At 68.3% G+C, this 54983-nt stretch carries 61 protein-coding genes and 3 pseudogenes (1 of these 64 running past the window's edge); 35 read left to right on the forward strand and 29 right to left on the reverse strand.

Features of this window, described 5'->3' with window-relative positions; all coding sequences use genetic code 11:
* Positions 1-25: 25 nt before the first annotated feature.
* Positions 26-1528 carry a hypothetical protein gene (locus V6V89_RS12495; protein WP_334619225.1) on the reverse strand — a complete coding sequence of 501 codons (1503 nt, stop codon included), beginning with the start codon at positions 1526-1528 and terminating at the stop codon, positions 26-28.
* Positions 1529-1945: 417 nt separating this feature from the next.
* Between V6V89_RS12495 and V6V89_RS12500 the strand changes: the two genes are divergently transcribed.
* From V6V89_RS12500 to V6V89_RS12515, 4 genes are read left to right on the forward strand one after another with little or no spacing between them, the layout of a single operon-like run.
* Positions 1946-2674 carry a hypothetical protein gene (locus tag V6V89_RS12500; RefSeq protein ID WP_334619226.1) on the forward strand — a complete coding sequence of 243 codons (729 nt, stop codon included), beginning with the start codon at positions 1946-1948 and terminating at the stop codon, positions 2672-2674.
* A complete protein-coding gene (locus tag V6V89_RS12505; RefSeq protein WP_334619227.1) occupies positions 2671-3120 on the forward strand; it encodes a MerR family transcriptional regulator in 450 nt (149 codons plus the stop codon). The genes V6V89_RS12500 and V6V89_RS12505 overlap by 4 nt, the downstream gene beginning before the upstream one ends.
* The gene (locus tag V6V89_RS12510; RefSeq protein ID WP_334619228.1) at positions 3117-3437 is read left to right on the forward strand and encodes a hypothetical protein; all 321 of its coding nucleotides are present in this window, start codon (positions 3117-3119) and stop codon (positions 3435-3437) included. The genes V6V89_RS12505 and V6V89_RS12510 overlap by 4 nt, the downstream gene beginning before the upstream one ends.
* Entirely contained in the window at positions 3425-3607 is a 183-nt protein-coding gene (locus V6V89_RS12515) for a hypothetical protein (protein WP_334619229.1), read from the forward strand. The genes V6V89_RS12510 and V6V89_RS12515 overlap by 13 nt, the downstream gene beginning before the upstream one ends.
* A 114-nt stretch (positions 3608-3721) precedes the next feature.
* Here the strand turns inward: V6V89_RS12515 and V6V89_RS12520 are convergent, their stop codons facing one another.
* Positions 3722-4690, reverse strand: a complete 969-nt coding sequence (locus V6V89_RS12520) for an NAD(P)-dependent alcohol dehydrogenase (RefSeq protein WP_334619230.1) — start codon at positions 4688-4690, stop codon at positions 3722-3724.
* A gap of 119 nt (positions 4691-4809) precedes the next feature.
* Entirely contained in the window at positions 4810-5142 is a 333-nt protein-coding gene (locus V6V89_RS12525) for an NAD-dependent epimerase/dehydratase family protein (RefSeq protein WP_334619353.1), read from the reverse strand.
* Here V6V89_RS12525 and V6V89_RS12530 point away from each other — a divergent pair.
* Positions 5080-5313, forward strand: coding sequence for a hypothetical protein (locus V6V89_RS12530; protein ID WP_334619360.1), 234 nt, complete (start codon positions 5080-5082; stop codon positions 5311-5313). The genes V6V89_RS12525 and V6V89_RS12530 overlap by 63 nt on opposite strands.
* A gap of 229 nt (positions 5314-5542) precedes the next feature.
* Here the strand turns inward: V6V89_RS12530 and V6V89_RS12535 are convergent, their stop codons facing one another.
* Together V6V89_RS12535 and V6V89_RS12540 are read right to left on the reverse strand one after the other, a co-directional pair.
* The gene (locus tag V6V89_RS12535; RefSeq protein ID WP_334619231.1) at positions 5543-7075 is read right to left on the reverse strand and encodes a hypothetical protein; all 1533 of its coding nucleotides are present in this window, start codon (positions 7073-7075) and stop codon (positions 5543-5545) included.
* 621 nt (positions 7076-7696) lie between these two features.
* Positions 7697-9262 (reverse strand): condensation domain-containing protein, encoded by a 1566-nt coding sequence (locus tag V6V89_RS12540; RefSeq protein WP_334619232.1) that lies wholly within the window; start codon positions 9260-9262, stop codon positions 7697-7699.
* Here V6V89_RS12540 and V6V89_RS12545 point away from each other — a divergent pair.
* Positions 9261-10436, forward strand: coding sequence for a cytochrome P450 family protein (locus tag V6V89_RS12545; protein WP_334619233.1), 1176 nt, complete (start codon positions 9261-9263; stop codon positions 10434-10436). The two genes, V6V89_RS12540 and V6V89_RS12545, sit on opposite strands and share 2 nt — an antisense overlap.
* A gap of 36 nt (positions 10437-10472) precedes the next feature.
* On the opposite strand, the gene V6V89_RS12550 is transcribed toward V6V89_RS12545, so the two are convergent.
* Both V6V89_RS12550 and V6V89_RS12555 read right to left on the reverse strand, forming a co-directional pair.
* Positions 10473-11090 (reverse strand): AAA family ATPase, encoded by a 618-nt coding sequence (locus tag V6V89_RS12550; protein ID WP_334619234.1) that lies wholly within the window; start codon positions 11088-11090, stop codon positions 10473-10475.
* A gap of 352 nt (positions 11091-11442) precedes the next feature.
* Entirely contained in the window at positions 11443-12444 is a 1002-nt protein-coding gene (locus V6V89_RS12555) for an SMP-30/gluconolactonase/LRE family protein (RefSeq protein ID WP_334619235.1), read from the reverse strand.
* Between the two features lie 68 nt (positions 12445-12512).
* Here V6V89_RS12555 and V6V89_RS12560 point away from each other — a divergent pair, with 68 nt between their 5' ends.
* A complete protein-coding gene (locus tag V6V89_RS12560; protein WP_334619236.1) occupies positions 12513-13286 on the forward strand; it encodes a phosphotransferase in 774 nt (257 codons plus the stop codon).
* 125 nt (positions 13287-13411) lie between these two features.
* Here the strand turns inward: V6V89_RS12560 and V6V89_RS12565 are convergent, their stop codons facing one another.
* The 3 genes and pseudogenes from V6V89_RS12565 to V6V89_RS12575 form a co-directional block, all read right to left on the reverse strand.
* Positions 13412-14047, reverse strand: a complete 636-nt coding sequence (locus tag V6V89_RS12565) for an LD-carboxypeptidase (protein WP_334619237.1) — start codon at positions 14045-14047, stop codon at positions 13412-13414.
* Complete coding sequence (locus tag V6V89_RS12570; protein ID WP_334619238.1) at positions 14047-14931, reverse strand: S66 peptidase family protein; 885 nt, start codon at positions 14929-14931, stop codon at positions 14047-14049. The genes V6V89_RS12565 and V6V89_RS12570 overlap by 1 nt, the downstream gene beginning before the upstream one ends.
* Before the next feature lie 114 nt (positions 14932-15045).
* Positions 15046-15878, reverse strand: a pseudogene (locus tag V6V89_RS12575) (transposase family protein).
* 322 nt (positions 15879-16200) lie between these two features.
* Here V6V89_RS12575 and V6V89_RS12580 point away from each other — a divergent pair.
* From V6V89_RS12580 to V6V89_RS12600, 5 genes are all read left to right on the forward strand, one after another.
* The gene (locus tag V6V89_RS12580; protein ID WP_334619239.1) at positions 16201-16767 is read left to right on the forward strand and encodes a hypothetical protein; all 567 of its coding nucleotides are present in this window, start codon (positions 16201-16203) and stop codon (positions 16765-16767) included.
* 14 nt (positions 16768-16781) lie between these two features.
* Positions 16782-17882, forward strand: coding sequence for a sensor histidine kinase (locus V6V89_RS12585; protein WP_334619240.1), 1101 nt, complete (start codon positions 16782-16784; stop codon positions 17880-17882).
* Positions 17879-18535, forward strand: a complete 657-nt coding sequence (locus tag V6V89_RS12590; protein ID WP_334619241.1) for a response regulator transcription factor — start codon at positions 17879-17881, stop codon at positions 18533-18535. Before V6V89_RS12585 ends, V6V89_RS12590 begins: the two co-directional genes overlap by 4 nt.
* Positions 18536-18962: 427 nt before the next feature.
* Positions 18963-19742, forward strand: a complete 780-nt coding sequence (locus V6V89_RS12595; RefSeq protein WP_334619242.1) for an aminoglycoside phosphotransferase family protein — start codon at positions 18963-18965, stop codon at positions 19740-19742.
* A 172-nt stretch (positions 19743-19914) separates the two neighbouring features.
* Positions 19915-20499 carry a dihydrofolate reductase family protein gene (locus V6V89_RS12600; protein WP_334619243.1) on the forward strand — a complete coding sequence of 195 codons (585 nt, stop codon included), beginning with the start codon at positions 19915-19917 and terminating at the stop codon, positions 20497-20499.
* A 115-nt stretch (positions 20500-20614) separates the two neighbouring features.
* Here the strand turns inward: V6V89_RS12600 and V6V89_RS12605 are convergent, their stop codons facing one another.
* Positions 20615-21622, reverse strand: coding sequence for an RNA polymerase subunit sigma-70 (locus V6V89_RS12605; RefSeq protein WP_334619244.1), 1008 nt, complete (start codon positions 21620-21622; stop codon positions 20615-20617).
* 122 nt (positions 21623-21744) lie between these two features.
* On the opposite strand from V6V89_RS12605, the gene V6V89_RS12610 reads away from it, so the two are divergent.
* Positions 21745-22608 carry a phosphotransferase gene (locus V6V89_RS12610; RefSeq protein ID WP_334619245.1) on the forward strand — a complete coding sequence of 288 codons (864 nt, stop codon included), beginning with the start codon at positions 21745-21747 and terminating at the stop codon, positions 22606-22608.
* Between the two features lie 394 nt (positions 22609-23002).
* On the opposite strand, the gene V6V89_RS12615 is transcribed toward V6V89_RS12610, so the two are convergent.
* The 4 genes and pseudogenes from V6V89_RS12615 to V6V89_RS12630 form a co-directional block, all read right to left on the reverse strand.
* Positions 23003-23548: a hypothetical protein gene (locus tag V6V89_RS12615; RefSeq protein WP_334619246.1), complete on the reverse strand. Its 546-nt coding sequence runs from the start codon at positions 23546-23548 to the stop codon at positions 23003-23005.
* A 109-nt stretch (positions 23549-23657) separates the two neighbouring features.
* Positions 23658-24464, reverse strand: a pseudogene (locus tag V6V89_RS12620) (transposase family protein).
* 34 nt (positions 24465-24498) lie between these two features.
* Complete coding sequence (locus V6V89_RS12625; protein WP_334619247.1) at positions 24499-25035, reverse strand: hypothetical protein; 537 nt, start codon at positions 25033-25035, stop codon at positions 24499-24501.
* Between the two features lie 563 nt (positions 25036-25598).
* Positions 25599-25817: a hypothetical protein gene (locus tag V6V89_RS12630; RefSeq protein WP_334619248.1), complete on the reverse strand. Its 219-nt coding sequence runs from the start codon at positions 25815-25817 to the stop codon at positions 25599-25601.
* A 70-nt stretch (positions 25818-25887) separates the two neighbouring features.
* On the opposite strand from V6V89_RS12630, the gene V6V89_RS12635 reads away from it, so the two are divergent.
* A complete protein-coding gene (locus tag V6V89_RS12635; RefSeq protein WP_334619249.1) occupies positions 25888-26463 on the forward strand; it encodes a reverse transcriptase domain-containing protein in 576 nt (191 codons plus the stop codon).
* Positions 26464-26493: 30 nt separating this feature from the next.
* On the opposite strand, the gene V6V89_RS12640 is transcribed toward V6V89_RS12635, so the two are convergent.
* A complete protein-coding gene (locus V6V89_RS12640; RefSeq protein WP_334619250.1) occupies positions 26494-28779 on the reverse strand; it encodes an MMPL family transporter in 2286 nt (761 codons plus the stop codon).
* A gap of 292 nt (positions 28780-29071) precedes the next feature.
* Here V6V89_RS12640 and V6V89_RS12645 point away from each other — a divergent pair, with 292 nt between their 5' ends.
* Positions 29072-32524: a PQQ-dependent sugar dehydrogenase gene (locus V6V89_RS12645; RefSeq protein WP_334619251.1), complete on the forward strand. Its 3453-nt coding sequence runs from the start codon at positions 29072-29074 to the stop codon at positions 32522-32524.
* A 246-nt stretch (positions 32525-32770) separates the two neighbouring features.
* Here the strand turns inward: V6V89_RS12645 and V6V89_RS12650 are convergent, their stop codons facing one another.
* Positions 32771-33082: an NIPSNAP family protein gene (locus V6V89_RS12650; protein ID WP_334619252.1), complete on the reverse strand. Its 312-nt coding sequence runs from the start codon at positions 33080-33082 to the stop codon at positions 32771-32773.
* A gap of 351 nt (positions 33083-33433) precedes the next feature.
* Between V6V89_RS12650 and V6V89_RS12655 the strand changes: the two genes are divergently transcribed.
* Positions 33434-33646: a hypothetical protein gene (locus V6V89_RS12655; protein WP_334619253.1), complete on the forward strand. Its 213-nt coding sequence runs from the start codon at positions 33434-33436 to the stop codon at positions 33644-33646.
* Positions 33647-33774: 128 nt separating this feature from the next.
* On the forward strand, positions 33775-34173 hold the full coding sequence (locus tag V6V89_RS12660) for a hypothetical protein (protein ID WP_334619254.1): 399 nt from the start codon (positions 33775-33777) through the stop codon (positions 34171-34173).
* 80 nt (positions 34174-34253) lie between these two features.
* Here the strand turns inward: V6V89_RS12660 and V6V89_RS12665 are convergent, their stop codons facing one another.
* Positions 34254-34667 (reverse strand): VOC family protein, encoded by a 414-nt coding sequence (locus V6V89_RS12665; protein ID WP_334619255.1) that lies wholly within the window; start codon positions 34665-34667, stop codon positions 34254-34256.
* Positions 34664-35029: a DUF1801 domain-containing protein gene (locus V6V89_RS12670; protein ID WP_334619256.1), complete on the reverse strand. Its 366-nt coding sequence runs from the start codon at positions 35027-35029 to the stop codon at positions 34664-34666. The genes V6V89_RS12665 and V6V89_RS12670 overlap by 4 nt, the downstream gene beginning before the upstream one ends.
* Before the next feature lie 177 nt (positions 35030-35206).
* Here V6V89_RS12670 and V6V89_RS12675 point away from each other — a divergent pair, with 177 nt between their 5' ends.
* Positions 35207-36106 (forward strand): LysR family transcriptional regulator, encoded by a 900-nt coding sequence (locus tag V6V89_RS12675; RefSeq protein ID WP_334619257.1) that lies wholly within the window; start codon positions 35207-35209, stop codon positions 36104-36106.
* 35 nt (positions 36107-36141) lie between these two features.
* Complete coding sequence (locus V6V89_RS12680) at positions 36142-36396, forward strand: DUF6891 domain-containing protein (RefSeq protein ID WP_442935128.1); 255 nt, start codon at positions 36142-36144, stop codon at positions 36394-36396.
* A gap of 9 nt (positions 36397-36405) precedes the next feature.
* On the opposite strand, the gene V6V89_RS12685 is transcribed toward V6V89_RS12680, so the two are convergent.
* From V6V89_RS12685 to V6V89_RS12695, 4 genes and pseudogenes are all read right to left on the reverse strand, one after another.
* Positions 36406-36672, reverse strand: coding sequence for a hypothetical protein (locus tag V6V89_RS12685; RefSeq protein ID WP_334619259.1), 267 nt, complete (start codon positions 36670-36672; stop codon positions 36406-36408).
* Positions 36673-36701: 29 nt separating this feature from the next.
* Positions 36702-36842: a hypothetical protein gene (locus tag V6V89_RS12690; RefSeq protein ID WP_334619260.1), complete on the reverse strand. Its 141-nt coding sequence runs from the start codon at positions 36840-36842 to the stop codon at positions 36702-36704.
* Positions 36843-36976: 134 nt separating this feature from the next.
* Positions 36977-37426, reverse strand: a pseudogene (locus V6V89_RS41690) (SDR family NAD(P)-dependent oxidoreductase); the annotation flags it as partial.
* 57 nt (positions 37427-37483) lie between these two features.
* Entirely contained in the window at positions 37484-37954 is a 471-nt protein-coding gene (locus tag V6V89_RS12695) for an SUKH-4 family immunity protein (RefSeq protein WP_334619261.1), read from the reverse strand.
* 305 nt (positions 37955-38259) lie between these two features.
* Here V6V89_RS12695 and V6V89_RS12700 point away from each other — a divergent pair, with 305 nt between their 5' ends.
* From V6V89_RS12700 to V6V89_RS12750, 11 genes are all read left to right on the forward strand, one after another.
* Positions 38260-39591 (forward strand): choice-of-anchor B family protein, encoded by a 1332-nt coding sequence (locus V6V89_RS12700; RefSeq protein ID WP_334619262.1) that lies wholly within the window; start codon positions 38260-38262, stop codon positions 39589-39591.
* Positions 39588-40487 carry a hypothetical protein gene (locus tag V6V89_RS12705; RefSeq protein ID WP_334619263.1) on the forward strand — a complete coding sequence of 300 codons (900 nt, stop codon included), beginning with the start codon at positions 39588-39590 and terminating at the stop codon, positions 40485-40487. The genes V6V89_RS12700 and V6V89_RS12705 overlap by 4 nt, the downstream gene beginning before the upstream one ends.
* Positions 40488-41087: 600 nt before the next feature.
* Positions 41088-41483: a gas vesicle protein GvpJ gene (gene gvpJ, locus V6V89_RS12710; RefSeq protein WP_334619264.1), complete on the forward strand. Its 396-nt coding sequence runs from the start codon at positions 41088-41090 to the stop codon at positions 41481-41483.
* 1 nt (position 41484) lies between these two features.
* A complete protein-coding gene (locus V6V89_RS12715) occupies positions 41485-42282 on the forward strand; it encodes a GvpL/GvpF family gas vesicle protein (protein WP_334619265.1) in 798 nt (265 codons plus the stop codon).
* Positions 42282-42518 carry a gas vesicle protein GvpG gene (locus V6V89_RS12720; RefSeq protein WP_334619266.1) on the forward strand — a complete coding sequence of 79 codons (237 nt, stop codon included), beginning with the start codon at positions 42282-42284 and terminating at the stop codon, positions 42516-42518. Before V6V89_RS12715 ends, V6V89_RS12720 begins: the two co-directional genes overlap by 1 nt.
* Positions 42519-42524: 6 nt before the next feature.
* Positions 42525-42812, forward strand: a complete 288-nt coding sequence (gvpO, locus tag V6V89_RS12725) for a gas vesicle protein GvpO (protein ID WP_334619267.1) — start codon at positions 42525-42527, stop codon at positions 42810-42812.
* Position 42813: 1 nt separating this feature from the next.
* Complete coding sequence (gene gvpJ / locus V6V89_RS12730; RefSeq protein WP_334619268.1) at positions 42814-43074, forward strand: gas vesicle protein GvpJ; 261 nt, start codon at positions 42814-42816, stop codon at positions 43072-43074.
* Positions 43067-43849: a GvpL/GvpF family gas vesicle protein gene (locus tag V6V89_RS12735; protein ID WP_334619269.1), complete on the forward strand. Its 783-nt coding sequence runs from the start codon at positions 43067-43069 to the stop codon at positions 43847-43849. Before gvpJ (V6V89_RS12730) ends, V6V89_RS12735 begins: the two co-directional genes overlap by 8 nt.
* Entirely contained in the window at positions 43846-44049 is a 204-nt protein-coding gene (locus tag V6V89_RS12740) for a gas vesicle protein (protein WP_334619270.1), read from the forward strand. Before V6V89_RS12735 ends, V6V89_RS12740 begins: the two co-directional genes overlap by 4 nt.
* Positions 44046-44354 carry a gas vesicle protein K gene (locus tag V6V89_RS12745; RefSeq protein ID WP_334619271.1) on the forward strand — a complete coding sequence of 103 codons (309 nt, stop codon included), beginning with the start codon at positions 44046-44048 and terminating at the stop codon, positions 44352-44354. Before V6V89_RS12740 ends, V6V89_RS12745 begins: the two co-directional genes overlap by 4 nt.
* A 254-nt stretch (positions 44355-44608) precedes the next feature.
* Complete coding sequence (locus tag V6V89_RS12750) at positions 44609-46243, forward strand: RICIN domain-containing protein (RefSeq protein ID WP_334619272.1); 1635 nt, start codon at positions 44609-44611, stop codon at positions 46241-46243.
* Positions 46244-46350: 107 nt separating this feature from the next.
* Here the strand turns inward: V6V89_RS12750 and V6V89_RS12755 are convergent, their stop codons facing one another.
* On the reverse strand, positions 46351-46740 hold the full coding sequence (locus tag V6V89_RS12755) for a hypothetical protein (RefSeq protein ID WP_334619273.1): 390 nt from the start codon (positions 46738-46740) through the stop codon (positions 46351-46353).
* Positions 46741-47084: 344 nt separating this feature from the next.
* On the opposite strand from V6V89_RS12755, the gene V6V89_RS12760 reads away from it, so the two are divergent.
* Positions 47085-47312: a DUF6458 family protein gene (locus V6V89_RS12760; protein WP_334619274.1), complete on the forward strand. Its 228-nt coding sequence runs from the start codon at positions 47085-47087 to the stop codon at positions 47310-47312.
* A 193-nt stretch (positions 47313-47505) separates the two neighbouring features.
* Positions 47506-47817: a GlsB/YeaQ/YmgE family stress response membrane protein gene (locus tag V6V89_RS12765; protein WP_334619275.1), complete on the forward strand. Its 312-nt coding sequence runs from the start codon at positions 47506-47508 to the stop codon at positions 47815-47817.
* Positions 47818-48313: 496 nt separating this feature from the next.
* Here V6V89_RS12765 and V6V89_RS12770 read toward each other — a convergent pair whose 3' ends face one another.
* Entirely contained in the window at positions 48314-49042 is a 729-nt protein-coding gene (locus V6V89_RS12770) for a GAF and ANTAR domain-containing protein (RefSeq protein ID WP_334619276.1), read from the reverse strand.
* Positions 49043-49149: 107 nt separating this feature from the next.
* On the reverse strand, positions 49150-49872 hold the full coding sequence (locus V6V89_RS12775; RefSeq protein ID WP_334619277.1) for an ANTAR domain-containing protein: 723 nt from the start codon (positions 49870-49872) through the stop codon (positions 49150-49152).
* Between the two features lie 449 nt (positions 49873-50321).
* Here V6V89_RS12775 and V6V89_RS12780 point away from each other — a divergent pair, with 449 nt between their 5' ends.
* A complete protein-coding gene (locus V6V89_RS12780; protein WP_334619278.1) occupies positions 50322-51227 on the forward strand; it encodes a SigB/SigF/SigG family RNA polymerase sigma factor in 906 nt (301 codons plus the stop codon).
* Positions 51228-51385: 158 nt separating this feature from the next.
* On the opposite strand, the gene V6V89_RS12785 is transcribed toward V6V89_RS12780, so the two are convergent.
* The 3 genes from V6V89_RS12785 to groL are packed head-to-tail and all read right to left on the reverse strand — an operon-like array spanning position 51386 to position 53387.
* On the reverse strand, positions 51386-51511 hold the full coding sequence (locus V6V89_RS12785; protein ID WP_334619279.1) for a hypothetical protein: 126 nt from the start codon (positions 51509-51511) through the stop codon (positions 51386-51388).
* Positions 51512-51542: 31 nt separating this feature from the next.
* Positions 51543-51758, reverse strand: coding sequence for a hypothetical protein (locus V6V89_RS12790; protein ID WP_334619280.1), 216 nt, complete (start codon positions 51756-51758; stop codon positions 51543-51545).
* Positions 51759-51815: 57 nt separating this feature from the next.
* Positions 51816-53387: a chaperonin GroEL gene (gene groL, locus V6V89_RS12795; RefSeq protein ID WP_334619281.1), complete on the reverse strand. Its 1572-nt coding sequence runs from the start codon at positions 53385-53387 to the stop codon at positions 51816-51818.
* Positions 53388-53776: 389 nt separating this feature from the next.
* Here groL and V6V89_RS12800 point away from each other — a divergent pair, with 389 nt between their 5' ends.
* A complete protein-coding gene (locus V6V89_RS12800) occupies positions 53777-54757 on the forward strand; it encodes a hypothetical protein (RefSeq protein ID WP_334619282.1) in 981 nt (326 codons plus the stop codon).
* Positions 54758-54924: 167 nt separating this feature from the next.
* Positions 54925-54983, forward strand: partial view of a DUF3887 domain-containing protein gene (locus V6V89_RS12805; protein ID WP_334619283.1) — the start only. 274 nt of this gene lie beyond the right edge of the window; the window shows 59 of its 333 coding nt (coding positions 1-59); it begins with the start codon at positions 54925-54927; its stop codon lies beyond the right edge, outside the window.

Raw genomic sequence — 54983 nt, forward strand, 5'->3', positions numbered from 1 at the left:
CTGTCCGCCGGTCGCAAGTAGACAGTTAGCAAGATCCAGTTACACCGTTATCTTGACAGTCCCTCGGCCCTTTAGGGTAGCTGTCGTATTTTCGGATGCTGACGGTGGTTACGGATGAGTTGTTGGCGGTGATCAGTCGGTTGTCGGCCACGGGCCAGAGCCGGCCGTCGTCGAGGAGGTAGCCGGCCGGTCTGCCGGCGGCGATGATGGCCGGTGCGCCGGTGTGCAAGGAGGCGCCGTACGGGATTTGGTGGAAGGTTTGCGACGAGACGTTTACCCGGTTGCCGGTCACGGCGGTGTAGACGCCGAGTTGCTGAATCTGTAGGCGTCGGCCGCCGGTGATGTACGTGGCGGGCAGGCCTGGGCTCTGGATTCCGTAGCCGTTGAACAGGGCGGTTACCTGAGAGCTGGTCAACTGACCGCAGGTGCGACCGGTGAGCAGGTCGAACCCGAAGTGGCCCAGGGTGTGTGGCGGCTCGTTACCGGTGGACTGGATGACGTCGACGGGGATCCGACCGCATTCGCCGTGGGAGGTGACGGCGGCGTGTTTGTCGGGCTTGGAGACCAGGGCGGGGCCTTCGGTATAGGTGCCGGGCAGCAGCCCGTCGGGGTGCGGGTGGACGCGCAGGTCGTCGCGGTCCAGGAATTCCAGGACCGAGCCGCCTGAGTTCGGGCCGTTGCTGGCGACGATGAACGCCCGCAATACGTCGGAGTATTGCCAGTCGACGGAGAAGCCGTTGAGTACCGAGAAGCTGCGGTCATTGCCCGTGGTTCGTGGTTGCCAGCCGGTCGCGGTGAACACGTCGACGCCGCTTTGGAAGGTGGGGTCGGCGGAGCGCCAGGCGAACTGCCCGGCACCGTTGTCCAGCGCGCCGCTGGCGGTGGTGTCGGTGAACAGCAGGTAGAACAAGCCGTCCAGGTGGACGACACTGGGCTGGCCGGCGCCGTACCGGTTGGCCCGGTCGACCTCGAAGGCAGGGCCGATGATGGGCTGCCCCTGGTTGAGCCGGTGCCATTGGAGTCCGTCGGTGCTGGCGGCCACGCCGATCTGGGTCAGGTCCGGCGACCCGTCCCGGGAACCGCCGTAGTACATGTAGTAGGTGCCGTCGACCCGCACGACCGACGGGTCACAGGTGTGCTGATCCCAGCCGTTCGTCGTGCCGTCGAAGACCCGCCACGGCTGGCCGCCACCGGGCGACCGGAAGGGTCCGCCGAGTGAGGTCGATTCGGCGTACAGGATGTCATCACCGGGGACAGTCCCGCCCGAGAGTTGGCTGCACCACCACATCCGGTACGGGCCGTCCGCCATCACCGACGGTGCGTAGTCGTACACATTCCGGCTGATCAGCCCGCTGGAATGCGAACGGTACGTATCAGTGGGCAACGCGCCGGATTCGTCGGCGGCCGCGATGCCGGCCGTTGACCCCACATATCCGGCAAGCAGGAGCGCCGCCAGCAGCGCGAGCCGTCCCAACGCGCGGACGCTTGGCCGGCCAAGCCGGCCAGCGATGGTTCGGTCAGGCCTCACGATGCAGGTTCCTTCCCCCGTGACGACAGATGCAGATGCCATCTAACTGCGTGCCGCTGTCATTTCGCTGACGCGGGCAGCTCATGTCAACAACGCGTGAGAAGTTCCCGGACGATCAGCGGCGCGCCCCACAACGCACCGATGAGCGCGGGTACCAGCGCGAAACCGGAGCTACCGGGGGCCAGCAGCTCGAAGTCGTCCGCCGCCTGATCATCGCGGCCAGTTGTGGGCGAGCCGTACCGTCTGGTTGACGAGCGGTTGGCCGCCCGCCGGCGAACGGCTACAGGAATGATCTGTGGCTGCGTCCCGCCCGGCGCCATCCAGACCGAAGGCTTGCATCCAGTACCTTGGTACAGGTTTACCGTCGAGTGGACGGCGCCTACCGGCGTCCTAGCCATCCGCTCGAAGGAGCCTGTGATGTCGTTCGACGTCCCCGACGCGTGCACGCTACCCGCAGCTGAGCAGCCGTTACGGCTGGCCGAGTTCGACGACCTGTTCGCTACCTCCGTGCGCCGGGTCGACCCGGTCAGCACCACCCAGGCCCCGCTGCACCTGACCGGCCCCGCCGGGCTGACGGATCGAGTACGTGATCTGGCCGCGCGGGAGACCTCGTGCCGCTCGTTCGTCACCTTCACCACCACGCCGCAGGAGGCGACTGGCGGCGAAGCTGTGGTGCTCGACGTAGAGATCCCAGCCGCGCACGCGGACATGCTCGGCCTCGGCGCCGACACGCTCGTCGCGCTGGCTGCCGGCCAGCGCGACGGCGACTGCCCCGGCACGCAGCGGCTGTTGGTCGACGCGGTCACCGCCCGGCTCGACCAGGTACAGGCCGATCTCGCCGTGCGGAACCGGCAGGCCGTCGAGGCCGGTCCGGGCACCGCAGCCCGGGCGACCGAGCTCAGCGCGAGTGCGTCGCTGTCCGAGGACGCGGCCCGGTTGCAGGCTGTGTTCGACGTCGACCTCGCCGGCACCGTCGGTCGGCTGGCCGCCGCGGAGTACCGGTGTTGCTCGTTCGGCAGCTACACCCTCATTGTCGACGGCAGTGGCCTCCGTTTGGAGATTCGCATGCCCGCCGGCGCCGCCGGGACCCTCGCGGCCGTCGTCGGTCTCCCGGACGTTCCCGCTGGCGATGGGGACGCCCGGTGAGCGCACTGGAGCAGGCGGGACTGCGCACCGGCGAGGTCGCGGAACAGGCCGGCGTGAACATCCAGACCCTGCGCTACTACGAACGCCGTGGCCTGCTCGCCGAACCGCACCGCTCGAACGGCGGGCACCGGCTCTACCCGCCCGACACCGTCGCCCTGCTCAACGTCATCAAGGCAGCGCAGCGGCTCGGCTTCACCCTCGATGAGGTCGCCGAGCTGCTGGACGCCGGCCGGCGCCGCCACCCGAGCCCGGACCTGCGCGAGCGAGCCATCGACAAGATCGCCGAGATCGATCGGAAGATCGCCGACCTCACCGCGATCCGCACGACGCTGACCGAGGTCGTCGACGCACGCTGCGACCGCCTCACTAACTGCACCTGCGCCGACTGCCCGATCCCATACCTGAGCATCGGCACCGCCGAGCGACCTGCCGGAGACCGCGCATGAACCAACCACTGCCCTCACCCACCCGAGCCGGGCACCAGGAGCTGGTGATCGACAACGCGCCACCACGGCGCAGCAAAGTCACCGGCGGGCTCGCAGCGCTGGCCTGCGCCGCCTGCTGCGCCCTGCCGGTACTCATCGCCGCCGGGGTCCTCACCGGCGCCGGCGCGGCGATCCTGGAGAAGACCCTGCTTGCCGGCGCCGCAGTCCTGGCCAGCCTCGCCTTGGGCATGTGGTGGCTGCACCGACGCCGTTCCGCCCGGCGCGCTGCGGCGGCGGGTGCCGGCTGCGGTTGCGGCGGCAGTGGATGCGGCGGCTGAACACGATCCGGGTGCGGCACCCGCAGGTGCCACACCCGGGCGATGTGGTGGCATACGCCCGTGACGATCCTCCGTTCCATCCTCGGGAGAGCTACCACCCGAACGTCATCGGCGCAGTGGCCTACCGGGACGTGGTCGAGCAGAGCCTGGTCGATGTCGGGTACCCGTAGCGGCCCGGGCGCCCGGCGCGGCGTCTACTGGGGCTGGGCATAGCAGGGCCGTGCCACCACGACTGCCCAGCCACCCTGGCAGCGGCATGTGCGGGTGGTCGCGTCGGGGCAGACTCAACCGTCCACGACGGTGATCACGACGTTGCCGGTCTTGTGTCCGCTGTCGACGTGCCGGTGCGCCTCGACGATCTCGGCCATCGGATAGCTGCGGTCGATGACGATTCGGAGCCGGTCCTGGCTGAGCTGCTCCCGCAGCGTGGCCAGGGCCACGTGTTTGCGTACCGACATCCCGGTTCGGACCCGCGGACCACCGGTAACGGCGGTGCGCACCGCGAGCGCGGTATTCACCAGGCCGGTGGTCGGCAGGTAGCAGCCGCGCGGCGCCAGCACTGGCCGGCACCGGGCGAACGAGCTGCGGCCCACCGTGTCGAAGACCGCGTCGTAGCGCTCGCCGCTGGCGGTGAAGTCCTCGACGGTGTAGTCGAATACCCGGTCCGTGCCGAGCGACTCGATGAGCTTCACGTTCCGGCCGCTGCACACGCCGTGCACCACGGCGCCGAGCTGCTTGGCGAGCTGGACGGCGTACGTGCCGATGCTGCCGGAAGCGCCGATGATCAGCACCTTTTGTCCGGCTTGGACATCGGCCAGGTCACGCAAGAAGTACCAGGCGGTGGTGAACCCATCAACGGTGGCTGCGGCCTGCGCGTAGGTGACGTTCGCCGGCATCATGGTCACGCTGGCCCGCTCCGACAGGCACTTGTACTCGGCGTTGGCCCCGGCGCCGAAGCCGGTGAAGCCGAAGACCCGGTCACCGGCCCGGAACTGCCGCGCCGCCGGCCCGACCGCCGCCACCTCGCCGGCGAACTCCAGCCCAAGCACGCGAACGCCCTTGCGCGGGCGGCGCAGACCGATGAGGACCCGCCCCCACATGGGCTCGCCCCGACGCATCCCGCACTCGGCTGAAGTCACCGTGGTGGCGTGCACCCGGATCAACAACTGGTCGGCACGGGGCACCGGCGTCGGCAGCTCGACCTGGGTCAGCACCTCAGGTGGACCGTACGCGTGGAACATCGCCGCTCGCATGCACGACATGATCCGGCAGTACCGCTGTGTCAACGCTGAGAACACGTCAAGCGCCGCGGAACGCCGCGCTCGTATCCGGCTCTGCCGCCCTGCCAGCTCGCCGGATACGGGCGGTCGTGTCAGTAGGCGACGGTGATGCGGCGACGGATGGCGTCGTTGATTTCGAGTTCGTCCACCAGCGCGACGGCGGTCAGTGTCGGGCCGGTGGGCAGGCCCTCCGAGCGGCCCGACCGGGACGCGGCGGTGACCTGGTGGCCGCGGCTGAGCGCCTCGGCGACGATGCGCGAGCCGATCATGCCGGTGGCGCCGATGATGAGATCTTCACGAGGGTTTTCCGTTCGTCGGATTCGAGGGATTCGAGTGCGGGAGGTGAGGCTGCGACTCGGTGGTTGTCGAAGCAGACCCAGTCCGACTTCTACATGTGGTCCGTCCGCACCGACGTCGCACCGCACCAGGGCTACCGGCCCATCTGGGACTACCCCAACGCCAACCTCGACGGCTTCGACCGCTTCATGAGCGACCGCGGCATGGTCGAGCGCTTCCGCCAGCAGCTGACGCTGTACGTCGGCGAGGTCAAAGGTGCCCCATCCCCCGGCTGGCTGGGCCTGCACCCCGGACGATGAGTCCGCCCACGCCGTCAGGCACCGACGATCCTGACCAGCAGAAACAGCAAACACGCTGGTCAGGGTCTATCCGTTGGCGCCCGTTAAGACGCCCCTTGATACCCATCAACACCCACGAGCAAGTGATACCCCGCGCAGGCGCACATCGGACCGGAATGCTCGGCTTCATGCTCGACAGGAGTCCGCAGGGCCTGCCGAAGCTTGCTAGCCCGCTGCTGCCGGTCAGCGATCACACGGGGCCGCGTGCAGGTGTTGCGGGCGGGTCGGCTGTCGGCTGAACCAGATCGTCGACCCGCAGGAGGTACTCAGCCTGCTCCTCGTCGGTCAGCTCGTACTCCTTCGCGCAGGCGACGAGGGTCGCGCCGCAGGCGGTCAGGGACTCAGCGGTGTTGCGCAGGATGCCGGCAAGCTGGTTGCGGGCCTCGTCGAATCGCTGCGCGGAGCGTAGGAAATACGTGCCGGACGATTGCAATGGAGTGCACAGGGCGAGCGTCGCCTCTGCTGCGGCGTACTCGCCCGCGGCGCCGGGCAGGTTGATGTAGCCCGCCTTGTACAGGTTGACCAGGGACACGACGACGTTAAGGTTCATCGGTACGTCGTATTTGTCGATTGTCGGCGTTCCCATCGTTGCAGGCCCGTTCGCCAGCTCGGGGCGCTCAAGACGCAAACCCGGGCTGCCGAATCCGGTGCGACTGTTTAGATCGTGGTTCAGCGATTCGGCGAGCATCCGGTCTAGCTCGGCGAGCCCACTCTCGACGTCGATGATTAACTCGATCGCCGTCCGAAGGACCTGCGGAGCAACGGTGCCCTCGATCGGCGCCTCATCAGGAGCCTCGACCTGCTTGCCCCGCGCGTAGCCGACGATGGCCGTGCCGAGTGAGATTGGGCCCGCGACCGGTGACAGCGGGGGAAAGAGCGACAACGCACCGGTGATCATCGAGGTCCAGGACAAGACCTCGATGTCGTAGGCCTGTCCGGGAGCACCGGACTCGCCGGAGAGTCGCGCGATGCAGGTGTCCGCGATGGTCAGCAAGTACCGTTGGGCGGTGGTCGCCGCCTCGTGGTACGTCTGCGGTATCACGGCGAGGATCTGGGCATATGACTGCTGTTGCCGAGCCGCTTTGTAGAAGGGCTTCAGGAAATCGTCACGGAACTTCGCCGCGGCCTTGCCGGTCCACTGCTCCTCGGTGATCAGGCCGTCGACGTGCATGACCCACTCGCTGAAGGCGGCCTCGATGCGGTCGTAGACACTGGTAGGCGACCACCCATCCTGGTGCGCTACCTGACTGGTGGTGCCGCCGAGGCGGCCGACGAAGACCGTGAAGTCCAACGGATCCAGGTCGTAGAACGCCTCGAAGTGGTAGCGCAACGTCGTCAGCAGGTCGTTGAGCAGCTGCCACTGTTCCCGCATCGGCCGCGCCGCCTCGTCAGGGCTGACAGCCTCGGAGCCGATGAGAGGTCCGTCCGGTTTCCCCGGACCGGGTACGACGTTGCCGTTTTCGTCGAGCTGGTAGTTGTTGATCTGCAAGAAATTCTTGAACCACGCCAGCGCCAGGCGTTCGATCTCGGCCAGCTTGGGTGGCATGTCCTCCGCGTACCGCGGCGGAATCAAGCTCGTTAGTACCCCCATAGAACCTGCCCTCTCCGAAGTCGGTGGCGGTGATATCTCCGTCCAACTCTCACAGGCGCGACGCTCGACATAAATGCCATTTAGCGGTGGCTGAAAGGTGGTGAGGTCGGACGGCGGCGCCGCTGCTGTCACCCGGCCTAGCGATCGTGTGATGGCGTTCGCCCAGGCAGAGTCCTTATTGGACTAGATGGACGCTGCCGGTCAGGCACAGTCCATGTTGGGCATTGGTTTTATGCGGAGTCTCGGAGACGTTAGACCCCGCCAAGACTATTCACGTTTTCGTGGTCGATGAATGCGAGTAGTGGGGCTCTTGACGATGACTGCGTCCCGCGCGCGCGTAGGTGGGGGGCCAGGCCGACACCCCACTACCCTCGGCAGTCACCGGTCCAGGCTACGAGGACAATGCGATCTATCGATGTTGCGTTACGTCGCTCACCGTGGCACAGTGATCCACGTTCGGTGATTTGTCGAGCGCTCGAGAGTGCGTGCTTTCTGGTCCGACCGACGGGGGATCGATCGATGGCCACTGTCGACTTCCAGCAGGCGCGCCGGCTCGGGAACTGGCGGTGTTCCCGGACGCCGACCGGCTCGACTTCCACCAGCCCGGCAACGCGCACCTCGGGTCCGGGCACGGCATCCACTACTACTTCGGGGCTCAGCTCGCGCGGATGGAGCTCCAGGTGGCCGTCGAGACGCTGGCGCACCGGCTGCCGACGCTGCGGCTGGCCGTGCCGGCGAAGGAGCTGCGCTGGGTTAGGGGCCGTCGTGGTCGAGTGGATCGCGCCCGCTCGCCGGCCGCCGCCCGTTCAGGACGTATCGGCGCGGTGCCAGCACGTCGGTGCGGCCCGCCAGCGCGCCCATCACGAGGGCGTGGGCGGCCTCCGGCGTGTTCACATCAGAGGTCAGATGGGCGGTCAGGTCGGCGTCGACGGCCACGTCAGCGGCCCGGCACGCCACCCGGACCACCTCGGCGACGGCCGACGGGTCGTACCAGTCGGGGCCGGCCCGCCGCCAACCAGCCGGCCGGCGTACCGGCTCCAGCCCCGCCGTGTCGGCGATCCGGGACGCCGGCACGTCACCGTCGGCCAGCCCGCGCAGCACGAGCGCCTCCACGGCCCGCAGCAGCGCCCACCCGGTGTCCCGGCTCAGGTACGCGGTGTCGGCGAGCACGAACAGCAGGCAGGTGTCCGGCGCGTACTCCAGGGTGAAGAACGCGCGGGCCCGCGCCCCCGGCGTGCTGAAGTCGACGAAGAACCGGGTCTTCGCCGGGTCGGCGTCGGGCACCGACCAGGATCGACCCATACGCAGGTCGTTGAAGAACGCCAGCAGGTCCAGCGACGCGCCCCGCTCGTGCCGCACCGTGCCCTTGAGCGCGTCCAGCGCGTACGGGTCGTAGCGGCCGTACCGGTACGCGCGCTTGGCCGCCGTATGTCCATCGTGGACGATCCCGCGCAGGGTGGACGCCGCCAGGTCGACCGCGAACAGCCCGTCCTGCGCCGCCTTGCCGACCATGCCGCGCAGTGGTGCCTCGCGCCGGTTGCCGCAGATCACCCGCAGCGCCGCGGTCTCGTGCCCGCCCAGCGTGGCCAGCGCCGCCCCGGCAGTGGTCGCGAGCAGGCTGCCCACGCTCACGCCCCACCGCGAGGCCAGCGTGGGCGCGGCGGCCGCGAGGGCGGGCGAGTCCATGCCCAGCCGCACGAACCGCTCCGGCTCCGGCGTCCGCTCCGGGAAGTCCAGCAGGGACCGGGGCGCCCGCTCCAGGATGGACCGCCAGTGCGCCAGCGCCTCGGCGTTGTGCCGCACCGCCTCCGGCGTCGCTTCGGCCGCCGCCTGGTCGAGCGGGTGCCAGGTGGGCTCCGGCAACGACTCGCCCCGCACGAGCGCCGGCAGTTCCGCCGCGAGAATCATCATCGCCGACCAGTCGGTGGACAGGTGCGAGGTCACGAGCGCCACGGCGGTGTCGTCCACGATGGCGCACCGCACCGGCACCCCGTCGTCGTGGCGGAACGGCTCGGCCGCCAGCTCGGCCAGCACCGCCTCCGGGTCGCCGGTGCGCGTCACGACGTCGAGCGAGCCGGCGCGCAGCACCCGCTGGGCGCCGTCCGGGTACGTGGTGCGCAGCGCCTCGTGCCGCTCGACCAGGCGCCGCAGCCCTTCCCGCACGGCGGCGTTGTCGCTGCCGGCGGGCACCGGCAACACGTACGGCACGTTGAGCGACGCCTCATACGGGCCCAGCCAGTCGATCCACCGGCGGGTCGAGCGCTGCCCCCACGTCAGCGGCGCGTCGCCGCCCCGGGCACCACGGAAGGAGATAAGCATGGATATCCAATATGAGCTGTCCGCCGACTTCACGCAATGGCCGGACGGCATCCTCGACCGGTTGCGCGAGCGCGGGCCGGTGCACCGGGTGCGGCTGCTGCCCGACGACGACGTGTGGCTCGTCACGTCCTACCAGGACGTTCGCGCCGCGTTCTCCGAGCCGGGGCTCAGCAGCGAGGACCGGTACGTCAACGGCACCGGCGAGGGCGACCACCTCGGCGGCAGCATGCTCACCGCTGACCCGCCCAACCACACCAGACTGCGCCGGCTGGTGTCGGCCGCCTTGACCCCGCGCCGGGTCGAGGGACTGCGGCCCGCCATCGCCCGAATCGCCGGCGAGCTGCTCGACTCGATCGCGCCCCTGGGCAGCACCGACCTCATGGCCAGCTACGCCCTGCCGCTGCCCACGCGGGTCATCTGCGCGCTGCTCGGCGTACCCGACGAGGACCGCGACCAGGTGCGGGCCTGGTCGGACGTGCTGTTCGCGGCGCCCGTCGACGCCGCCGCGGTCGCCGACGTGCTTACCGCCCGGTCCGCGCTGCGCGGCTACCTGGCGGAGCTGCTCGCGGCGAAACGCCGCGCGCCCGGCGACGACCTGCTCAGCGCGCTCTGCGCGCACGACGACCGGCTCACCGACGACGAACTGGTCGCGACCGGCGTCCTGCTACTGGTCGCCGGCCACGAGACCACCGCGGGGTTGGTTGCCGCGGCGACGCTGCGGCTGCTGACCCACCCGGGCCTGCTGACCCGGGTACGCGAAGACCGCGCGCTGCTGGCCCCGGCGATCGAGGAGTCGCTGCGGATGGACGGCGCGGTGGTGCTGGGCGTGGTGCGCTACACCAAGCGGGACGTCACGGTCGCCGGGGTGCGGATTCCGGCCGGCGAGGCCGTGATGCTGTGCACGCCGGCCGCCAACCGCGACCCGGCCCGCTTCGCCCACCCTGACACCGTCGACCTCGCCCGCCCGGAGAACCCGCACCTGAGCTTCGGGCATGGCATCCACTTCTGTCTCGGCGCGCCGCTGGCCCGGCTGGAGGCCCGGATCGCGCTCGACGCGCTGCTCGACCGCCTGCCGGACCTGGCGCTCGCGGTGCCGCCGGCGGAGGTCCGGTGGCGCTCCAGCGCCGTCCGCCGGCTCGCCACCCTCCCCGTCCGGTTCACCCCATCCTCATGATCAAGGCGTCCTTCAAGATTGATGCTGGCGGGCGTGTCACGGTTCGTGTGAGTATCTCGCGTTGGCGGCGGTCGGGGCGTACTGGTCAGGCAAGGATGGCCAGCGCTGCGAGGCCCACTCCGACCATGTCGCGTGCTCTGGCGGGACGGGTGGAATCTGAGAACCTCGCAGTTCTTCGTCGTCCGGCGCTTGAAACTGTGCCCGCCACTGCTCAAGTTCAACGTCGCTCATGTGGAACGTTTGATCGGGCGTAGTTACGAACCGATTGGTGACGCGCCTGCGTTGCTCCTCGTGGTCAATCGGCAGGTAGACAACTTGGCTACGCGCGCCGACGGTGCCAGCGATCCAGCGGAGCGCTGATCGTTCGTCCTTGCCCCAGAACCCGAAGTCGAAGACGACATTGATGCCCAGCTCCGCGGCCCGCATGCCGATCTGAACCAGCTTGCCCTCAACCAGGTCACGCTTATCTGGTGGGTTTTGATCGCCAAACAGCGCGATCTGCCACTCGTCTGGCGTTAGCCGCAGACACGACTCGCTGATCTCCAGTTCCTTCGCGCGAGTGGTTTTCCCGGCGCCGGGAAGGCCAACGATCAGGTAAACGATTGCAGGTCCGACGCGCGGATCGGTCGGCTCGGGATTCTTGTGTGCGTACATGCGGCGGCTCCTGAGGGATGGCAGGGGCCAGGCAACGCGAGACGGCCGCCCGGCAGGAAGCCGGCGGCGCGGAACCGCGGAACTTACCTACGGACTGTCCCAGCGCCGTCAGCGAAACGGCAGGGACGAGTCACGGACACACCAGCACACATGCCCACGACTCTACCGATGAATGGCCGGGTCGCCCGTCCGATTTAGCCGATAGGCATGCATGTGCTCGGTCGATGCCGAGCAGGGCGGGTCGCGCGGCGTCGCGGATGAGCCATGGTTCACAGCGGGTCGTAGGTGAGCATGAGCACGCCGGTGGTGGTGGGCGTGCAGTCAACGAGCCGCAACCGTCTCGGCAGGATGATCAGTACGGCCATCCGGGCACATTGAGCTCGATCTGGTAAACGCCGAAGTCGCCCCACGTCCCGGAGGTGATGAAAAGGGTGCGGCCGTCCGCGCCGCCGAATGCCGCGTTCGTGGTGTTCCTGCCAGCGGAGATTGTGCCCAGTGCTCTGCCGTCGGGCGCGAACACGTGTACCTTGCCGTCCACATAGGACGCCCAGTAGAGGTTACCCGCGCAGTCGATCGTCGCGCCGTCCGGCCCGCTCAGGGCCGCGAACTCGGTGCGGGGTCCGGTGGTGCCGTCGGTGAACACCGGGTACCTGTAAATCCTGCCGGCGCTGTTGCCGCCGACGTAGAGCGTGTTTCCGTCCGGTGACAGCACAATACCGTTTGGCTGGGCCACTGTGTCGTCGACCAGAAACACCTCGTCGCCGCTCACCCGGAAGATGCCGGTGCGGCCGGCCATCTCGTCCGCTCGGTCGCCACGCTGGAAGCTCGGGTCCGTGAAGTAGACAGTCCCGTCGCCGCGGACGGTCAGGTCGTTGGGGGAGTTGAACCTGAGGCCCTGAAACGTCTGCACGACCACGTCTCGGGCGCCGCCGGCCAGGTCGTAGGAGGACAAGCTCCGCTGATCGTGCGTGGCTGCGAGGACATGCCTGCCATCGGTGCTGAGGGCGAGGCCATTGCTGCCGCTGCCGGCGACGAAGACGTCGAACCGGTCCGGCGGAGTCAGCGCTCTGATGAGGGAGGGCTGCACGCCCTCAGGCCCTGCGGCGGGCTGCATGTCCGACACCAGCAGCCGGCCGTCCTCTGCGATCCAGACCGGACCCTCCAGGAAGTTGAACCGGCCCGGAACCCGGACGGCGGAAACGCTGGCCGCCGGCAGCGGATCACCGTAGGTGCCGCCTGGCAGGCAGGGGGCCGGTGCGGCGTACGCCGACCGCGCCGGTTGGTACTCCGCGTCCGCCGTCAACAACGGACTCGTTACGGTGACCGTTACCGCCAAGGCGAGGAGCCGCATCATGCATGCATTATGCACATCGATCGATGTAAGGGGAGACCCACGGGACGGCTCCACACGCGATAAACCCGGTGACGTCGGTGATCATCCCCGCGACAATGGCCGACGTGGAAGAGGTCGAGGTCGTCGTCGCACACAACGAACGCGCGACCCTGCGCGTTGGTGACGTGTTCCTGAAGATCGACGCTGATCATGCCCGCACCGAGGCAGAGGTCGAGGCGATGGCTTTGGCGCCGATCCCGACTCCGGAGATCGTGTGGCGCAAGCCGCCCGTGCTCGCGCTCGCCGCTCTCCCAGGCGCGGCACTCGGCCACCTCGGCGAGCCATCGACCGCGTCGCCCGCGGCGTGGGCCGCGGCGGGTGCCGCCGTCCGGACGCTGCACGACGCGCCGCTGCCGCCATGGCCGGGTCGGAGCCTCGACGAGCTCGCATCGCGCCTGGCCGGCGAGTGCGAGTGGCTCGTCGCCAACGACGTCCTTCCCGCTGACGTGGTCACGCGCAACCGCCGGCTCGCCGAGACCGCGCTCCGGCCATGGACACCGGTATTCATCCACGGCGACCTACAGGTCGACCACGTCTTCGTCGCCGGTGACGAGGTCACCGGCGTCGTCGACTGGTCCGAGGCGTCCCAGGGCGACGCGCTCTTCGACCTCGCCATCTTGACGCTCGGACACAAGGAGCACCTTGGCGACGTCGTCGCCGGCTACGGCACCGACGTCGACCGCGACCTCATCCACGCATGGTGGTCGTTGCGATGCCTGACCAACGTCCGCTGGCTGGCCGAGCACGGCTACGGCTCCCCGGACGAGTTCCCCGAGGTCGCCGTGCTCAGATCCCGGCTGTGAGGCTGCACGAGCCCGACGGCTACGAGTGCCGTTCTGCCGCATCGAGCGGGCGCAGGCGCGCGCAGGGGCGGTCATGCCGCATAAGGTGCGGTCGTCCACGCCGTCGCATCTCAGCGTCGTGGCGTTCAGCCGACTGACAGCACGGCCTCGGTCGCGTTGAGGACGGCAGAGACACCGATGGGAACCGGCGGCCTTCCGGGGCCGATCGGCAGGTTGCCCAGTACCGGCACGTTGAGGGTGTTCAGGTGGTCGGTGAGTACGTCGTTCAGGCTCCATTCTCGGTCGACGAAGCCGTCGAAGCCCGCGAAGTGGCCTACCGCTACGCCGCGGACGCCCTTGAGTGCGCCCGCCCGGATCAGGTGGGTGAGTTGTCGGTCGACTTGGCCTAGACCTTGGGTGCGTTCGCCGGTGAGCAGCAGGATCGCGCCGTCGAGGGAGGGCAGGCCCGCGCCGACCATCGCACGTAGCGGGCCGAGGCTGCCACCGAGCAGGACGCCTTCGACCCGGCCGGGCACCCAGGTCTCGCCGGTGAGCTGTAGGCTGCCGAGCCGGATCTGTCCGTTGCCGTGGTAGCCGACCAGGCCGCACACGCGCCACAGTTCCATGTGGACGAAAGTGGTGCCGCCGGTGCCGACGATCGGCTTGGGGTCGGCTCGTACGGCATCGAGGTCGAGGCGGTCGAGCACGCGGTGATCGCCGTCGAGCGCGATCGTCCGGACCGTCGTGTCGCGCAGGGCTTCGTTGAGTTGCGCGGCGTTCATCAGCACACCGCCGAATCGGCGGTCAGCGAGCCTGCGTGCGCGTCGAGCGTCGCCTCAACGCCTAGCGGAAGGCAAACCTGGTCCTCGCGATGCCCGAAGGGCAGCCCGCCGAGAATCGGCACGCCCAGGCCGCCCAGCCTCTCGCGGATGACGGTCATTGCCTGGTCGGGGCCCGGTTCGGCGACGCTTGGATCAAGCCCGATGAGATCGCCGATCGCGAAGCCGCGGATTCCGTCGAGCAGGCCGGCCCGGAGCATGCCCCAGAGCATGCGGTCGAAGTGCGGGTTCTGCGGACCTTCGAGGCAGAGAATCGCGCCATCGAGATGAGGTAGGCCGGCGCCGAGGAAGTTGCTCACCGCGCAGGCGCATCCACCCACGAGTACCCCCGTTGCCCGGCCCGGTACGGTCACCGAGGAGGGCTCGGCATGCAGGGTGATCGGCTCGGTCTCGAACAGCAGCCGCCGGCACGACTCGTCGGTGCGGCCGCCGGTACCCACGCAGCCGTGCACGCCGGCCAAGCCGGTCGCCGCCCAGAGAGCGATGTGCAGATTTGAAATGTCGCTGAACCCCACGACGGGCTTCGGGTCGGCGCGCACAGCGGCCAGATCCAGGCCGTCCACGATCCGGTACGCACCCGCGCCCCCCGTGGCCGCGACAATCGCCCGCACGCCTGGATCGCGCAGGGCATCGTTGAGGTCGGCGAGCCGATCCTCGTCGGAGCCGGCCATGAAGCCGCGCCGGTCGAGGGCGTGCTTGCCGAGCTCGGGCCGCAGCCCCCAGCCGGCGAGTGTTTCCATGACCTGCTCGGCCCACTCTGCGCTGGGAAAACTGGCCGGCGACACGACGCGGACGCGGTCGCGGGGTCGTAGTCTCGGCCCTCGCACCCGCCGGACTCTATCCGTCTTGACCTCACAACCGCCACCGCCACCCGCCCAAACACCGGCACAGGTAGTTTGCCCGCGCCGCAATTGATCGATGGATAAAGCACTGAGGTGATCTCAACGAGGTAGGTATCTGTGTTCGAAATGCGTGAGCACTAGAGCAGCCCGGGAGATATCGCCGATCTTCCTTGGTGGTTGGGTGACGTGCTGGAGTACGCGCCAGCGTTGGGTCAGTAACGCGAACCCGCGTTCGCCGATACACCGCATTGACCGCAGTAGCGTGTTGTAGGTTCGGTTGTTCAGGTGCAGACGGTGCCCGTCTGTGGGCTGTTTGATCGGGGTGTGTACGCCGTGACCTGCGCCTTCGTAGCCGGGATCGGCCAGAGCGGGGAGGCCTTGGGCGGCCATGGCATACAGGGCACCCAGAACGTGTTCTTGAGCCACTCGCAGGTCATGGACCGACCCGGGTTCCACGTCTGAGACCAGAGATGGAACCCGTCAGGGCGCATCACAGCCTGGATGTTGCCACCGAAGTCGTGCGTCTTTCCCGAATACCAGGCGTCGATGAGCTCGCCCTTCTTGCTGACGGTCTTCTGCCGGCACCGGTCGCTGTCCACGATCTTCCCGTCCAGGATCACGTGCGACCAGCCCTCGGCCTGCACGCGGTGCAGAGCCTCGGTCAGGTCCGGAGCCTGGGCGGACAGGACATACAGGACCTCGTCGTGGTAGCGGTAGGCGGTGGCGCGGGACAGGCCGAACCCGGCACCGAGTTGAGGAATGTCCACGCCACGGTTACGGAACCACACCAGCCCGAACACGGCTTGTCGCCATGGAGTCAGTATCCGGGTGCCTCGCCGGGTACCCAGAACGCGGCGATGCGCAGCGAGCAGCCGCGAGACGTAGCCGACCAGTTCACGGGGAACGTCGAGCATGGCGCGATAGGCGATCACGTGGGGTCCTCACCAGTAGGTCGATCTTGTGGTGAGTACTACCTACCGAGGCCCCACGCCTGGGTCCAGCACCGTCCGACTGGACGATATGCCCATGTCGCCGGCGGCGTCGAGGAGAACGGGAACACTGGGGTGGTGTTGACAGCGCGGCGGGGCGGACGAGCCCGGCCCGTGGTCGGGCGGGGGCCTGGGGTAACCATGATGCCCCGGGCCTCCGCCTGTCTATTCAAGCCCACGATCCTGTACTGGGTCTTGTGGGTGACGGGGAAGATCGCCGACGTCGGCGATGTTTCGGGGCCGCGGGCGGATGACGATCGACCGCATGCAGAAAGCACCCGTTGTCTTTGTCCTCGCTCCCGCGCTCACGACCGTCTACGGCCTGGTCCGGCTACTGGACGGGCTGGATGGGCAGTACGGTCCCGGTTTCCTCTGGACCCTGGGGCATTTCGCCTTCCTCGTTGCCCTGTTCCTCTTCGGGTTCGTGGTGCTCGCCGCGCGCCGGATGATCGGCGGTGGGGTGGTGGCCACGACTGCCGCTGTGGCCGGTGTGGCCGGTCTGGTCTGTTCGATCGCTCAGATTGGCATCGACCTCGTGGTGGGGCTTGCGGCCGACGACAAGGCCGCGATGCGGCAGATGTTCGGTGATGTGCAGGATGTGCCCGGTGTCGCGGTCGCCGTCTACGGGCCGGGGCCGGCGTTGTTCTATGTCGGGTTGCTTGCGCTGGTCGTTCATCTTGCGGTGGTGCGGGCCGTCGCGGTGTGGGCTCCGGTGGCCCTGCTGCTCGGCATCGGGGTCGCGGTGGCCAGTCATGATCTGCTGCCGGTCGCTGGCCTGCTGATTCTGCTCGCGCTGGTACCCCTGGCCCGGCGGGCTCCCGCGTACGCATGACAGCATGGCGCACCGTGTGGTTGGGTCGGTGGGCGCGTTCGCCGTGGTCGGATGTCGTGCTGGCGGTTTGTGCCGCGGTGGCTCAGCTCTGGCCGTTGCTGTCCCGGGACGGTCCGTGGCACTGGTGGGGGTATGTCGTCGCCGCCGGTTCCGCGTTGCCGCTGGTGGCGCGGCGGAGAGCGGCGTTGCCTGTGCTGCTGGTCAGTTACGCCTTCAGCGCTTCGTACGATCTGGTGGACGCCGTTGCGTCGCAGCCGCTCTGGTACGGGCCGCTCATCGCCCTCTACACGGTGTCCGCCTGGTCCGGGCGGTGGGTGCGGTGGGGTGCGCTCGCCGTCATCCTCGGCGGCGGGCTGCTCACGGTCGGGTCGTCGGATACCGCATTTCGGGGCGTCGTCGTTTCCGTGACCGCGTACGCCTTGGGGAGGGCAGCGGCGGGTAGCAGGGCACATACCGCCATCCTGACGGAGCGTGCCGCGCGGCTTGAGCGGGAGCGGGTTCTGGAAGCCGAACGAGCTGCCGAGCGGGAGCGTGCCCGGATCGCCCGCGAAATGCACGACATTCTGGCGCACGCTGTGAGTCTCATGGTGGTGCAGGCGGAGGCGGGGCCGGTGGTGGTGCGTGCTGATCCGGAGCGGGCCGTCGCCACGTTCGACGCTATTGCCGCCGCCGGCCGGGATGCGATGGATCAGCTTCGTCGCATGCTTGTGGTGCTCCGGGAGGATGGTTCGGGTGCTCCGCAGGCGGCCGTCGAGGATCTGCCCGACCTGGTGCGGCAGGCGGCGGGGGCCGGGTTGGAGGTGGGCTACGAGGTGGCGGGCGAGCCCCGGCCGCTGCCGCCCGCCTTGGGGGTGGCCGTATACCGGATCATCCAGGAGGCGCTCACGAACGTCGTCAAGCACGCTGGCGCGTCCCGCGCCGACGTGCGGCTGAGCTGGCAGGAGCAGGAGTTGGCGATCGAGATTCGGGACAACGGCCGGGGCGCCGGGGCCGGGCTGCCGTCCGGCGGCAACGGCCTGATCGGCATCCGGGAGCGCGCCGCCGCGTGCGGCGGGACCGCATCAGCCGGTCCGGAACCTGCCGGCTTCACGGTACGCGCACGGCTGCCGCTGTGACCCGGGTAGTGGTCGCCGACGACCAGGAACTGGTGCGCGCCGGCTTCGCGATGATCCTGGACGCGCAGGCCGACATCGAGGTGGTCGCCGAGGCGGGTGACGGCTTCCAGGCGGTCGCCGCCGTACGCAATCATCGCCCCGACGTGGCGTTGCTCGACATCCGGATGCCGGGCATGGACGGCATCGAAGCCGCCCGGATCATCGGCGCCGAGACCGACTGCCGGGTCGTCATGCTGACCACCTTCGACCAGGACGACCACGTGTTCGACGCGCTGCGGGCCGGCGCCAGCGGCTTCCTGCTCAAGGATGTGCGGCGCGATGACCTCGTACACGCCGTGCGCGTGGTGGCAAAGGGCGAATCGTTGCTCGCACCGTCGGTAACCCGGCGGCTGGTCGAGCAGTTCACCACGGGCGGCGCAGCCCGCCCGCTGCCCGCGGAGCGGCTGTCCATGCTCACCAGCCGCGAACGGGAGACGCTGCGGATGCTCGCGGAGGGCATGTCCAATCCGGAGATTGCCGCCACCATGATGGTCAGCACGCACACCGCGAAGACGCACGTCAGCAACGTGCTCACCAAGCTCGGCCTGCGCGATCGGGTGCAGGCCGTGATCGCGGCGTACGAGACCGGCCTGGTCGTGCCCGGGCAGAAGTAGCCCGGGCAGTCGTCAGGCGAAGCCGCGGTGCTGCAGCTTCGCGCGCCGGCCGTCCGCGTGATGCCACACGATGCCCTCGTGTAACTGCCTCGTTGAGATCACCTCACTGAAGGGGGCGCCAAACCAAGGAATGACGGCACCATGCGTCGTTGTTCCCACGCAAAGGCCGGCGAATCTAGCCGCTGACCGGGCTGTGATACCGCAGTAGGGTTCGGATTTCGTTGGGCGCCTCCGGTTCTTGGTGGATACCGTCGCCCGGTGCGGCAGGCCGGGCGGTACAGCTACGTTGGGACTCGTGAGCTGTGCAAACGGGTGGTGAGCGCGGATGCGGTGGCTGTCGGTACGGCTACCGTTCTTTCTCAGGTGAGGACTGTTCTTGAGCGACACTCCAGATCTCGGCCCGCTACCCAAACGCCTCACGGTCGACGTGGATCAGGTGCGCCGGCTCGTCGCCGGCCAATTCCCGCACTGGGCTGACCTCCCGGTCGAGAGGGTTGCCAACGGCGGCTGGGACAACTGGACCTTCCACCTCGGCTCCGGGATGTCGGTGCGCCTGCCGAGCGCGTTGGAGTACACCGAGGCAGTCGACAAGGAGCACAAGTGGTTGCCGGTGTTCGCCCCCCGTCTCCCGCTGCCTATCTCCACCCCGATGGCCAAGGGCGAGCCCGGCGAGGGTTATCCATACTCGTGGTCGATCTACCAGTGGCTTGATGGCGAAACCGCGCGGGTGGACCGCATCGCCGACCCGGTCCGGTTCGCGCTCGACCTGGCTGAGTTCATCGTGGCCCTGCAAGGCGTCGATACCGCTGACGGCCCCCGTCCAGGCCAGCACAACTGGTACCGGGGTGGCACCCTGCGCACCTACGACGGGCAGGCCAACCGAGGGCTCACGGCACTCGACGGCCGTATCGATGTCGATATGGCCAGTGAGATCTGGAAGTGCGCCCTGAACGCGCGCTGGGACGGTGTGGAGCGCTGGTTCCACGGTGACATCGCGCAGGGAAATCTTTTGCTCAACGGCGGGCAACTGGCGGCGGTCATCGACTTCGGGACCTGCGGTGTTGGCGAAGACGCTTGTCGACTACGCCAACGCACTGGACGACGGCGAGGCAGCGACGGCGAGCTCGCGCAGGATCCTCGACGAAATCTTCTCCGAGTGAGGATCCACGTAGAAACTGCAAACATCCCAAGATCTACATCACTGTAGCCGCGAACCGCTTGGTACGCGACGCACCTTCACCACCGGAAGTTGATCTTCTCAAACCCGCTCTCGGTCCGGAACGCGAGGACTACCAGCGGACGTAGATCGCGCACCGATTAGGTTTTCGCGCCGCGCCCGTCTGTACGTATATAAGATCGGCTCACGAGAGGCTGGCATGATGCGGAAACTGACCTTCGGCATGAATGTGACCCTGGACGGCTACATCGCCGCGCCCGGCGACGACCTCGGCTGGAGTGGGGGTGAGGGACCGGATTCGTCGCCGAGCGACGAGCTGTTCCAGTGGTGGTCCGACCGGGTGGGGGCGACGGGCCTGGCGCTGTATGGGCGCAAGCTGTGGGAGACGATGAGTTCTCACTGGCCGACCGCCGACCAGCAGCCCGGCGCCACACAGGCGGAGATCGAGTTCGCCCGCCGCTGGCGGGACATGCCGAAGGTGGTGTTCTCCTCGACGACCAGCAGTGTCGACTGGAACACCCGCCTGGTCACCGGCGACGCAGTCACCGAGATCACCCGGCTCAAGACAGAGGACGCCGGCCCGATGGACATCGGCGGCGCGACGCTCGCCGGGGCGGCCATGCGGGCCGGGCTGATCGACGAGTACCTGCTGGTCACCGTGCCGGTCCTGGTGGGCGGCGGCACGCCGTTCTTCAGCGCGCTGGACAGCTGGGTGAACCTGACCCTAATGGAAACGCGGACATTTCCCGGCGGCGTCGTGCTGACCCGATACGAGACGAGGCGATGAGCACGGGCCATGCCGGCGCGGCGGTGGCGTTCAGCTGGTCGGGGTGCTCATTCCGCGGTGACGTCGGTGACGGCGGCCCGTGCGCTGGACTCGTCGACGACGGGGACATGTGTGATCACAGTGTCGGGGGGAGGTCCAGCCATGGTTTGTCGGTGGCGTCGAATCCGGTGAGCTCGGCGATCTTCCCGTCGACGATGTGCAGGACCGCGATGGCGAATAGCCGGTACTCCGGGTCGTCGGGGGTGCGCAGGTACAGCACCGCGGCAGGCATCCGGTTGACCGTCGTGGCGATACAGCGCCAGTCGTCGTAGCCGCGCTGGAAGAGCCCACCAGAGACCCAGCCGTCCACCGCGTCCTTGGCCGTCCTGATCACGGTGCCCGGCTCGGGCAGCATCGCGAAGCGCAGGTCGTCGCGCAGCAGGGACATCAGCCCGTCGAGGTCGTTGCGCTCATGGGCGTCGATGTACGACTTCACCACGCCGCGCTCGTCATTCGACAGCTCGTGGGTGGCAGGGCTCCGCCAGTCGAGGCGGCGGTCGGGCAGCTGCTCGCGCATCGTCACGCGCGCCCGCTGCAGCGCGCTGGTCACCGATGCGATGGTCAGCTCGAGGGCGTCGGCGGCCTTCGACGCCGGCCAGCCGAGGACGTCGCGCAGGATGAACACCGCCCGCTGCCGCGGCGGCAGGTGCTGGACGGCGACGATGAACGCCAGCTCGATCGTCTCCCGCGCCACCACCGATTCCTGCGGGTCCTCGGGGAGCATCCGGTCGGGGTACGGCTGCAGGTACAGCACCTCGGAGCCGGAGTCCGACAGCTCGGACGGTACGGGTGTGCGGTCATTGCGCTTCTCCAGGAAGTCGAGGCAGGCGTTCGTCGCGATCCGGTACAGCCAGGTCCGCAGCGCAGCGTGGCCCTTGAACGACTCCCGCTTGTTCCACGCTCGCAGGAACGTCTCCTGCGTCATGTCCTGGGCGTCCTCGTAGTTCGCGAGCATCCGGTAGCAGTGCACCTGCAGCTCACGCCGGTGGCGCTCTGTGATGAGCGCGAACCGCGCCGTATCGCCTGAGCGGACCGCCGCGATGAACGTGGCCTCGTCGGCGCCCAGCGGTCTAGCGTCGGTCATGGTCATCAATCCTTCCACCGGTGCGAGGGGGTTACCAGAACTGACGACGTGGCGGAGGATTTCTGATCGGTGAAGCCGCTGACACCGGGCCGTTCGTCAGGGCGGATGGGTCGGGTGTCAGGATGTACTTCGTGCAGGTTGGCCTTGTACCACGTGCGATAGCCGCGGCGACGTCCCTTGCTGGCGCCCTCGACCTGAAGGTCAACGACGCCATTGTGATCCAGAACTCGAACACACTGGCCCTACGTCTCCTGCCATGCGATGTGTTCGCTCGAATGGCGCTGGTCGGGCAGGAAGTCGCGGCGTTTGAGGTCCGGCTCGCACGGGGACTAGCCGCGGCCACCGGCCCGGTCGCATCGCTCGATCCTCGGGTCGAGCCGCGCGTGTACGAAGTCGATGGCTTCGCCATCTCCTTATGGACCTACTACGAGGCGACGCCTGACCCGGCCGAACCAGCTGAATACGCCGTTGCGCTCCAGCGGCTACACGCAGCCATGCGAAACGTCCAAATCGAAGCACCGCATTTCATGGAGCGTGTCGCGGCGGCGGAGCGTGTTGTCACGAATCGAAGCGAGAGCCCAGCGCTGGATGATCGTGACCGTGACCTTCTCCTGAGCACGCTTCACAGCGCAGGCGAAGCCATACAGCGCCATGCGGCCATCGACCAGTTGCTGCACGGAGAACCGCACCCGGGCAACCTCCTCAGTACCCCATCTGGAATCGTCTTCGTCGACTTCGAAACCTGTTGCGTGGGGCCAATCGAATTCGATGTTGCCCACGCGCCAGTCGAGGTGAGCACGCACTACCCGGGTCTCGATCAATTTCGACTGCAGGAGTGTCGGCGTCTGGTTCTCGCGCTAGTCGCCGCCTGGCGCTGGGATGTTCACGATCAATTCCCCGACGGGCTTCGACACGGCAGAGACATCCTTGGGCTACTCCGCGCGGGTGCGCCTTGGCCGGCACTCGGTACCCTCTCAACCGGCTAGCGCAACGCACTTACTGCATCGCCAGCCGAGGTTGCCGTGAACAGCGGCCCCACGCGACACCCCGGCGCGCCCATTGCGCGACCGCACGTCAGGTCGTAGAACCCGGCCACGGCCGAGTCATCCACCGTGGTCCTCGTGACGCTCGCGACGACCTCATCCGCTAGCGGCAGGAGCACCAAACCGGGCCCGAACCTTCGTCGCCGTCGCGCCGGTCGGCACCGGGGATCACTGGGGTTTCCGGTCACCAATCGCCGTTGCCATGATGTGGTCTGGATCCACTTCCACGACACCGGCGAACCCGAACTCGACTCCGCTGACTTCCTCGAGTTCGTCGCGCATCACGGGCTGATCGGTCCTATGTGGTTTCGGTGGCGCCGGAACCTTGCTGACCAACTCAAGGATCGGACGGTTGGATAGCTGACCTTCCCGCCGGTGGCGGTGGCTGTCGCGCCCGCGCAATATCGCGGGCCAGGTGCGAGGGCCGCAGACCGACTGATCGGAACCGGCGTAGATCGCTGAGCGTGTCATGCATGAGCTGAACGTGGAAGTAGTTGACGTGTTCGAGGCAAGCGAACAGGGCGAAGACGAGCCCCGGCCAAGAGACGCGTCCGGGATCGGTCGCTGCTGCGTACCCGGTTATCACGACGCCGGTCGCTAAGAACGGCGGGTTGATGGCCCGCGCCGCGCGAAACGCGGATAGGCCAGGAAGTCGGCGGCGGCGGCGCAGTTGGTGTAGTTTGGCCGCCCAATAGGCAGCACCCTCGATCAGCAGGGCGGCGAACAGGCCAAAGCCGACCAGGTTGGGCAACGTAGCCGGCAGGCCAGCGAGGCCGAACCACACCACGCCCTGCAGCGGGATATTGACCAGCTCCATCGCCGCAAGTGAGCGCAGCCGTCGACGGAGAGTAGGAGGCATCCCGTCGGTGGTGATGATCTGCATAGCAGCCATTGTGGATCACGAACGGCGGCGAGTGCGCGGCCGACGGGTCGCCTCCGGTTAGAAGGACAGTTCGGTGTTCAACTGAGCCGAGCCGATCCATGAGCCATTTTCATCGTGGGCAGCGGTCGTCTTCTGCGCGTTGGCGGACGAGGATTGCTTGGACGATGGCGGTGGCGCGGTGCGGGCTGCAGTGCAGCTTGGTCAGGATTTCCAGGTCTTGAGGGTGGCTACGGCGCGTTCGCCGAGGGCGCGGATTTCGCGTGGTGACGGTTGACCGTCTTCTGCCGCCGAGAGAGCCGGGGTCGTCGGGGCTGGCGTTTGAACGGGGTCCATATGGTGCCGCCCGCGCCCTGGTAGCCCTTGTCTGCAAAGGTCATCACGTTGCCGCTGTCAGGGCGGCGATCAGGCCGTGGGTGCGGACTGCGGTCAAGTCGTGGACCGCGCCCGGGAGCGCCGGTGAGGCCCACACGAGCCGGCCGGCTGGGTCGGCTATGACTTGCACGTTCACGCCGTGCCGCTTGTGTTTGCCGGAGTAGAACGGCTTCTGGTCCGCGACGCGGTCGATCGGGATCAGCGTGCCGTCGATGATCGCATACGCCAGTTGGGTTGCCCGGTGGGCCGACTGCGCCAGATCCGGCGCGTGGGCCGCGAGCAGGTCGATCGCCTAGCGCAGGTACCGCCACACGGTGCTGATCGATACGGCGAACCCGACCGCCAACCTCGCTAGGGTGCCGCCGTTGTGCAGGTGAGCCAGCGTCATCAACGCCTGCTCGTGGGCGGGCAATCCCCAACGGGACGCGGGAGTAGGGCTGTGGATCGCGGACCGCTCGGCCGCGTCTGTTCGAACAGCCAGAAATGCAACTCGGCGACATAGGCGGTAGCCGGACACGTCGTGTCCAGCCGAAGGTGTCGCCATCCCGGTCCCGGCCAACCGGGATTGGCGGGGCAGATCAATACGCTGTCAAGGCCAGGGTGAGCGAGGTCAGCGCTGTGGCAACCAGGGATACGCCCGAGCCGAGGCCAGTGATGGCACTCACCGAAACAGAACGTGCCCGTGCCACCGGCACAGCGACGACCGCTACGAGAGTGATCAGCATCGCCGGCGCATGGATCAGCGGGTAGTCGATGATCACCGCCACCGGAAACAGGTGTACGCCGACGACGAACGCGATCCAGGCCGACATGAACTCAGCGCGGCGGCGTAGGACGAGCAGCCCGGCGCCGAGCGCCGCCGCGGCGAACTCGATGCCGACTACGATGCCGAACGACCGGCTCGTGCCGTCGTCGAATGCCGTGCCGCCTGACCAGTGCCGCCAGGTGAGGAGTCCACCGGCGACGGCTGTCAGCAACGCGAGCACGGACCCGACACCAAGTGGGACGCGCCAGCTCTTCGGCGGCGACTCCTGTGCCCAGCCCAGCCAACTGGAAGCGAAGATTCCGAAGACGACCGCAGTCGCTGCGGCGTCCCGGAGGTAGTACGCGGTCATCGGTTCCTCGTTGCCTGCACCTGCGTCGGAGGAGACACGGTACACGACTTCGCTGCCGCTTGGATCATCGCGCATGGTGCACCGGAGCAGGCCACAGCTTGAGCGCCTCGGCCGGCCTGGTCAGGGCACGCCGAGCCGCGTCGAAGACCTCCACATCAAGACGTGCAACCAGCCGGCGTCACAGAAGTCGCGCCGACCCTGAGCCAACCCGGCAAGACGACCCCGGCTCTCTCGGCGGCAGGTAGGCCCTTCGGGATCGCCCTGCGGGGGGAGGTTCCAAACCGCCACATGCTGCGGGAGTGGTGACGCTGCCGTGGTGAGCGATGTGGAAAAGGCGCCGGACGACGTGTCAGGTGGGGATCAGGAAGACGAGCGCAAGCGAATCGCTGATGAGGTGTCGTAATTCATTGCAGACGACGTCGAAACCAGGGCGGAGCCATGGTCCTGGGACAAGCCTGGCGGGAGCCCGCCGACTGGCCAGGCGGCGTCCGGCATGGAGGCGACGTGAACCTGATCTGCTGCTCCCGTACGGAACGTGGGAAGAGCTGATATCTCTGGACGAACTACGCGAACGCATGCCCGAACTGCGTGGCCGCGAGACCAGCCTGCGCAGCCAGCGCGAGACCCTCGCCGCCCAACTCGTCAACCGCGACGCCTACCTCCAACTCGCCACCGGTCTCGAGGACTTCCTCGCCCGCCTGCGCAACAACGCCGGCACAGCCACCGTCCCCGAGCAGCAGCGCGTGCTGCGCCTGCTCGTCAAAGACGTCCTCATCGGCCACGAACGCATCCTCATCCGTCACTGCATCCCAACAGGTGACAACACGACACCGGCCCCCAAGGTCGCAGAAAGTGACGCTGACGAGGAGCCCGCTCCAGGTTCGCCATTGCGTTGGAGGAGTCGTCTCACCCGTGCTGGCAAACCTGTTCATGCACTACGCGTTCGACGCGTGGATGGCCCGACGTTGCCCGGGCATCCCGTTCGAGCGTTACGCCGACGACGCGGTCGTGCACTGCGTCAGCAGACAACAGGCGCATGCGATTCGAGTGGCGATCGAGAACAGGATGGTCGAGGTCGGGCTGCGCCTGCACCCGGACAAGACCCGGATCGTGTACTGCAAGGACAGCAACCGACGCAGCTCGCACGAGCACACGTCTTTCACGTTCCTCGGGTTCACCTTCCGCGCCCGCAAGGCCCGCAGCAGGCACGGCAAGAACTTCGCCGCGTTCCTGCCGGCGATCAGCAAAGACGCCCTAAACAAGATCAGCCGGACGGTCCGCTCCTGGCGGCTGCACCGGCGGACCGGCTACACCTTCGCCGAGCTGGCCCGCACGATCAACCCGATCGTGCGCGGCTGGATGCAGTACTACGGAGCGTTCTACCGCTCCGCGCTGCATCCCCTCCTCCAACGCAACAACCCCAAATGAGATGCGGTCTTAGGCGTTGGTCGGCTTGCCCTACCGAAGCGTGCGTTCCTTGGCCGGCGCCCGGACGGCCGGTATCCGCGCGGCCGCCGACTCAGGGCGGCTGCTGGTGCGCGGCGGGAACCAGCGCTCGTGCAGCCGGCGCAGCGGCGCCGGCGCCCACCAGTTCCACTCGCCGAGCAGGTTCATCAGCGCTGGCAGAAGCAGGCCGCGGACGACCGTGACGTCGAGCAGCAGCGCGACCGCCATCGCGAAACCGATCTCCTTGACTGCGATCAGGTCGCCGAGCAGGAAGCCGAGGAACACCACGCCGATGCACAGCGCGGCGGCGGTGACCACCGGCCCGGACTTCTCGATGCCGGCGCGGACGGCGTGGTCGCTGGCCAGCGTGCGGCGACGGGTGAGGTCGCGCCCGTCCCACTCCTCCTTGATCCGGGCGAGCAGGAACACCTCGTAGTCCATCGAGAGTCCGAACACGAACACGAACAGCAGGACGGGTGTGGTGACGTCGATCGCGCCCCACGAGTCGAAGCCGAGCAACGCGTCGCCGATGCCCCACTGGAACACGGCGACCAGCACGCCGAGCGTTGCGAGCAGGGTGAGCGCGTTCATCAGCAGCGCCTTGACCGGCATCACCAGCGAGCCGGTCAGCACGAACAGCAGCACCGTCGTGGACAGCAGGATGACCAGCAGCGCGATGGGGAACCGGTTGGCCACCGAGTCGCGGTAGTCGACCAGTTCCGCGGCGGCGCCGCCGACGAGCACCGGGAACAGCGGGTCCATCGCCCGGATCGCGCGGACGACTTCGCGGGAGGTTTGGCCGGCGGTCTCGCCCTCCGGCGTGACGTCGATGATGGCCGCCGGTGCGACGATGTCGGGGCGCGGCTCGATCCGCAGCACGCCGTCCAGCGTGTTGAGCGCGTTCATGAAGTCGCGGACCGGGGCATCGGCCGGGTTGGCGTCGACCACCACGACGATCGGGTCGGCCTGGCCGCCGCTGAAGTCGCGCTGCACCACCTCCTGCAGCTTGCGTGCCTCGGCCGAGGCTGGCAGCGCGCGGGCGTCGGAGTTCTCCAGGTTGACCGCGAACATGAACGGCAGCGACAGCACGAGAAGGCCGGCCGCGACGGCGAGCGCGACCGGCACCGGCCGGCCCTGCGCGAATGCGGCGAGCCGCGCGAGCAGGCCCGGGGCTGTGCCAACTGCGCTTGCTGAGGACCCGGGCCCGCGCCGTCCGGCCTCGTCGCTGCGCGCCTCGGACCGGATCCTGCCAGCCGTCGGGCCGGGTTCGGCGCGGCGACGCAGCGCGGCCGCGACCCCGCGGCGGAACGCGAGTACCCGGGTGGAATCGCGGGCTCCGGGGATGCGGCGGTGCGCCGCGGCGATGAGCGCGGGTACGGCGGTCAGGCCGGTCAGGGTGGCCAGGAGCACCGCGACCGCGCCGCCCAGCGCCATCGCGCCGAGCAGCGGTTCGGCGAACGCGTACAGACCGACCATCGCCGTGGCGACGGCGAGCCCGGAGATCAGCACGGTGCGCCCGGCGGTCCCGGTGGTGCGGGCGACCAGGTCCGCGACCGGGGCATCGGGGTCGGCGTCGCGCTCCTCTCGGAACCGGGCGATCACCAGCAGCGCGTAGTCGACGGCGAGCCCGATACCGAGCAAAGTGACCACGTTGACGGTGAACTCGCTGACCCCGGTGAGCGCGGTCAGTCCGAACAGGCCGAGCAGGGTCACCGACACGGTGGCCAGCGCCGCGGCGAGCGGGATCGCGCCGGCCATGAAACCGCCGAGAATCAGCACGAGCACGACCAGCAGGACGACGATCGCGACCGACTCGCCGAGGGCCGCGTCCGCGATCGCCTGGTCGGCGAATGCGCGCTCCGCGAGCTTCTCGCCGCCGACCAGCACTTCGGGTGCGTCGATGCGGTGCAGCGCGCCGGCGACCGCGTCCTCCACCTGCTCTCGCCGGTCGTCCGGTAGGCCTCGCTCCAGCTCAATCCGGATCAGCGAACTCCGGTTGTCGGCGCCGATCCGCCCGCCCGCAGCGCCGTACAGGTCCTCGACCTCCGTGACGCCGGCCATCTCGCGGATCTCGCCGGTGACCGCCGTGATGTCGTCGACCAGCGCCTGGTCGAATACGTCGCGCCCACCGACGACGGCGATGACCAACGGACCCTCGGGCTGCAACTGGTCGACCCGCCGGTCCGCGTGCTGCGATTCGGCGTCCGGCCGCAGGCTGCCGGTGGTGGTGAGCCGGTCGAAGACCTGGCCTCCCAGGACGAGCCCGGCGGCGGTCAGGACGAGCCAGGCGCCGAGCACGGGCCACCGCCAGCGGGCACACGAACGGCCGAGCGCAGCGCACATCACCGGGGCATGCAAGCATCTTCGCGTTTGGGGTGCCACCCCGCGTCCGGGCGGCCGTAGCCGCCGATCGACGTGCACGGTCCGGACCGACGGGCAAGTTTGGCCCATCGTTGGGCGGTCGAGTCGGACAGCCGACACCTAGGGGATTCCGCATCCCGTTACGATTCGCCGATCTTTCCGGCGGGACGGACTTACGTCCCGCTCGAACGCATGACTTGGGGTTCCGCGAATGGGGAGGGGAATGCCCATGCTTCGGCGTGCGCTGAGTGGGTTCGTCGCGTTGGCGACCGTGTTCGCGACTTTGTCGTTCGTCGGTCGGCAGCCCGCGTCCGCGGTCGCGCTGCCGAGCGGTTTCCAGGAACAGATCGTTTTCAGCGGCCTCAGCTCGCCGGTCGATCTGGAGTTCGCGCCGGACGGGCGCGTCTTCGTTGCCGAGAAGGGCGGCCGGATCAAGGTCTTCGACGACCTCGCCGACACGACGCCGACGGTGTTCACCGACCTGTCGGCCAACGTGCACAACCAGTGGGACCGGGGCCTGCTCGGTATGGCGCTGGCACCCAACTTCCCGGCCAGCCCGTTCGTCTATGTGCTGTACACGTACGACGCGCCGCCAGGCCAGACCGCCCCGGTCTGGAACGACGTGTGCGCCAACGCGAACGATGGGCGCTGCGTGGTCACCGGCCGGCTCTCCCGCCTCCAGGCCAGCGGCAACACGATGACCGGCAGCGAGCAGGTCCTGCTGCACGACTGGTGCCAGCAGTTCCCGAGCCACTCCATCGGTGACATCGCCTTCGGCGCCGACGGGATGCTCTACGTCGCCGCCGGTGACGGCGCGAGCTTCAGCGCGGTCGACTACGGCCAGCTGCCCACCGGGGCGCCGACCAACCCATGCGCCGACCCGGCCAACGAGGGCGGGGCGCTGCGATCCCAGGACATCCGCACCGCGAGTGACGAGACCCAGCTGGACGGCACGCTGGTGCGGCTAGACCCAGCCACCGGCGCGGCCGCCGCAGGTAACCCGAACATCGGCTCCGCCGACCCTGACACCCGCCGGATCGTCGCCAACGGCCTGCGCAACCCCTTCCGGATCACCATGCGCCCGGGCACGAATGAGGCCTGGATCTCCGATACCGGGTGGAACACCTGGGAAGAGGTCAACCGGGTGGTCAACCCCACCGCGGGCGTGACCAACCTCGGCTGGCCGTGCTGGGAGGGCAGCGCCCGGCAGTCCGGATACGACAGCGCCAACCTGCCGATCTGCGAGACCCTCTACACCGCGCCGGCGGGCACGCACACCCTGCCGTTCGTCGCCTGGAACCACGCCAGCAGGCTCGTCGCCGGGGAGGCCTGCCCGACCGGTAGCTCGTCGTCGACCGGCGTGGCGTTCTACCCGACGGCCGGCGGTCCCTACCCGGCCGCGTACAACGGCGCGGTCTTCTTCGCCGACTACTCGCGCCGGTGCATCTGGGCGTCACTGCCGTCCACGCCGGGCGGTTTACCCGACCCGGCCAACCTGCGGACGTTCGTGTCCGACGCCGCCAGCCCCGTCGACCTGGAGGTGGGCCCCGGCGGCGAGCTCTACTACGTCGACCTGGGCGGCACCATTCGCCGGGTGCGCTACTTCCCGGGCAACCAGCCGCCGAGCGCGGTCGTCGAGGCGTCGTCAACGCAGGGCCCGACGCCGCTGACCGTGACGTTCAACGGAACCGGCTCCACCGACCCGGATCCGGCCGACGAGGGTCGCCTGCGGTACGCCTGGGACTTCACCAACGACGGGGTGACCGACTCAACCTCGCCGACGGCGACGTTCACCTACAACACGGCGGGCTCGTACACCGCGCGGCTGACGGTGACCGACACGTTGAACGCGACCGACACCAGCACGATCACTATCACGCCCGGCAACGAGGCACCGACGGCAGTGATCGACACGCCGGCCGCGAGCACGACCTGGAAGGTCGGCGACACGATCGCCTTCTCCGGCCACGCCACCGATCCGCAGCAGGGCACCCTTCCCGCGTCCCGCCTCGACTGGGACCTGGTCATGCACCACTGCTCCACGCCGGACAACTGCCACGAGCACGCCATCCGCAACTGGACCGGCGTGGCGTCCGGATCGTTCGAGGCGCCCGACCACGAGTATCCGTCCTATCTGGAGCTCAAGCTCCTAGCCACCGACCAGGACGGCCTGACGCACGCGGTGACGCGCCGGCTAGACCCGAAGACGGTCAACCTGACCTTCGACACCGTGCCGTCCGGACTCCAGCTCACCGTCGGCTCATCGTCGGGTACCACGCCGTTCTCCCGTACGGTGATCCAGGGCTCGACCAACTCGGTGTCCGCGCCGTCGCCGCAGGGCTCCTCGACGTTCGCGTCGTGGTCCGATGGCGGGGCGCAGACCCACATCATCACCGCGCCCACGGCGGCGACGACGTACAGCGCGACCTACGCGGCCGCCCCGGCGCCGCAGCGGATCGGCTACACCCAGGTCGGCGCGTCGCTGGACACCGGCGACATGAACCACATGAACGGCTCGCGGTTCGTCACCGGGTCTGACCCGACGACTGTCATGTCCATGTCGGTGTACCTGAAGGCGGTGCAGGCGGCGCCGAACAACCAGTACCAACTCGCCATCTACGCCGACTCGAACGGCTCGCCCGGTGCGCGGTTGGCCACCAGCACGTCTGGCACGCTGACAGCCAACTCGTGGAACACCCGGCCGATCACCGCCGCGCTGGCTGCCAACACACCGTACTGGCTCATGTACAACACCAATGGCGACAACAACATGAGCTTCGACGCCGGTTCGGCCAACCAGGGCGCGTGGAGCGCATTCACGCCGTTCGGCACCTGGCCGGCGACGTTCGGCACGTCCAGCCGGTGGAACGCGAAGTTCTCCATCTACGCGACCACCGGCGCGGACACTGCCGCGCCAACGGTGACCTCCACGACGCCGGCCGGCGGCGCCACCGGGGTGGCGCTGAACGCGCAAATCACCGTGCGGTTCAGCGAGGCCATGGCGGCGGGCACCATCACGCCGGCGAACCTGGAACTACGCGGTCCGGGCGGCACGCTGGCGAACCGGACCGTCACCTATGACGCGGCCAACCAGGCGGCGACGATCACGCCGTCCGCCGCGCTGGCCGCCTCGACCCAGTACACGGTGACCGTCCGGACGGGCGTGACCGACGCGGTGGGCAACGCGCTCGCGGCCAACCATCAGTTCTCGTTCACCACGACCGACCCGAGCGCCCCGCGATTCGGGTACGACCAGGTCGGCGGTTCGCTGGACTACGGCGACATGAACTACATGAACGGCTCGCGGTTCGTCAACGGCCCCACCGGGCTCACCGTGAGCCAGATCTCCGTCTACCTCAAGACGGTGCAGGCCGCGCCGGCCAACCAATACCAGCTGGCGATCTACACCGACGTGAACGGCTCGCCGGGCACCCTGGTGGCGTCGAGCACGTCCGGCACGCTGGCAGCCAACTCGTGGAATAGCCGGCCGGTCACCGCGACACTGGCGCCGAACACGCCGTACTGGCTCATGTACAACACCAATGGCGACAACAACATGAGCTACGACACCGGCAGCGCCAACCAGGGCGCCTGGAGCCAGGCGCGCCCGTTCGGCACGTGGCCATCCTCGTTCGGTACGTCCAGCCGCTGGACCGCGAAGTTCTCGATCTACGCCTCATAGCGGCGGGAGGAACACCGGTGCCGTGCCCGCACGCCGGGCACGGCAACGGTTACATCATTGGCTCGCGGTCGCCGGATTCCGCGACCGGGTACGTCGAGCACACGGTCGTGCGCCTGGCTCGCTGAGGGTTCGCGGTGGTCGATGGTCCGGGTAGAGATCGATGGTCACGGTTCGGAGGAAGCCGGCCCGCACGTATGGAGGCACTCGCGCCCGCGTACGCGCGCTTCGCGGCAGAAGAGCACTCGCTCAATCGGTCGGCAGGAGCGGGCGCATGAAGGTTCGCTCGTACCGCACGACACAACCCGAGTCGTCGCGGATCCTGTCGGCCGCAATGAACTCAGGGTCAATGCCGAACCGCGCGCGGTAACGCTCGTAGGCCGCCAGGCTTTCGAAGCTGAACAGCGCTTCGGCCTGGTCGCTGGCTCCCTCGGCGGGCAGAAAGTAGCCGTGGTGCACACCTCCGTGCTTGGCCACTAGCTGCATCCATGCGCGGGCGAAGCGTTCAAACGCCTCGATGTGGATGGGGTTGATGGTGTAGTGCACGACACAGGTGATCACGGCATCACCATACGAGTCACCGCTCGCTCATCTCGGCTACGAGTGGAGAGGGGCCACGAGTCGAAACGTGGGCGCACCGCCCCGAACTAGGAGGTAGCCCTTCGGCCCGGGCACATGGGACACTCGGCCACTGTGATATCTCGATGGCTGATCGTCGTACCTGCACTGGTCGTGGTGACCGCGATGTATGGATGTACCGGGGGTGACGAGGGGTCGTCTGCCGGCGAAGCCACAGCGTCGCCGAGCACGGTCACAACGCCGGCCGCCGCGACGACCACGGCCGTACCGAGCCAATCTTCGTCGTCGACCTCCACGGCCACGGACGCCGCTGGCCAGCAGATGTGTGACTCGTTGAAGGCGATCGAGGCCGCCCGCGGGGCGACCCCAATGGACCTGGCCGCCGCGGGTGAGGTTGGTGCGGCGTCATCCAACCCCGACATCAGCCGGCAGGCGCGGCTGCTGGCTGCGTACGCGGCGGCTGCGGTAGCGGGGAATCAGGCGGGCGACCTGAGCGGAATGGTTCGGGACTTGCTGGCGGCGTGCCGAGAGAACGGCTACGTATAGTCGGCGCGCCGAGCCTTCGTCCCTCGACGGCATTGCTCCGGGCAATGGTCCGGTCGCGGACCGTGCCCTTCACCGGCAAGGGCGCGCGCCGACGGTTACCGCCGGCTCCATCTGGGAACCGTACGCCGATGAGCAGCTACCGTGATCCCACCTTGCGCGGCGACGTCTACCCCTCGGAAGAGGAGATCGACCCGGCCGGCGCCGGCGTGGAGCCGGCCAGCGGCCCGATCGGGGCGTACGCCAGCCAGCCGGACCCACAGCCGGCCCCCGGGCGTGGGCCGGCGCCCACCCCCGGGCCGCCGCCCCGGGGCGACACCGGAGCTCGCTCGATTGTGAGCCGGCACCGGGACGGCTCGGTGGAGGTGGTCACCGACTTCGATGGTGACGGCATCGCCGATGTGGTGCAGCTCGACCTCGACGGTGACGGGGTGCCGGACGTCACCTACATCGACAGTGACCGGGACGGCCGGCTCGACACCGTGCTGCGCACCCGGCCCGCTGAGGGAGTAGAGCTGCGTCACGGCTGAAGCGCCGCCAGAGCCTGCGTGTACGAGCCCGGATCGTCCCGTCACGGTTCCCGCCACTCGGAGCTCTCACCGCCGCTTCGTCACGGGGTCAGCGGTGTCGTCGGTTCCTGGTCGGCGGGGTACCAGCGCAGTTCGACGGTGTTGTGGTCCGGGTCCTGGACGTAGAGGGAGACGGCTTCGCCCCGGGCGCCGTACCGGCCCACCGGCCCTTCGAGGACGGTGAAGACGCCGGAGGCGATGACCTCGTGCCAGTCCAGCGGGTCGACAACCAGGCAGATGTGGTCGACGTTCGACCCGTCCCGGTCGCGTCGGACCAGGTCGATGATGGTGTCGGGGGTGACGCGTACCGAGGGGAATTTGATCCGCCCGTCCCGCCACTGGTCGACACGCACCGGTTCGAGACCGAGGACCCCGCAGTAGAACGCCAGCGACCGCTCGACGTCCTCGACGTTCAGCACCAGATGGTCGAATTCTCGGACCCGGACGGCGGTCACTTTCCCTCCTCCAGGGCGTGAGCCTGGCGCAGCCAGTCGGCGAAGAGCGGCGCGTCGATGTCGGCGGCGGACGTGAGCCGTACCGAGGCCATCTGCCGGGCGCCGGGGATCAGGCGGCCGGACCGGTCGCTGATCTGCTGTCCCCGCCACAGGCCGAACGTGACGTACGAGGTGTAGGCCTTCAACAGGCAGATGGGTCGCCGTCCAGGCGCTTTGCCAAGGCCCCACACCGGATGGCCGTGCCACATCACCCCGGTCGCGTCGGGCAGCGCCTCGTCGATCAGCGGACGGGCGGCCTCGCCGATCTCCCGCAGCTCGGTGGTGAGTCCGGTCAGATAGTCGTCGACTCCTATTGCCTTCATGATTCTCCCTGTCGCGGAGCTGGAGGGTCGATCCGGCGACCGTGCGGAGGCTTGGGTCCGCCGCTATGGGTCCGCCGGGTCGCCCCGGTGACGCCATCCACGATTCGCGAATCCGCGACGGCGACCAAGCCATGATCGGATTACGATCGTTGAGCCGGATTCAACAAAGGGGGCGGGATGCTGGAGCGACACGAGATTGAGACGTTCCTGACGCTCGCCGACGAACTGCACTTCGGCCGTACCGCCGATCGCCTGGGGGTCACCACCGGCCGGATCAGCCACGTCATCAGGAAGCTGGAGCGGCGGGTCGGCGCCGCGCTGTTCGACCGCACCAGCCGGGTCGTTCGCATCACGCCCATCGGCCGGCGGCTAGCTGACGACCTGACTCCGCTTGTCGCGCAGATGGACGCGGCCCTGAGCCGGGCGATCGACGCTGGCCGCGGCGTGACCGGCCAACTGCGGGTGGCGTTTCTCGGTGAGTACCTCGCGCCGGTGCTGCTCAAAGCGGTCAAGCTCTTCACCGCGCGGCATCCCGACTGCGAGGTCGACGTGCGGGAGGTGCAGCTCTACAACTCGCGGGCCAGCCTGCTGGACGGCTCGGTCGACGTACTCGTCGCCGCGTACCCCTTCGACGGCATGGCCCGCGGACCCGCACTGATGGTGGAGCGACGCGTACTAGCCGTGGCCGCCACGCACCCGCTGGCCGACCGGAAGTCGGTATCGCTGGAAGTGCTCGCCGATCACCCGGTCGTTCAGTATCCGGCGGTGACCTCGGCCGAGTTCAAGCGCGACCGTACCCCCGAGCACACGCCGTCCGGCCGGCCCGTCCCCAAGGGCCCGCCGGGCAACACCTTCTCGGAGATGCTTTCTCTCGTCGCGTTAGGCCGCGGTGTGCTGCCGGTGGGCGAGCAGACCGAGCGCTATCACCCCCGCCCCGACATCGTCTACGTGCCGATCCACGACGCCACGCCGATCGAGCGGGGACCGATCTGGCTGGAAGCGAACACGACCGCCCGGGTCAGGGAGTTCGTCCGAGCCGCGACGGACGCCAATACCTCCCCTGCGGCGAAAGCCTGACGTCCTGCACATTCTCGTCACGGGAGGACAGTCCGATATTCGAGGCGTTCGAGCACGCCCGACGGGCGCGGGTGCGGCAGCAGGCACAGTGGGCGGGCCAGGAGGTACGCACCAATCTGGACCTGGCGTTCGACGACCTCAACGCCGCGGGCATCGTCGCCCGGCAGGATTTCACCTGCTGCGGCACGTACGGCCCCCGCCTCACCGCGCGGGGCCTGGATGTGGAGTGGAACAACGACCACGGCACGCGCATCCTCGTGCGCGGCGCGCAGTGGTACTCCCATTTGTAGAATCAGATGTCACTCGGCGGGGCCAGGCCGCGCGCTTTGTTCGGCCTGCTCGTCCTGCGGGCGCCGCGAGAGGTGTCGCGGGCGCGCTGATCGGGGTGCCGGCCGGTGTAGCCGCGCCCAGGCGGTCTCGGGCAGGGCCTCGGCCCGGGTGCGCAGGGCGGCGAGGTTGTCGGTGCCCAGGACGAAGTCGACCTGCTGGGCCCACCGCCGAAGTGGGCGGTCAACTGCGTTGCCGGGCCGGTTGACCAGACACAGCACCTCCCGCGTGCTCGCCAACGTGATCAGCAGCGGCGCATACCCCCAGATTAGTCGAGGTCGGGTGCCACGCCGGTCAAGTCGGCGCTGATCTCCCAGAGACGATCGGCGGTCGTGGTGTCGACCAGCGAACCTCGGATCGGTTCGAGCCGGGGCTTGCCGCGCACACCGAGGATTCGCGGTCCCCACATCTGGCCGCCCTGTACCGCTGGATCAAGGACGACGCGGACGGTGGGCCAGGCTGCGGCGTCCTTTCCTTGCACCAGGGCGTGGGCGGGCAGGCTGCGAAGCCGCTGCCCGGTCGTCCGGACGAGGACAGGTCGGCCAGATCCAGTTCCACGGCCTGGACCTGCGCGTGGGGCACGCGGGCGTGGATCGCGGTGATGGCGTCTGCGGCTCTCGCCGGTGTGCGGCTGGCGATGATGACCGCTGCTCCGGCACCCGCCAGTTGCTCGGCGACGAAGTATCCGATTCCGGCGTTGCCGCCGGTGATCAGCACGGTGCGGTCTTCGGCCCGAGGAAGTCGGTGCACATTCCACGTCATGGTCTCTTCCTTCGTTTCTTGGGGGTTCGCCCTCAAGACACCGCATGACCGATTGTTGTGACACCGTGAGGCGGGCCACTCCCCTCTCTCACGGCCTACGACCATGAGGCCTGCTTGGCGCCGTCGTTGCCGATGTGCCGAAGCCACACGGACCGGCCCTACCTCCCGCGGACTCCAACGGGATCGGACAGCAGGCTCCGCGCCAAGCCCTGCCCACAACGGGTCGGCCATCTCGTCAAGGCCGTCCTCGTCCTCGAACGCCACCGAGACCTGTGAGGTTGGAACGGCTCACAGGATCCCGTCGTCGACTTGTTCCAGGATGGTCGACCACCACTTGGCCGTAACAGCGGGCTTGTCGATTTCGTTCAAGGTCTTTTTGAGCTGCTTGATGCGGGCCTTGCGGTTGTCCGGTCTGACGGCCGCCGGCTTGATCTCGCCGCGCCGGAACGCGGCTAGCTTCTCGGCCATTTGCTCGGCCGTGTACGTCGCCGGCGGCGGTACATCGGTGATGGTGAAGAACTCTTCGAACAGGTCGAGGAAACGGCGTAGTGCGTCGACGGACGAGTTCATCAGCGTCCGGGTGCCGTTGTTCGGCGAGCACGACCACACGGCGCCGTCGCTGTCGACCGCGACCAGTTCGGTAGTGGGCTCCCATACGTAGCCGATGACTGAAAGCCGAGCGCCCTGTGCGGTGACCTCAGCCGCTAGCCCCGTGGTGTCTAGCACGACACCGAGGGTTGCCTCGTTCGATGGGTTCATTCCGCCGAGGCTACGGTCGCGGCGCTAGAACACCACCGCACCTACGGGTGCTGCGGCCGATGCCGGTGGCTGAGAACGCGGTGCCCTCCGGCGGAGGCGCTCCGAACGAGGTGATGGTCGTCCGGTCGGGCGTGCACGGTGGCGTTGCTACCGGCGCCTGGGACGTGGCTCCGGCTTGATGAGTTCTGCCGCTAGGAGCGCTCGCTCTTGAGCGTAACGCCATCGACCGCGTACGGTCGGTCACACAGTGACTACCTTCGATCAGCGGGTCCGGGCGATCCCCGGGCCGCTACGGGAGGTGCGCCATGCGGCGTCGGCCCTTGTACTTCCTCCTACCGCTGTGCGTCGCGTCGGCCTTGAGCATGACGCTGACCGCCAGCGCCTCGGCCCGCGATCCTGACCGCGAAGGCCCGCGAGACCTCAAGACGATGCCGTGGCTCACCGCGGACGGCAGTCATGACCACAACCACGACCTGCCGGCACAGGTCGACCCGCTGTCCATCCCGCAAGCGGCGGCCGCCCAGGCGGCCTGCAGCGGCGGAACGGCGGGCGGGTACCCGTGCCAGAACGTGGACCTGCTGGGCAACCTGCCGCTGTCGAGCATGGGCAGCGGCTCCGCGGGCTGGGGCTGGACCGATCCGTCCACCGGCAGGGAGTATGCGATCGTCGGCCGCACCACCGGCACGGCGTTCGTTGATATCAGCGACCCTGTCAACCCCCGGTACCTGGGCAACCTGCCAAGCGCCACCGGTACGTCGAGCTGGCGTGAATTGAGTGTCCACAACAACCACGCCTACATCGTGTCGGACAACAATGGCGCGCACGGGATGCAGATCTTCAACCTGACCCGGCTGCGCGCCGTCACCACTCCGCAGACGTTCACCGCCGACGCCCGCAACACGTCGTTCAACAACGGGCACACGATCCACATCAACAACGCCACCGGCATCGCGTACGTCAACGGGTCCAACACGTGCAGCGGCGGCTCGCGCATGTTCAACCTGGCCAACCCGACCAGTCCCAGCTTCGTGGGCTGCGTGAGCGGCGACGGCTACACCCACGACGCGCAGGCGGTCGTGTACCGCGGCCCGCACACCGCGTACCAGGGGCGCGAGATTCTGATGGCCAGCAACGAGGACACGCTGACGGTCTGGGACGTGACCAACAAGTCCGCGCCGGTGCGGCTGGCGCGGCAGGCGTACGCCGGGCGGGGCTACACGCACCAGGGCTGGTTCACCGAGAACCACCGGTACTTCGTGCTCGACGACGAACTCGACGAGACCCGGTTCGGGCACCGCGGCAAGACCTACGTGTTCGACATGGCCAACCTGACCGCTCCAGTGCTCGCCGGCACGTACCTGGGTTCCACGGCGGCCACCGACCACAACCAGTTCGTCAAGGGCAACTACAGCTACCAGGCGAACTACCGGGCCGGGTTGCGGATCGTCCGGCTGACCAACATCGCCAACCCGTCGACGATGACCGAGGCCGGGTACTTCGACGTCGATCCGACCAGCAACGCCGCTGGCTTTGCCGGGGCCTGGCACGTGTACCCGTTCTTCCCCAGCGGAAATGTGGCGATCTTCAGTATCCAGCGCGGCCTGTTCGTGGTACGGCCAAACCTGCCAGCGGCGTGACAGCGATCGACCCGCAGTACGGGCGGCGGACCGTCCGCTGGCTCGCGCTGGGCATGGTGGGGTTGTTCGCCGCGGCGGTGATTTACATCAACCCGCTGGCTCCGGAGTGGAACACTCCGGACCAGCGGGCCGCGGCCCCTGCCACGCACAGCCCCGGCGTCCACGGCGGCGACGGCCTGACCGACAAGCACGACGGGTACGCGCTGTCGCCCGTCACATTGCCCGACCGGCGCGGCACGGCGCTGCGGATGGCGTTTCGCATCCTCGGCCCGGACGGCCGGGCCACCACCGCCTACGAGCCGGTGCTGGGCCAACCGCTGCACCTGTACGTGTTGCGGGAGGATCTCAGCTTCTACCAACACCTGCACCCGGCGCTCGCAGGTGACACCTGGACGGCAGCGGTCGACGTACCGGACGGCGGCGTCTACCGGCTCTACGCCGAGTTCGTCCCGCGGGCGCGCGCCGGCAGCGGTCACTCCACTGTGCTGGGCGCGCCGTTCGTCATCGCCGGCGATACCAGCTCCGCGCCGCTCCCGCCGCCCGCGCCGAGCGTGAAGGTCGCCGGGTACACGGTCAGGCGGACGGAAGGCGCGGCGGACGGCGTCGCGGGCCGGCCCGGCATCATCCGTTTCCAGGTACACGACGCGAGCAGCGCCCCGGTCACCGCGCTCGAGCCGTACCTCGGCGCGTACGCCCACGCCTCGGTGTTCGAATCCACCACCCAGAGCTTCACCCACCTGCATCCCACGATGCCGGCGAGTGCGCACGCGGCGACGGCCGACGGCGTGCTGACGTTTCACACCCAGTTTCCGCAACGCGGCCGCTATCGCTTGTTCCTCCAGTTCAAGGCCGCGGGCACCGTGCATCTGGCCGCGTTCACCGTGGTAGCGGCGTGACGCCGCATCACGTCTAGCCTCGCCGTGTCCGCGCGGGCCATGACCGCTGGCGCATCCCGGCCGTCGACGACCGCCCGAAGCTCGGCGGTCTACGCCGGCGTCTGCGCCACGCCGGCATCTCGTCGGGACCGAGCCGGCTGACGCCGAACTGCTGAATTACTAGCGGCGAAACGCAAACACTGACCCGTCACACCCACGCGCATACGGCCGACGTCGAACGGCCATCTACTAATAGGCGTCCGAACCCCGGCCGGTGTTACACCTCCGAGGAAAATAGTGGTGAGTCTTACGGTCCGCCGTAGCTGAATAGCATTCGGATTACACGGCGGGCTGCCGTCGATGTCGACCGAGAGCGGCTCTGGCCTGCCGCGATGCATGGAGATTCTCGGCAAATAGGGCGGTGGGCACTGGATGTCGAACACAAGTTTAACCCGCGCGAAAAGGGCAGATCGAAAATGCCACCGCAATTCTTGGATCGTTTTCGATGCCTCGGCATTGGGGGCGGGAAATGGTGTTTCGGGTCGACGGGCCACGGGTACGACTGGCCCCGTTGCCAAAGATCACCTCGTGATCCGGAGCCGAGAATCAGGGAGTGAGCCAATGACCACTGCTGTCCAACCGGCGGGTGGAGCGCTGGACCGGCCGTCCTCGTCGTCGCTTGCCGACGTCTTGGATTCGATCCTGGACAAGGGCCTGGTTATCGACGCGTACGTGCGGGTGTCCCTGGTCGGCATCGAACTGTTGACCGTCGACGCCCGGGTCGTGGTTGCCAGCGTCGACACCTACCTGCGGTTCGCTGAGGCGGTCAACCGGCTGGACCTCAGCGCGACGGAAGAGCAGGGGTTACCGGGACTGATGCACAACATGCGCGAGGGCGGCGCGAAGGACAAGGCCAAGGGCGCCGCGAGTGGCGCACTCGAAGCCGCCAGCGACAAGCTGCGCGACACCCTGCACCGCGGCGACAAAGCCGACACCAAGGACTCGAAGGAGCACTGACATGTCGACAACCGCCACTTCGACGCAGCGTCCGTCCACGCGGCAAACCGGTTGCTACGTGTACGGCATCGTGCCCGCCGATGCGGAGCTGCCCGCCGACGCGTACGGCGTTGGAGCACCCCCAGCCCGCGTGACGCTGGTGCCGTACGGCGACATCGCGGCGCTGGTCAGCACCGTCGACGTCGGCCAGCCCATCGGGCGGCCGGACGACTTCATCGCGCACGAGCGACTGCTGGACACGACAGCGGCCAACGTACCTGTACTGCCGCTACGGTTCGGTGCCGTCGTGACGAACACCGACGCGGTCGCGGAGGACCTGCTGGCGGCACACCATGACGACTTCGCCAAAGCCCTGGCACAGCTGGCCGGACGCGTCCAGTATGTCGTTCGCTGCCGGTACGTCGAGCCGGTCCTGCTGGCCGAGATCCTCGCCGAAAACCCCGAGGCCGCGAGCCTGCGAACGCAGATGCGCGATCTGCCCACCGAGCTGACCCACGATGTGCGGATCCGGCTCGGCGAGCTGGTCAGCCAGGCGATCGAAGCCAAGCGCGGCGCGGACACCACCGCTGTCGTCGACGCGCTCGCCGAGCACTGTGTGGCCAGCGCCGCACGGCCGGCGTCACATGAACACGACGCCGCCCATGTCGCGCTGCTGGCGGAAAAGGCCCACGAGGCGCCATTGGCGAAGGCGGTGGACCAGTTGGCCCGCGACTGGGACGGGCGGGTCACGGTGCAGCTGCTCGGCCCGCTGGCTCCCTACGACTTCGTGACCACGCTGTCACCGGGGCACGGCGCCTGATGGGCCCGCTGTCCCTCATCCTGGGCCTGCCACTGGCGCCGGTTCGCGGCCTGATCACCCTCGCCGAGCTTCTGCGCCGGCAGGCCGAGCGCGAACGGACGGACCCGGTGACCGTCCGCCGGGAGCTCGAACGGCTCGACGACGCGGTCGCATCCGGTGAAATGTCCGACCACGACCGGCAGCGCGCGCAACAGCAGATCCTGGGCCAGGCGCAGCCGCGACAGGAGGCGAGGTGAGGACGGGTGCCCACAAGGGACAGTAGTGAGCTGCCGGCGGCGGGCGCCGCCGCCGCCGGCCTGCGGCACATTGTCGAGTTGACCGGCAAGGACTCGATGGGCGTCACCTCGGTCGCACCGTCCGACGACGGTTGGACGGTCGACGTGGAGGTCGTGGAGGATCGCCGCATCCCGTCCGCGAACGATGTCCTCGCCCTCTACGAGGTGCGGGTCGACCGGGCGGGCACCCTGTTGTCGTACCGGCGTCGGAGCCGCTACCTGCGCAGCCGGGGCAACAGCGGGGAAGGGCCGTGACATGACGGGTCCAGCGCGTCCCCCCGCCCCGGTTGGCGGCCAGCAGCCCGCGAACCTCGGCGACATATTGGAACGGGTGCTCGACCGAGGCCTCGTTGTCGTCGGCGACATCCGGATCAACCTGCTCGACATCGAGCTGCTCACCATCAAGCTGCGTCTGCTGGTCGCCTCCGTGGACACCGCCCGGGAACTCGGCATCGACTGGTGGGAGCACGATCGGTGGCTCACCTCCGGACAGGCCACGGAGCGCGACGATGACTGACGGTCGCGGCGTGTGGTTGTACGCGGTCACCGCTGACGGCCTGGACCCGCACGATCTGGCCGACGAGCCCGGGATCGGCGGCGCGCCGATCCGCACCCTCGCGGCGGCCGGGCTGACGTGCGTCACCAGCCCGGTCGACCTGCGCGAGTTCGGCGAGGACGCGCTGCGCCGCAAGCTCAACGACCCGGTCCAACTGGAAGCGATCGCCCGTAGCCACCACAACGTGGTGGCGGCCACCGCGCGGGCCGTGCCGGCCGTGCCGGCCCGCCTGGCCACCGTCTACCACGACGCGGGACGGGTCGCCGCGCTGCTCGCACAGCGGCGCGCCGACTTCACCGCCGTACTCGCACGGGTCACCGGCCGCACCGAGTGGGGAGTCAGAGCGTACGCCACTGCCCAGGCAGCCGCGCCGCCTCCGGCAGCGGCCGAGAACACCGGATCAGGCACCGCGTACCTGCTAAACCGGCGTGCCGAGCTGCGCGCCGCGGACAGCGCCCGCCGCGCGAGCGCGCACAGCGCCACCGTTGTGCATACCGCGTTGAGCCGCCTAGCGGCGGCGGCCCGCAGCCACCCACCACAAAGCACACAACTCACCGGAGAGGCCGACACGATGGTGCTCAACGGCGCATACCTTGTCGACGACGACAAGGCGGACCAGTTCGCTGCCACGGTCGCCGACCTCGCCGCACAGCACCTCACCCTCCGGCTGCACAGGACCGGCCCATGGCCGGCGTACTCCTTCGCCGCGGTCACCGAACCGGAGACACCGACATGAACGGCAACACCCGCGCACCGGCCCAGATCGCGCTGATCGACCTGCTCGACCGAGTACTCGTCACCGGCGTAGCGGTCGACGCCGAGCTGACGTTGTCGATCGCGGACGTCGACCTGGTAACCATTTCGCTGCAGGCGCTGCTGTCGTCCGTCCGTGCCGGCGGCCATCGCCACGACAGCGACCCCAGGCTGGCATCGTGAGCCTGTCTCCGTCCACCGGCAACGAATCCACCCCCCACCGCCTCGAGCTGGACCGTGAGTCCGTGGAGCGCGGCTTCGCCGGCCTGGTGCTCACCATCGTTGAGTTGCTGCGCCAACTGATGGAGCGACAAGCGATCCACCGCATCGACCAGGGAGACCTCACCGACGAGCAGATCGAACGGCTCGGCGCCACGCTCATGGCGCTTGAGGACAAGATGGGTGAGCTGCGCGACCACTTTGGACTCTCTCCGGAGGACCTCAACCTGGACCTGGGCCCCCTGGGACCGCTGCTGCCCCGTGACTGAGACGAGCGGCGGCCGGTCCGTCCGGGGCAGCCGCCTCGTCGGATCACTCCAGCTGGGACGGGACGGCGGCCTGTCCGCAGAGCACAGGATCCGATCGCGGGGTGTGCCGGGTCACATCGGCGATCTTCGACTCTGTGACCAGAGCCGACATTCACTTCACTGTGGACGGAGGCCTCCTAGGGGCTTCCCTTGTTCCGGTGACCGCCGGTAGCGTCTGCCGTGCGCCAAGTAACCGATGCACGGGGGAGAACTGAATGCGGAACAACAGTTCGCGCCGCCTTTTGGCGGCGCTGGTGACGGCTGCCGCCAGCCTGGCGGCGATGGTGTCCACAGTGGGCGGTGGTGCGTCACCGGCCGCCGCCGCACCAGGCGGGTTGGCGGGTGCACCGCCGGTGTCGTGCGTCGACGACGGCACCAGCGGGCATCGGATCCAGTGGCTGTACGCCTATGAGCCGGGCACCAGCCGTTTCGCCGAGCGGGAAGCGGGCATCCGGGCCGCAGCGTGGGTGGTCGAGCGCAACGTCAACGACAGCGCGCGCCGCGACGGCGCCGAGCGGCGGCTGCGTTACCACACCTCGCGGAACCGGTACGGGGAGTGCCACGTCACCATCCAACAAGTGCAGATCCCCACGGGCATGACCAACACCGGCGTGTGGAAGGAGACGCTCCGCTCGCTCGGGTACGCCGCCGGCAACCGGATCTACATGGTGGTGTCGGAGAACTTTCGGAGCTGCGCCGGCGTCGACAACGACAACGTGGGCAACGACAGCACGCCGAGCACAAACAACCTGTACAACCAACGGGCGATCTGGGCCACGTTCGAGCCGGCCTGCTTCAACGGGCACACCGTCACCCACGAATTCGCCCACGCGCTCGGTGGTGTACTGCCCAATGCCCCGAACTTCGTCGGGGGCGGGCACTGCAGCGACGGCAACGAGACGCTGTGCCAGGTCGACGCCCCGACCGCCTGTCCCGACCCGCTGGCGGTGCGGCTGCTGGACTGCAACCGTGACGACTACTTCGCGGTCAACCCGCAGGGCTCATACCTGCCAACCCACTTCAACGCCGCCCTGCACAGCCTGTACCTGCAGCACGGTGCTTCCGTGCCGGCGATGACCACGATCCCGCCGCTCGCACCGCAGAACCTGCGCGCGACCGACGTGGAGGGCAGCTCGATCGCGCTCTCGTTCCTACCAAGCATCTCGCCAACGGGCGGCAGCTTCAGCGAAGACTTCCAGCTGCTGCGCGACGGCGCGGTGGTCGCGACGATCCCCGCCTGGCGGCCCACCGTGCGGGTGACCGGGCTGAGCCCGGGCAGCACGGCCACGTACACGGTCCGGCACCGGGTGACCGTCGGCGGCACCGTCCGTACCTCGGAGGAATCCCGGCCGCTGACCGTCACCACGAACAGCGGCACCGCACCAGCCGGCGCGGCCGAGGCGGGCGCGGTGCTGATGTTCAGCAACGACCTGGTGGACGGTAACGGCGCCAACATGGCCATGGACCTGTACAGCTTCTCGGAGAACGACGGCGCCAACATCGTCAACTGGCCCGGCAATGGCAAGATCAACCAGCAGTGGCGGGTGGCCGCGACCGCTCCCGGCAGCACCCACTACACGCTGACCAGCCAGCACAGCCTCAAGTGCGTCGCCATCGAGGGTGGCGCCGCCGTGGCGGGCGCCTTCGTGGTGCAGCAGACCTGCAACGGGGCCCAGTCCCAGCGGTGGACGTTCGCGGTCCAGTCAGACGTGACGTACCAGATCCGGCCGGTCGGATCGGCCAACCTGTGCGTACAGTCCAACGGCACCTGGACCGGTGCCCGGCTGGCACTGGGTACCTGCTCGACCACCGAGCCGTCGCAGCGCTGGACGGCCAACCGGATCGCCTGACCACCAACACAAAGCAGTGACGCGCCGTGTTTGACACGTCCGCAACTTCGCGAGCACGCCGGCGGCCAACTACGGCATTGGCGGAGCGGCCGGTACCGGATGCGATCTCATCCGTCCTCGCCCAGCAGGAGTCCGAGATCGTGCGCGGTCTGCAGGTCGTGGTAGGTGTGCGTTTCGTAGCCGCTCGCGAGAGTGCAGACCCGTTCGGCGGTGCGGCGTTCTGTGATGACCGCGATCCACGCCCAGACGTCACGATAGTCCGAAGCGAGGCGGGCCAGATGCCAGACCTCTAGGAAGGTCGCTTGGACGATGGCTCGGGCGTGGTTGCCGCCTGGGAGCCCACGGGCGGCGATCTCGTGAACGGGCGGCGCCAGGCAGTCGTAGAGCGCAGCGAACGCGACACGGTCGCGGCGGGCGGTCAAGTCGAGCAGGTCGCGAAGAAGGACCGCGCTCTGTGGCGGTGAGACCAGCTCGGACGCATTGTGAACCTGAGGCATGTCGGGCTCCCGGGGCTGGGAAGGGGCTACTGTCGCCGCCGGGGTCCAGGGCAGGTTGTAAGGAAACAGCCACCGTACGCGAGAGTAGCGTACCGCGTACGCTTACTTTCCGAAATCCTAGGTCCACGGTCAGGTGCCCGGCGATCATCTCGTGCGCAGCCGCCCGGCCGCGGCGACGGCGTAGACGACGGTGGCATACCAGCCGTGGCCGCCCGACTGTACGTTCTGGAAGCCGAAGGCGCCGCCGTACCAGCCTTCGTCTCCCTCCGGCCCTGGCCGCCGTCGGTCAGATGTGGCACAGCGGATGCGATTAGAACGACTGTGTTGTGGGGGACCCCACCGGTATGGGTATTGGTGTAGGCATTCTGCTGATCGTGGTCGGCGCGATCCTGACCTTCGCGGTCGAGACGACGGTCGCCGGGTTGGACCTGGACGCGGTGGGCTGGATCCTCATGCTCGCCGGCGCGGCCGGGCTGATCCTGTTCCTCTACATGAGCCGGCGTCGTCGCGCCCCTGGCGTGGTCGTGGCCGAACGGCGCAGCTACGACGACGTCGGCCGGCCGCCAGCGTGATGGGCGACCGCCCAACGATTCGGTTGCTGGACCGGCGCACGCTCTGATCGATCGGCGTCGGGATGGGACCGAGGTGCCCGCCGCCGACTCCCTCTTTGGGCGACGTGAGCGTTTAGAGATCGGTCGATGCGGAGACCCGGCAGGGTGGGCCGCCCTACGTTGGGACACCGGCCTGCTAGCAATGGAGAGCGTCATGGGCGTTATCGCCTGGATCGTGCTCGGTGCCGTCGCCGGCCTCATCGCCGAAAACCTCACCGGCAAGAAGGTCGGCCTGCTGCTGGCCACCGTCATCGGGATCGTCGGTGCGCTGCTGGGCGGATTCCTGGCAAAGGAACTGTTCGGGGTGCAGACGCTGGACACCTTCTTCAACCTGAGTACCTGGATCACCGCGATCATCGGCGCCGTGCTGCTGTTCCTGCTGTTCGGCGCCGTCCGGGGACGCGGTGGACGGACCCGGCGCGCCGGCAGCGGTTGGCGTAGCCGCAGCAGAGCAAACCGGCGGTAGTAGCAGGACCGGCGAGCCCTCACCGGACGGCTATCGACCAGGCGGCAATCGGTGGCCCGCGTGAAACTCACGGACAGGTGTGGCAGGGCACGGCGGGGTGTACTGTCCACCCTGTCACCCCAGTCCCCGGTGGCGGAATCCAGCGCGCAGCACGGATTCGTCCGCCATCAAGAGGGGTCGACATGGCTGGCACCACGGCTTCGCCCGTCGTCGTCCGATGGCTGTCCCGGACACGGCGATGTCGTGATCAGCACGGCCACTCGGTAGCGCGTACCGTCCTGCTTTCGTTGACCGCCGTGCGGCGCTTGGAACCGCCGGCTGTGCGGGATGCGGAGGGTGCCTGGTGGCAGCCAAGGTCGACCGTTCGTCGCCGCAGCTAAAACGAGACTTTCCAGGGTGGGGGAGGGGCCCCGGGCGGATATCCGCCCGGGGCCCTCCACAACCGGTCCCACGGGAGACGTTAGCGACCTAGCCGTGCCTATCTGGTCGAGCGCTGTCAGCCGGGTGGTCTGGCGGCCGGCGCCGGTAGGATCTGTTCGGTTCCGTCGACGACGGCCTGGGCGAGGTCGGACAGGCGCCGGTTGTGGCTACGGGCGTTGTCGCGCAGCAGCTTGAACGCCTCAGCCACGTCCAGGTGGAGCCGCTCGGCCAGGACGCCCTTGGCCTGCTCGATGAGGACCCGGCTGCGCAGCGCGGTCTCCAACTGCTCGGTCAGGGCCTCGCGGCGATGGATGGCGCGTTGCTGCAACAGTCCGATCGTGGCCACGTCGGCCAGGGCTTGACCGATACGCAGTTTCCCCTCATCCAGCGGACCCGGGGCGGTGTCGAACAAGTTCAACGCGCCGATGACCTCCGCCCGCAGCCGCATCGGCACCGCGTGCACCGCGGCGAAGCCAACTTCAGCAGCGGCCGCGGTAAACCGCGGCCACCGGCCAGCGGCGGACAGGTCGGCGACCGACACAGGCTGGCCGGTGCGGAAACAATCAACACACGGGCCCTGGTCGGTCTGCAGCTGGAACAGCTCCAGCAGCCGGGTCCGTTCCGAGGAGGCGGCCACCACCTGCAACGCGTCCCGCTGGTCGGTCAACAGCAGCCCAGCCGCCGACACGCCCAGCAGTTGTACGCACCGCTCGGTCAACCCGTGCAGGAAGTCGATCACGTCGAAGTCGTCGACGAGAGTGTCGGCCATCTCGACGAACACGTCGGCTAGCTGGATCTCGGCCATCTCATTCACCCTCGCTACACAGTGGGCCCGCTCGCCTGGACAGTAGACCTGCGCACTCGGCGGCCTTCCGCCGCCCAACGAATGTCACCTGAGCACGCCGCTGACAGTCACCGGCGGCCGCCGTCCGTGTCAGGGGCGAATCGTAGCCGTCGGGCGACGACGTCCCCTGCGACGTCATGCAGCCGCCGGTCGTGGGCGTACGCATAGGCGCGCAGCCGGATCAGCGCAACCGCCGCGCTCACCCCCAACTGCACGGTGATCATCCCGGTTGCCTGGTGCACCTCTGGGTGTGCCAAGGAGATCGGCTCGGGCCGGCGTCCGTCCGCCTGTGGCCGGTCGGGCTGCGCCGCGTCCAGCAGCAGCGCGCAAGCGGTGTCGGCCAACAGCAGCGCGTCAGCGAGCTGATCGCCGTCCAGGCTGCCGGGCTGGCCGCGGTAGAGCTCCAGCACACCGACCCGGACGGCGCCGACGTGCAGCGGCAGCGCGAACACCGCACCCGCCCCGGCCGATACCGCCGCGGGTGCGAACATCGGCCAGCGAGCCAGGCGGTCCGAGCCGGTCAAGTCGACAGCTAGCGCCGGACCGCCGTCGACGGCATCCACCCCCGGACCCTCGCCCAGTGTCAGGCCCAGCTCCGCAAGCTCCGAGGCGACCTCATCGGTCGCGTACACCGTTTCGCGGGCAGTAGCGCCGAGCACCACCGTGACGGCGGCACCGTCCACACCAGCAGCCGCCGTGACGAGGTGGCACACGTGGTCGACCGCGATCGGCCCACCCTGCGCACGTTCCACGAGCAGACACCACAGCCGCATCCGGCGATCGGCGTTCATCGCACCGTCCCACCCGGACACCACGCCATCGAACGTCGTTGCATGAGGGCGCCTCCGATACCAAGCGGTTCGTGAGGCCGCGACGGGCAGGTGACGTAAGACAAGGACCGGGTCGAACGCGACTGGCTCCTCGGGCGGTTTCTCACCACCCAGCCTACGCCCGACGCGCCCGAATCCGCGCAACCGCCGCAGCACGTACCTTCCATGCTGGCCAACGCAGCCGAACCCCAGCCGCCGCGAAGGCCGCCCCTGGTGCCTATGGAGCATCGGCGTAGAGTGATCCGCAGGATCCGCCCTTCACCACAACCTATGCGCGAGTCAGCGTTCACGCTGGCGCGCCCACGCCGCCCGGACCCCGCGGTCACAATCCAGCGACTTCGCGGCACCTCCAACACTGGGCTCCGTCCGCCGGCACTCCGCGGCGACTTCCCGGTAGGGCGATGATCACCATGACCATTCTCGTCGAACCAGCCCTGATCACTGCGACGCTCACCCATCCCGCCGAACCGACGACGCCGGCCGCCAGCCCTCACCGGCTCCTCACCACGACCCTCCACACTGTTCCCACAACACGCCGCTGGCAACCGGGCGACGCGCCCGCCAGCACCGAGCAACTGCTACGCCTGCGCGACGACCTGCCGGCTGAACATCCCGACCGAGCCCGACTCCGCTCCCGGGCCATCGAGGAGAACCTGTCGCTGGCCAGCCGGCTGGCCCGCCGATACGCCGGTCGCGGTGAACTCCTCGACGACCTCGCCCAGGTCGCCGCCCTCGCCCTCATCACCGCAGTCGACCGCTACGACCCCAGCCGCCAAGTCCCCTTCGCTGCCTACGCCGTCCCGACCATCCTCGGCGCCCTCAAACGGCACTTCCGCGACACCGCCTGGGCTATGCGCGTTCCGCGCGCGGCCCAGGATCTGACCCGCGAGATCGCCACCGCCACCGGCGAGCTCAGCCAACAGCACGGCCGCCACCCGACCGCCGCCGAACTCGCGGACCACCTGCACGTCGGCATCGACGAGCTGCGTGCCGCGCTTGGCGCCTCGCAGGTCTACAACCTGGTATCGCTGAACATGCCGCACACCGCGGGAACCGGCATCGACCGCATCGACCTGCTCGGCGGGATCGACCCGCACTACGCCGGCGTCGACGACACCCTGACACTGCAGCTGCTCATGGCAGCACTTCCCATGCGGGAACAACGCATCCTCAGCCTGCGATTCTTCGACCACATGACCCAGACCCAGATCGCCATCGAGGTCGGCCTGTCCCAGATGCACGTCTCCCGACTACTGAAACAGACCCTTACCCGGCTCCGGGCCGCAATGATCGCCAACAGCGCCACCGCGCGGTAGGCATGAACAAAAGGTGCACGTCAGCGACAGCCGGCACGCGGTAACACCGGTGAGCTGACCGCCAACGCACGCACGACAGTCCCCGGACGCGCCGCCGAGGCCGAAACCGCCACCGGTTGAACTACAGTGTTCGTTCAACCGGTGGCGGTTTCGTCGGTTCAGTGGCCGGTCGGTGGGATCACTGATGCCGGCTTCGCATGCTTGGCTTTCTTAACGGCGCGTTTCTCCTTCAGGCTGCTTGCCTGCTTTTTTCGATCTTCCTTGTGTGCGGACTTGTTGGCCATGAGTGCCTCCTCGTGTTTCGGGTCACGCCGGTCAGCTCAGTGTGGAGTCGACCACGCCGCGGTCGGGCCGGGCATCGGATGTCAAGGTGTCGACGTTGATGCCGAGGGTTTGCAGCAGTGAGGCGTTGCTCGCTGTGTCGATGAGCGCGGGTAGCTCCTTCTCGACCCAGTCGGCCCTGCCGTGAAGGTCCCGAGATCGTAGCGTCGCCACCACCACGGTCTTCTCTACGCATGTCGCTGTAGCCATGGTGAATTCCCTTCGCCCTCACGGGCTAAATCCACTGCGGACAGATGTGTCTGACCGTCAGGGCTTGTCGGCGATGAGTACTTCGGTCGTCAGGAACAGTGCGGCGATCGAGGCGGCGTTCTGCAGCGCGGAGCGGGTGACCTTGGCCGGTTCGACGATGCCCGCTTTGATCATGTCGACGTACTCGCCTGTGGCGGCGTCCAGGCCGTGACCCACCGGGAGTGAGTTGACCTTGTCGGCGACGACGCCGCCTTCGAGGCCGGCGTTGACGGCGATCTGCCGCAGTGGCGCGGTGAGCGCGACCCGCACGATGTTCGCGCCGGTGGCCTCGTCGCCGGTCAGGTCGAGCTTGTCGAAGGCGCTGGCCGCGGCGTTAGCTAGTGCCACTCCGCCACCGGGTAGCAAACCCTCTTCGATGGCGGCCTTGGCGTTGCGTACGGCGTCTTCGATGCGGTGCTTGCGCTCCTTGAGCTCGACCTCGGTGGCCGCGCCGACCTTGATCACCGCGACACCGCCGGCGAGCTTGGCCAGCCGCTCCTGGAGCTTCTCGCGGTCGTAGTCGGAGTCGCTGTTGTCGATCTCGGCGCGGAGTTGGGTCGCCCGGCCGGCGATCTGCTCGGCATCGCCGCCGCCATCCACGATGGTGGTCTCGTCCTTGGTGACCACGATCCTGCGGGCCCGGCCCAGCAGGTCCAGCCCTACGTTGTCTACGGTGATCCCGACCGTGTCGCTGACGACCTGGCCGCCGGTGAGGATGGCGAGGTCGGCGAGCATGGCCTTGCGGCGCTCACCGAACCCGGGCGCCTTGACCGCCACCGATTTGACGGTGCCCCGCATCTTGTTGACGACCAGGGCCGCGAGGGCGTCACCTTCGACGTCCTCGGCGATGATCATCAGTGGTTTGCCCGCCTGAATGACCTTCTCCAGGATGGGCAGCAGGTCGTTCAGGTTCGAGATCCTGTTCTCGACGATCAGCAGGTACGGGTCGTCGAGAACGGCCTCCATCCGCTCCGTGTCGGTGACGAAGTACGGCGAGATGTAGCCCTTGTCGAAGCGCATGCCCTCGGTCAGTTCGAGTTCGAGGCCGAAGGTGTTGCTCTCCTCGACGGTGATGACGCCTTCCTCACCGACCTTGTCCATCGCCTCGGCGACGACCTCGCCGACCATCGGATCGGCGGCGGAGATCGACGCGGTGGCGGCGATCTGCTCCCTGGTCTCGACCTCGCGGGCCTGGTGGCCCAGGGCCTCGGTCACCGCGGTAACGGCCTGCTCGATGCCGCGTCTGAGTGCGATCGGGTTCGCCCCGGCGGCGACATTGCGCAAACCTTCGTGGACCAGTGCCTGCGCCAGGACGGTCGCTGTCGTAGTGCCGTCCCCAGCCACGTCGTCGGTCTTCTTCGCTACCTCTTTGACCAGTTCGGCGCCGAGCTTCTCGTACGGGTCGTCGAGCTCAATCTCCTTGGCGATGCTGACACCGTCGTTGGTGATCGTGGGCCCGCCCCACTTGGCACCGAGCACGACGTTGCGGCCCTTCGGGCCTAATGTCACCTTCACCGTGTCAGCGAGGACGTTCATGCCCCGCTCCAGGCCGCGACGGGCCTCTTCACCGAAAACGATCAGCTTGGCCATCTGCGTGATCCTCAACATTGTCGTGCCCACGTGCAGCACTGCTCGGGCCGACCTGCGATGACCGCTGCTACGGTCCCCTCCCGGGGTGCCATCTCATTCGGTTGGCACTCACACGGGGTGAGTGCTAATCACAGTGCAGCACCGATTCCTCCGCAGCGCAAGCGACGGCGCAGGCGCTCCCCGCCGCGGGGACGAGTTGGATGTCGACGAGACACCGAGCGTGCCAATGTTTCTCTGTGGCGGCGGTAGCCGTCCGAGGGACGGTGGTGAGCGCGAAGCGGTCGTACGATGCCTCGGGTGCCCGATCCGTATGTCGGGCCTGGTCGACCATCGCGGATGTTCGTGTTGTGGAGGTTCGAGGGCGGGTGCCGTGGACACCGATTCGCACGATGGCCAAGGGGACGCGGCCGGACTTCACGCTCCTTCGGGCGCCGGAGAACGAGTACGTCACGCGGGCGCAGCGGTGGTTCATCGACCAGCTACTTGATCTGGAGCCTGGCACCGAAGACGTAGACAGTGGCGGGTATGCGCACAAGCCGGGCTATCACGACACTGTCGCGCACAACGATGCCCGTTCGGGTCGGGGTAGGGATTACTCCGCTCGGGATCCGGAGGATCGTCGCGGTCCATTTAACCGGACCAGGGCCCGTGATTGGACGTTCCGCGACGCGCAGGCCGGCAACTTCCGTGATCTGGCCAAGTACGGTGACCGGTTGTTGGCCGCCTACCGGCGCAACGATCCGCGGCTGGGCGGCTGGCGTGAGTATCTGGGTCGGGTGTCTGTCGCGGTCAGTGTCTCGGGTGTGGCGACCCGCCGGGTCGGCATCGACTTTCGGCACCGGTACCTGCGGATTCCGGACAGCAGCCATGATTGGCACGGTCACTTCAGCGAGGACACCGAGCAGGTCGAGTCGTTTTGGAACAAGTGGGCGATGCTCACCATCCTGGCCAACTGGAGCACCGAGCAGTGGCGGCAAAGTCTCGAGGAGGAAGACATGACCCCGGCGCAGGCCAAACAGCTCGCCGACCTGCACAGCGCCCTGTTCACCGCCCAGCCGGCGGTGCTGGACGGCAAGAACCTGCACATCGGGTTGACCGATCTGATCTACGCGTTCGTGCTCGGCAAGACCGAAAACACGTGGCTGGCCCGCAAGCTCGCCGAGCAGCGGCTACGCGACGAGGCGATCCTGGCCGCGATAGAGGGCCTGGACACCCAAGCGATCCTTGCCCACATCGACCAGCGCGCCTCCGAGGCATCAACCCGGGACCAGATTCTGCTATCTCTGCTCGAACAACACGCGGCCGGAACCATCGACGCGACCCAGACCATCCAGCAAATCGGTGACCTCCTCACCCCACCCCAGCAGTAACCCCATCGAGTCGACCACACCGAAGCCGTGTGCCCGAACTTCTTCGCTGCTCAGATCATGAGCGCAGGTTGATCGGGCGAATCGGCTGCTTGGCGATCGTCGTTGACACTGTGGATTGTCGAAGGGTGCGCCCTACAGCCTCAACCGTTACGAGAACAGGAGCGCCAATGCCCAAGACAGTGGCTCCCGACGCAGCCGATCACGCGATCGCGTTGTTCGACCAATG

This window comes from Micromonospora sp. CPCC 206061 (assembly GCF_036906915.1).
Lineage (GTDB): Bacteria > Actinomycetota > Actinomycetes > Mycobacteriales > Micromonosporaceae > Phytohabitans.

Excerpts from the sequence above, each read along its gene's own strand:
- V6V89_RS12780 (WP_334619278.1), top strand. The coding sequence starts at position 50,322 with ATGACCATTCTCGTCGAACCAGCCCTGATCACTGCGACGCTCACCCAT.
- V6V89_RS12695 (WP_334619261.1), bottom strand. The coding sequence starts at position 37,954 with ATGAACCCATCGAACGAGGCAACCCTCGGTGTCGTGCTAGACACCACG.
- V6V89_RS12565 (WP_334619237.1), bottom strand. The coding sequence starts at position 14,047 with ATGAACGCCGCGCAACTCAACGAAGCCCTGCGCGACACGACGGTCCGG.
- V6V89_RS12660 (WP_334619254.1), top strand. The coding sequence starts at position 33,775 with ATGAGCAGCTACCGTGATCCCACCTTGCGCGGCGACGTCTACCCCTCG.
- V6V89_RS12510 (WP_334619228.1), top strand. The coding sequence starts at position 3,117 with ATGAACCAACCACTGCCCTCACCCACCCGAGCCGGGCACCAGGAGCTG.
- V6V89_RS12555 (WP_334619235.1), bottom strand. The coding sequence starts at position 12,444 with ATGATGCGGCTCCTCGCCTTGGCGGTAACGGTCACCGTAACGAGTCCG.
- V6V89_RS12775 (WP_334619277.1), bottom strand. The coding sequence starts at position 49,872 with ATGAACGCCGATCGCCGGATGCGGCTGTGGTGTCTGCTCGTGGAACGT.
- V6V89_RS12610 (WP_334619245.1), top strand. The coding sequence starts at position 21,745 with ATGTACTTCGTGCAGGTTGGCCTTGTACCACGTGCGATAGCCGCGGCG.
- gvpJ (WP_334619264.1), top strand. The coding sequence starts at position 41,088 with ATGACCACTGCTGTCCAACCGGCGGGTGGAGCGCTGGACCGGCCGTCC.
- V6V89_RS12800 (WP_334619282.1), top strand. The coding sequence starts at position 53,777 with ATGGCCAAGGGGACGCGGCCGGACTTCACGCTCCTTCGGGCGCCGGAG.
- V6V89_RS12740 (WP_334619270.1), top strand. The coding sequence starts at position 43,846 with ATGAACGGCAACACCCGCGCACCGGCCCAGATCGCGCTGATCGACCTG.
- V6V89_RS12755 (WP_334619273.1), bottom strand. The coding sequence starts at position 46,740 with ATGCCTCAGGTTCACAATGCGTCCGAGCTGGTCTCACCGCCACAGAGC.
- V6V89_RS12735 (WP_334619269.1), top strand. The coding sequence starts at position 43,067 with ATGACTGACGGTCGCGGCGTGTGGTTGTACGCGGTCACCGCTGACGGC.
- V6V89_RS12670 (WP_334619256.1), bottom strand. The coding sequence starts at position 35,029 with ATGAAGGCAATAGGAGTCGACGACTATCTGACCGGACTCACCACCGAG.
- V6V89_RS12765 (WP_334619275.1), top strand. The coding sequence starts at position 47,506 with ATGGGCGTTATCGCCTGGATCGTGCTCGGTGCCGTCGCCGGCCTCATC.
- V6V89_RS12690 (WP_334619260.1), bottom strand. The coding sequence starts at position 36,842 with ATGTGGGGACCGCGAATCCTCGGTGTGCGCGGCAAGCCCCGGCTCGAA.
- V6V89_RS12645 (WP_334619251.1), top strand. The coding sequence starts at position 29,072 with ATGCTTCGGCGTGCGCTGAGTGGGTTCGTCGCGTTGGCGACCGTGTTC.
- V6V89_RS12750 (WP_334619272.1), top strand. The coding sequence starts at position 44,609 with ATGCGGAACAACAGTTCGCGCCGCCTTTTGGCGGCGCTGGTGACGGCT.
- V6V89_RS12625 (WP_334619247.1), bottom strand. The coding sequence starts at position 25,035 with ATGACCGCGTACTACCTCCGGGACGCCGCAGCGACTGCGGTCGTCTTC.
- V6V89_RS12605 (WP_334619244.1), bottom strand. The coding sequence starts at position 21,622 with ATGACCGACGCTAGACCGCTGGGCGCCGACGAGGCCACGTTCATCGCG.
- V6V89_RS12785 (WP_334619279.1), bottom strand. The coding sequence starts at position 51,511 with ATGGCCAACAAGTCCGCACACAAGGAAGATCGAAAAAAGCAGGCAAGC.
- V6V89_RS12600 (WP_334619243.1), top strand. The coding sequence starts at position 19,915 with ATGCGGAAACTGACCTTCGGCATGAATGTGACCCTGGACGGCTACATC.
- V6V89_RS12580 (WP_334619239.1), top strand. The coding sequence starts at position 16,201 with ATGCAGAAAGCACCCGTTGTCTTTGTCCTCGCTCCCGCGCTCACGACC.
- V6V89_RS12520 (WP_334619230.1), bottom strand. The coding sequence starts at position 4,690 with ATGCGAGCGGCGATGTTCCACGCGTACGGTCCACCTGAGGTGCTGACC.
- groL (WP_334619281.1), bottom strand. The coding sequence starts at position 53,387 with ATGGCCAAGCTGATCGTTTTCGGTGAAGAGGCCCGTCGCGGCCTGGAG.
- V6V89_RS12715 (WP_334619265.1), top strand. The coding sequence starts at position 41,485 with ATGTCGACAACCGCCACTTCGACGCAGCGTCCGTCCACGCGGCAAACC.
- V6V89_RS12720 (WP_334619266.1), top strand. The coding sequence starts at position 42,282 with ATGGGCCCGCTGTCCCTCATCCTGGGCCTGCCACTGGCGCCGGTTCGC.
- V6V89_RS12760 (WP_334619274.1), top strand. The coding sequence starts at position 47,085 with ATGGGTATTGGTGTAGGCATTCTGCTGATCGTGGTCGGCGCGATCCTG.
- V6V89_RS12540 (WP_334619232.1), bottom strand. The coding sequence starts at position 9,262 with ATGCTTATCTCCTTCCGTGGTGCCCGGGGCGGCGACGCGCCGCTGACG.
- V6V89_RS12515 (WP_334619229.1), top strand. The coding sequence starts at position 3,425 with ATGCGGCGGCTGAACACGATCCGGGTGCGGCACCCGCAGGTGCCACAC.
- V6V89_RS12545 (WP_334619233.1), top strand. The coding sequence starts at position 9,261 with ATGGATATCCAATATGAGCTGTCCGCCGACTTCACGCAATGGCCGGAC.
- V6V89_RS12550 (WP_334619234.1), bottom strand. The coding sequence starts at position 11,090 with ATGTACGCACACAAGAATCCCGAGCCGACCGATCCGCGCGTCGGACCT.
- V6V89_RS12675 (WP_334619257.1), top strand. The coding sequence starts at position 35,207 with ATGCTGGAGCGACACGAGATTGAGACGTTCCTGACGCTCGCCGACGAA.
- V6V89_RS12500 (WP_334619226.1), top strand. The coding sequence starts at position 1,946 with ATGTCGTTCGACGTCCCCGACGCGTGCACGCTACCCGCAGCTGAGCAG.
- V6V89_RS12790 (WP_334619280.1), bottom strand. The coding sequence starts at position 51,758 with ATGGCTACAGCGACATGCGTAGAGAAGACCGTGGTGGTGGCGACGCTA.
- gvpJ (WP_334619268.1), top strand. The coding sequence starts at position 42,814 with ATGACGGGTCCAGCGCGTCCCCCCGCCCCGGTTGGCGGCCAGCAGCCC.
- V6V89_RS12700 (WP_334619262.1), top strand. The coding sequence starts at position 38,260 with ATGCGGCGTCGGCCCTTGTACTTCCTCCTACCGCTGTGCGTCGCGTCG.
- V6V89_RS12770 (WP_334619276.1), bottom strand. The coding sequence starts at position 49,042 with ATGGCCGAGATCCAGCTAGCCGACGTGTTCGTCGAGATGGCCGACACT.
- V6V89_RS12615 (WP_334619246.1), bottom strand. The coding sequence starts at position 23,548 with ATGCAGATCATCACCACCGACGGGATGCCTCCTACTCTCCGTCGACGG.